Below are 57,671 nucleotides of genomic sequence, written 5' to 3' on the forward strand. Positions count from 1 at the left end.
TCCATATGCCCTTCTCCCGTTGTATGCCTGCTGCCTTCGCAAATCGTAGCTTCGCAGAGGAAAATATCCGCATTTTGGGCAAAGTCAATCAATGATTCGCAGTATGAGGTATCGCCTGAATAAACAAACGTTTTTCCGCCGTATTTAATTTTGACAGCATAGCATGAAATCGTGTGTTGAACCGGAATAAACTCAATTTCAGCACCTGCCAGGCTCACTTTATTTAAAGGATTAATCGCATATACATCGGAATGGTTTCCCATTAAATCTTGCATAGCCGATACCGGCGAGTCCGGCGCATAAATTTGCAGCTTGTTCGTCATCCTTCCTGTCCTTCTTGCGCCAACGGCCGCATATTGCAAAATACCGATATCCGCCATATGGTCGTAATGTAAATGGGAAAGTATAACACCGGATAAGGACTCGACATTCGTATAGAAGGATAACCTGCTCATGACGCCACTGCCGCAGTCCAATAAAATGTTCCCTTCATCCGTTGTTATTAAATAACCCGCTGTCGCTCCGCCTGCAGAAGGATAACCTCCCCAATAGCCCAGTACAGTCACTTTCATATCCTCACCCCATCAAAATCTAACGGTGTCACCGTTTTTTTAATCTTCGAGCCAAACTCCTTGCAGAATGTTAATGCCCATTTCATCGTCCAGATTGTAATTGTTGCTTTCGCTAGCATCCGTAACGACAGCGATTTTTTCATTTTGAACCTGCAAGTGATACTCAATCCTGTCGCCTTGATACAATTTATTCGTAATTTTCCCACGTAGGGATGAATGACTGTCGGGCACGATATGATGCGGTCTAACCGATACCCATCCTTCATTCCGATTTGTATCGAAAGCCGGTATTTCCAGCGTCGTATCGAATAAACGAACCGTCATGGTCGGCCCTGAATTACGCTCCACCACTTGACAAGGAATGACGTTGGCCGAGCCGATAAATTTGGCTACAAACGAATTCGCGGGGCGGTTATAGATCTCCATCGGACTGCCAACCTGGACAACATGCCCACTGTTCATCACAATCACTTTATCGGACATCGTCATTGCTTCAACTTGATCGTGAGTTACATTAATAATGGTAATGCCCATTTTACGTTGAATCTCTTTGATCTCGATTCTCATCTGCTCGCGCAATGCGGCATCCAGATTCGATAAAGGTTCATCCAGCAAGAGCAAGCGAGGTTCCATGACGAGCGCTCTAGCCAAGGCTACCCTTTGCTGCTGACCTCCTGACAATTCATGAGGAAATCGCTTTTCGTAAGCGTCCAGATGGACGATACGCAGAATTTCCCTGGTTTTGGCCGCCATATCGGCCTTATTCATCTTTCGCAGCTTAAGGGGATAGGCAACGTTCTCAAAGACGTTCATATGAGGCCATACCGCATAAGATTGAAACACCATGCCGATCCCGCGCCTTTCTGGCTGCAGAAAAGTGGAACGCGCGGTATTAACCAATTCTTCCTTATCCAGTGTAATCACACCGTCGGTTGGTTCAATAAATCCGGCAATCATTCGTAAAGTAGTCGTTTTCCCACATCCGGATGGACCAACAATGGTTGCGAATTCATTTCTTTCGATTGTCACGTTTACCTTATGAACAGCTGTGCTTCCCTTATAAACCTTGGAAATGCCATCCAGAACGAGTGTACCCATAGTATTATCCTCCCCGAAGCATCGATGTCGTATTTTTTACAATCCAATCCGGCCCTTACTCACGATTTTCAAGATGATGTTGGTCACGGTTACAAACAAAATGAGTAATACGGCAAGTGCCGCCGTGAGCGCAACCTTTCCTTCTTCCTGAGCTGAAAATACAACGACTCCAATGGTTTCGTTATTGACGGACCATAGCAAGGATGATAACGTGATCTCTCCCAAAGCCGGCATAAGGACAAGAAAAAATGAAGCATAGAAACTGGGCCTTAGCAAGGGAATCATAATATCCCAAAAGGCTCTCATCTGGGAGGCGCCGGAAATCCGACTCGCTTCCTCGAGAGATGGATGGATTTGAGCCATCGCGCCGGAAATCGTTTGCAGCCCGAGGTTCATAAACCTGGCCAGGTAGGCAACAAGCAATATCATATAGGTGCTATATAAATTCCAGCCTACAATTGGAACCGGATTCACAAAAGCGAGAATCATCGCCAAGCCTACAATAGTGCCGGGTACCGCATATGGAATGGCAACTAATGATTCTACTAGTCGAGATCCAACCATTTTTCCGCGAATAATCATATAGGATAAAAGGAGGCCTAGTACGGCAATGACGAAGCCGGCAATCGCAGCCAGAGAAAAACTGTTCATGACAGCTCTTCGAACCGATTCGATTTCAAAGATCATTTCATAATTTCTGAAAGTCAGATTCGACCAGCTATTCGGAGCACCAAACGCTTTTAACAAGGAAGTAAATATCGCCGCACAGATTGGAGCTACCGTTGTGACAAAGATAATGATGATCAAGAACACGTATACAGGAGTTTTCCAGGAACCAAGCGAAGTTTTCTCCCCTGAAGGATGCTTACCGCTAACCACGACATATTTGCTCGATTTAATAATCTTTTGATACAATTGCAGTCCTATGATACCGAATAGAGCGAGCAGCATGGAATTGGCCGCTGCAATTTGAAGACTATTCGGCTTATCCACATTGATAATCGTTTGATAAATTTGAGTGGTCATCAAATTGATATCGTTCGGAGAGCCTAACACCGCAGGAATACCGAAATCCGCCAACAAATTCATGAATAGAAGCAGCATTCCCCCCAATATGGCCGGGGATATCAAAGGTAACGTAATGTCCTTCATCGTGCGTAAAACGCTGGCGCCGGAAATTCGGCTCGCCTCTTCAACCGATGCGTCTATCTTTTGAATCGCAGGAAGCACGACAATGTAAGGAATGGTGTAGCCGTAGATCGACATCACGAACACCATACCGCTCATACTATAAATATCGACCAGAGGCTCCGTTTGTTGAAAAATATCCATATACCAGCCATTGATCAGCCCTACAGGTCCAAGCAGATAGGTCCAGGATATGGCACCGACAAATGGCGGGATCAAATAGGGCGTGGCCAGCAGGGTTTGCCATATTTTTTTGCCCCGGATATTCGTTCGCGCAACAATCCAGGCTAACAAAACACCCAGTATTGTTGCAATTATGGTTGAAGGCACTACAACCTTCAAGCTGTTCGTCATACTAGTCAAAATGGCCGGATCTCTAAAGAGGGTCACGTAATTGGCAAAGGTTATATTTCCATCCGCTTTAAAGCTGTTGATTACGAGCACCAAGCAGGGATAAAACACGGTAAATCCCAGTAGGGCAAAGGTCCCCCACCAAATAAGGCGGGGACCCATTGAAGCTAAATCAAAGGAGCTTTTGGCAGCAGATTGACCGGAGGTCAATCCTTGCGGCTTACCGATCATACGATCAAATCCTTCCTAACTCGAAATCATATTATTTGGCTTCGCTAAATAATTCTCCAAACTTCGTTTTTAAAGATTCGCGGTTATCTTCAAGGAATTTCATATCCAACGGCATCACTTTAATGCTGTCCAATTTGGGCGATCCTTCAGGCGCGCCTGCATCCCCTTTGACTGGAATGTAGCCTTGTTTCACGAAAAACTTCTGACCATCCGTGGAGAGGAGGTAATCCATCAGTTTCTGGGAAGCCTCTTTATTTTTAGATCCGGAAATAATGCCTACCGGCGTAGGAATAAGAACGGAACCCTCGCTAGGCCAAGCGATTTCAACCGGCGAACCGCTGTTTTTAGCGTTTCTGACCATAAAGTCTACAACTGAAACGCCATAATATTCGCCTGTTGCAAGTTTACTAGTCAAGTTACCGTTGGATTGTTCAAACTTAACGCCATTATTTTTCAAGCTGCTGAAATAGTCCCATCCCATTCCATTCGTATTGACGAGCGATGCTAATGTTAAGAATGCTGCGCCGGAATAGTTCGGATTTGCTATAGCGACTTTCCCTTTATATTCAGGAGATCCGAGATCCTGCCAGGATTTAGGGGCATTTTTAATTTTTAATGTATTATAGCCAATGACATTGAAAATTTGACGTACTTCATAATATTTTCCGTCTTCATATGCATAGCGCTTATCCAGGTTAGCCGCTTCAGGCGAATCATATTTTTCCAGCATCCCTTTTTTCGCCAATTTCGAATAATAGTCAATATCGGCAAACCAAATGACATCGGCCTGGATAGCCCCGCCCATCTGTTCCGCTTCGATTTTCGAAATAACGGCACCGGTTCCGGAACGGTATATTTTCACATCAATCTTAGGCTGCTTCTTCTTGAAATCCTGGATCATTTCGTTAACTAAGTCTTGGGATTCAGAGGTATACAGATTCACAGTCCCGCTGACTTCCTTCACTTCTTTTGCACTATCGACAGGCTTCGTTCCTTCATTAGCATTTTTAACTTGCTCATTACCGCCCGATGCGCAACCAGCTGCGAGAGAAACTAATGCGAGAGACATCATCACTTTATAAAGTTTTTTCAATGTACCCACCCTTTACTTGTTTTTTTTGAAATGAACTCCAAACCGCAACCTCTTATAACTATCCGCATATTGTTATTTGATCATCAGCCCCCCACCGTAATTTTAGCTCCCACGAGCTTAATCCTTTGTCCATCCATCGTGGATTCGATCTTGATGACGCCAGTCCATTTCATGATTTGAGATGCGTACTCCTGAAGAGCAGCTTCATCCATCCCATTGACGCTGCAATGTACCGTCTTAAATCCTTCCCCAACCGATTCATCCTCCGAAAAATATACTTTTTTAATCTGAATACCCATTGCTTCCAACTCGGATATAATTTTCCCGGTCAACGTGGAGTTGTCTTCAATCGTGATTTGTAGCAGGTTTTTATGCTTTGCGCTAAACAACTTCTCTGTTTTGTTCAACAGAAAGAGACATACCAAGACAAGGAAGGTTGCAACCAGCGCCCCTTTATAAAACCCTGCACCTGCCGATAAACCAATTCCGGCCGTTACCCACAAGGAGGCAGCCGTTGTTAATCCCGATATCGAAAGTCCATTTCGCAATATCGTACCTGCGCCCAGAAAACCGATACCGCTAATGACTTGAGCAGCAAGACGGGATGGATCTATTCGGACATTGATTTCGTTTACAAAATCAGAAAAGCCATAAATCGATAGCAGCATAATTAATGCAGCACCGATACAGACAAGAATATGAGTACGAAAACCAGCCGCATGGTTGCTGACTTCCCTTTCTAACCCAATTAAACCTCCAAGGACAACTGCGGCAATCAATCGTAACACTAAATCCCAAAAGTCAATACTCCAAACCGAGTTCTCGACCATGACCTACCAACCCCTCTTGCTCATAGTTCGGCAAAACTGTATGCGCTTTCTTTTGTGCGAAAAATCCTTGAAACGTGTGCTGATTAGAGAATGTTTGACAAGTAATAAACGGATATACTTTACATTTGTCATTAAGACATACATTTGTAACCACATCTTACTCCTGATTTTATCATTTGTCAATATGTTAATACATTTGTAAATTGATCTGAAAATCAGGAACAGCAATATGGGGGAAGCGCTTACGATTCCGATTGTTTACAAAAACTACAATTGAAATAGTATCACTCCACGGCATTTTTTACAATTGTTTTATTTATTTACATATGTAAAGAAGAGGATAAAAAAAAAGAGAATGCATATACATTCTCAGCTTGCCGGGAAACCCGCATCCCGCAATTCATTCCACTCTTGCAACGAACGTGTAATATTAAGCTCTTTCATTTCTCCAAAATATTCCAAAGATACATAACCGGAATAATGCCGCCGCTCAAGCTCTTGAATAAGTGCCTTGTTATCAATGTCGCCATTAAGGATTGAGACAGGAACACTCTTGTACCTATTGGCATGATCCCAGTTGTAATTTTTTATATGAACGTGAGATAACCATGGGTATAAGACCGGCAGCGCCTCCATTTGATCGATCTGCTCCACATGGAGATTCGCACCGTCAAACACTAGCCTAAGTCTCGGGTGATTGACTGCCTGCAGCAGCATCCGGGCGGACTCCGTATTATCTACAAACGTGTCATAGTGAACTTCGATCGCAATGTTTACTTCGTACTGGTCGGCCATTCGCATAACGTTCTTCATGACGCTCACGACTTGGCCCCATTGCTCCGGAGAAGTGCATCTCGACGACACGTGGCCCAGAAATGTTCGTATGAACGGACAGCCCAGCTGCCTGGCAACGTCGAGTAAATGATTCATACTCTTGAAATCCTGCTTCAAATCCTTTTCTCCCGAGAAGCCTCCGGAAAATGTTGTGTATCCGCTGACCGCCGGCACTTCAAGGCCATACCGGCGCAGTTTTTCTCTTAATTTGTCAAGGGGACCCCGCTCCTCCTGATAGCGTTCAATATGCCCCATCCATAGTTCCACCCCATCTAGTCCAAATGGAGCCGCCCATTCCAATATTTGTTCAACATCCCAGTCTTTAAATCCTGAAGTACAAAGGCTTCTCTTCACTTCGATTCCTCCTAAGCTTATCTGTGCAGCCATTCCAATGGAACGGTCACCAGACTTGGGAACAGGATTAACAACACCATAACGACGCATTCGGCAATAAGGAACGGCATAACGCCTTTCATAATGCCCTCCATACTCGTTCTACCTACACCTGCAGCCACGTTGAGTACCGTTCCCACAGGCGGTGTGAGAAGTCCGATGCTGCAATTCAGAACGAACAGAACGCCGAAATAAACCGGATCAATACCTGCTTGAATGATAATGGGCATCAGAACAGGTGTCATAATAAGAATGGTAGGCGTCATATCCATAGCCGTACCTACCAAAACTAACAAGATATTGATCATGATCATAAGCAGCATCGGATTTTCCAGCAGAGGTCCAAGAAATTCCGTAATCGTGGCAGGAACGTTAGCAACTGTAATGAGCCAAGAGGATACCATCGCTGCCGCAGCGAGGAACATAACTACACTAGTCGTTTTGGCCGCACCAAGGAGGCATTTATAAACGGTTGTAAAGCTCAGCGAGCGATAAATGAACACCCCGACCAATAGGGCGTACACTGCGGCTACTACCGCAGCTTCCGTCGGTGTGAAGATACCGCCCCGTAAGCCTGCAAGAATAATCACAGGCAGTATCAGGGCCCATGACGCTTCTTTTAATGCGATCATGATGTCCTTAAACGAGGCGCGCGGCATTTTCTCCGCCTTCTCTTTGCGTGCCATTAACCACCAGGTAAATACAAGAGCGACGCCCATCATTAAACCCGGCACAATACCGCCCAAAAATAGCTTTGTAATGGAAACATCGCTTGTCACGCCAAAGATAATAAAAGCGATACTCGGCGGAATTACCGGTGCAATAATACCTCCGGCTGCGACCAATCCGGCGGAGCGATTCCGGTCATAGCCCGCTTTGACCATCATCGGGATCAGGATGGCGCCAAGGGCTGCCGTATCGGCGACTGCAGATCCGGACAATCCGGCAAAGATGACGGCGGCAATGATCGAGACATATCCTAAACCGCCGCGAATGGGTCCGACCAGGGTTAAAGCGAATTGTATGATTTTTCGGGATATTCCGCCGGCGTTCATAAACTCACCGGCCAGAATAAAGAAGGGAACCGCCAGTAAAGGGAAGCTGTTTGCACCGTTAATCAGGTTTTGAGCAATGATTTGGGTGTCAAACATACCCATGTACATCATGAGACATACGCCGCTTAACAGAAGCGCAAACGCAATCGGCATTCCGAATGCCATTGCCCCTAATAAAGAACCAAGGAAGATTACAGGAGTCATTACCGATCAGCCCCTTCCGCCGTATGCAACTGATGATTTTCGAGCTTCATGCCGATCTCTTTCGTCTCCTGCCGCTCTGGCGTTTCGCTATTATTTAGCTGGATTTCTTCTTCCGATTCGACGACCCGGGAAACTTTGTCGATATAAGTTTTGTCGATACTCACCCGGATAATATTCGAAATCAGAATGATACCCATGCAGACGCTGGCAATAACCCCGACGAAATACACAAAGGAGAGAGGCAGCTGCGTGGCCGGAGCGCGCGTATGGACACTAAGAAGCGTCATCTTCCAGCTTCCTTCTCCAACGAGGTAAAGCATGTAAACAACGACTGCATTGCTCGCCATATAGACAACCCTCTTCAGGAACGGCGGCAGCTTCTTCACCAGGGTATCGACGCCAAGATGCTCATTATCTTTTACCGCTACAATCGCACCAAAAAACACCAGGTATACGAATAGAAAGCGGGACATTTCATCCGACCACGTTATACCTGAATCAAAGAGATAGCGCAGCACGACGTTGCCGAATACGAGGATCGCCATTGCGGTTAAACACAGCGCCATCAGCACATTGATAATCAGCTTTGAAAGCGAAGTTATCTTTTCCATACTTTCCTCCGATTCCAGTTCTTCTGCTAAAGGGCCCTTAGGAATCATTTCTCCCTAAGAGCCTGCTTGTTCCTGAACTATTTTACGGCTTCCAACAACCTGTTAACGAGATCTTCACCGATAATTGGCTTGTATTTGTCGTAAACCGGCTGCAATTTATCAACAAATTTCTGTTTCTCTTCCGGTGACAATGTGGTGACCGTCATCTTATTCTTCGTTAAGAAATCATACGCGTCGGCCGTTTCCTTCTGATTCTCCTGGCGCTGCCAGGCCGTAGCTTCTGTTGCGGCTTTCTTCAAGGCTTCCTTCTCTTTATCGGATAATTGCTCCCAGAATTTATTGCTGACAAGCAGCGGGCTCGCATTGTAGACATGCCCGGTCTTCGTTATGTATTTTTGTACCTCGTAGAACTTGTTGAGCTTCACGTTACCCGAAGGATTTTCCTGTCCGTCAACCACCCTTTGCTCAAGAGCGGTAAACAACTCGGTAATGGCCATAGGCGTAGGTACGGCCCCCAGCGTCTTCCACAGCTCAATATGCAGCTCATTTTCCAGCGTTCTGATTTTTAATCCTTTTACATCGTCAACCGATTTTACTTCTCTTTTATTATTGGTAAGATCACGGAATCCGTTTTCCATATAAGATAATCCGACGACGCCCGCAGCAGGCAGATCATTCAATAGCTCCTGGCCAATTTTACCGTCCAGGACCTTGTAGGCCGTATCCGTATCTTTGAACAAGAAAGGCAGGTCGAAGACGTTGAATCGCTTGGCGAATGAAGCGATAGGCCCCGTTGACATGGTCGCGCCTTGGATGGATCCGATCTTCATGCCTTCAAATACGGCAATATCGCCGCCTAATTGCCCATCGGCAAAAACCTCCACTTTGACCGAACCGCCTGTTTCTTTCTCGACGATTTCGCCGAACTTAACAAGTCCTCTTGTTAAAGAGCGGTCTTTGGCGTTTGCACTCGCCATCTTCATGACCTTCACTTTTGCTTGGCCGCCTGAACCCGAGCCCGCATTGGTCGTGCTTGCGTCAGTCCCTTTGGGGGCTGCATTCGTTTGGGTATTGTTTGGAGCACAGCCCATCAGGGATAGAACAAGCATAGCGGTTACCGGTAAAATGAATAATTTTTTCATGGATTGCACCTCGCTCATTAGTATGGGACTACGTGATTGGAGACAACCGATAAGACTGATTCCCCTTGATTTCTCTTCAGCAGTAAGCCACAATCTTGTTCCCAGGTCACCTCCAGAAGATATTAAGCGCTTTCAAACCGGATGATTGAAGGCAATATGACAAATTTTAGATCGATCTAAATCTACTTTGGAGCAACCCTCTGTTTGCATAGTTTTTTTTACTGTTCCGCTTTTGGATCGATCTAAGAATAGTATTATTGTAAGCTTTTATTGTAAGCGTTGTCAATGATTTCCCTTGAATTTTACAAACGTTATTCAACCAGCTTCATTTCCCACTCGCGAATTTCATAAGTGCGTGCACCCTGAACAATAAAGGGATCGTTCTCAACGAATAATCGCACTTCATCCAGCGTATCCGCCTTATAAATAACAAGCCCCCCGCTCGCATCGGAAAACCTTCCTTTCGCGAATACATGGTCTTTTTTGCTAAGATCCTTTAAATAGTCCAAATGCTCCTCGCGGTATTTCTGATTCTTTTCCAGATCCAACATATTCGTTATCACTGCAAAATATTTCATTGAGAAAGCTCCTCCTTGTTTACTTAAGTTCAAAGAAAAAGTGGGGGTTTCCACTGCCGGATGATTGCGCATAGCCTAAATAGGAAGCATGAAACTCATCTTGACCTAAAACTCCTAATAGTGCCGCTACGTGTCTTCCTCCAGATTCAACATCAGCAGCCACTGAGAACTGAGGAAGCATTTCCCAGGCGGTAACATAGTTGCCTTCTACGAGAAGTTGAATGAATCTGTCGTCCAATGCCTTCTCGGATATCGTAGGCATATTTGAGCGGCCGCGAGTGAGATGATGCGATAACGCTCCGCTGCTGGCAAAAACAGTCCGTTTCTTGCTTGCCCGAAGCACCTTGCCGATTTGCTGCCCCCACCTATAGGTCTCTTCCAGACTGGCAGACATATTACACGATAGATCGATCACCGGAATATCTCCATCCGGTATATAATACCGAAGCGGGACAAGCGTACCATAATCCCATATATAGGTTGGTTCATTAAATGAAACTACAGGGATGCCCGCCTGTTTTCCCGCTTCAGCTAAGTCATTAGCGAGCTCTTCATCCCCCGGATAATCAAACGGAATGTTTGCGATCATATCCGGGTGTTCCCTTGCTGTCAAAAAGCCCTTATGGAACGGCGTAGCATCCACATAATGATTCCAATTCGTAAGAAAATGGCTGGATATAAGAACAAGGACATCCGGCTTTAATGCTTTGATTTTTGCCCGCTGTTGATGAAACGCATCCACGATGGACAACTGAAAGTCAGGCACCTTATCCTCGTACAAAAGCGATGGTGCATGCGAGCTTAACAGGGCTAACTCTAGCGACATATCAAATCCACCTTTCCATTATGATTTCAATATAATTTGGCATGAACCGAGAATTTCTTCTCCCCATTGAATCTCTAAATGATCATGATCTTGCAGTGTACCAATCCCCTCGGGCGTCCCTGTATAAATGAGATCGCCGGTTCCTAGGCCGAAGTTTAGGGCAATGTAATCAATCAATGTTTGAAGAGAGAAAATCATATTTTTGATATTCCCGATCTGTAATGTTTCCCCGTTTTTGATCAGTCTAAAATCCTTCGTCAGGTCGGACTGCCCGGAAATCTCCCGGAATTCGCCGATTGAGCAGGAGCTCCGAAACCCTTTGGCAGGAAGCCAGGGCTGCCCCTTTTTCTTGATTTCGTTCAATACATTCCGATAAGTAAAATCAATGCCAATGGTCATTTTGTCAACCAGCTCTTCAACCTGAATACCCGGCACATAGTCTTTGCCCATATGGAGTACGATCTCCGCCTCGCCATTCACTTCTCCATACTTTCCGGACAACGCGATGACGCTGCCGTTCATGGGCTCCAACGAATGCGTGGGCTTCAAAAAGATGATCGGACTTTCCGAAATCGCATTTCCCATCTCTTTCGCAAAGGAATAATAATTACGCCCTACGCAATAAATATTTCGAACCTTCAAATTGTCCAATGTCTCCCCACCCCCCCAAAAAGATTTCCTATACCTGCTGCCAAGCAGCTCGTAGAGTGCGTTTCGCTTGTGCAATAAGCACCTCCGAGGATTCTCCAGGAGCGGGCTTGATTTCAAATGAAAGCGTGCGGTTTCTCCCTTCCTGTAAGTAGCCTATATCAAGCAACGCACGAAGATATTCTGCTAATTCTGAAATGCCGATCTCGCTGTCCGGGTATCCGAAACGAGGATGTTTATCGCCATACAAGGGGTCATTCGAATTACGGATCAAGCAGTTCCCCATATGCGCATGCTTGAGGTAATCTCTTGTCGCGGTTAAAGCTTCGGACGGAGATTCGCCCAGCATTGGCAAATGACTAAGATCAACCATTAGACCAAATGTAGGATCGACTTTCCGAACCTCTTGTGCGACTTCAACAGCCAATTCGGAAGGTCCGATTAAGCAGCGGAAATCCGTTTGATGATCGAACGGTTCCAACAAAATTTCCAAATCGCCTTTGGAACGCGCATAATTGCAAATGTCTTGAATCGATTCAATGAAGTATCCGACCGATCGCTCTCTACATGCAGGACCGGGATCTTTCCCCGACATCAAAGCTAGATTTGCCGCCCCAAGATGATAGGCTTGATCAATAGCTCCTTTCACCAGCTCAATCGACCGTTTCCTTTCCTCGTCCTGCATCGCATTGAGATTTCCTTGATTCCCCAATAAAACCGGATGCGCACTAAAGCCCACTGTAACACCGGAGCTTTGCAGCAATTGTTTAACCTGATCGGCCGTTTCCGGATCGGGAGCGGAGGTGATCTCAATAGCGTCGAAAAATTCATCCTCAATAATAGTAGAAATGGTGCGCACATAATGTTCACTGGATTTCGATTGAGGAAACGCCATGAATTGTACGATACCCACCCGCATGAAATCGTGTAAGCTTTGCCGCATTAAGGCTGCCCCCCTGCCTCTTCCCGCTTCATTCGATTGCAGAGCGCTTCTGCGGCATACCGGTACACATCGACGCCAAGACCAACAATTTGTCCCGTAACGACCGCGGATAATACGAGATGATGCCGGAATGTCTCACGCTTGTGAACGTTGGTGATATGCACTTCGATGGTCGGCCGTTTAATATCCTCCAAGCAGTCCCTCAATGCAACCCCGTAATGGCCTAGCGCCCCGGGATTTATAATGATGCCCATGGCGCCCGGACCGTGCTCCTGCAGGAAATCGATCAAAGTGCCCTCATGGTTGGATTGAATATCTCGAACTTCGACTCTATAAGTGTCTGCAACGGAGCGAACAAGCTGAATGACATCGCTTAAGGTTTGACTACCGTATAGCTCAGGTAAGCGGAGACCTAACCTGTTCAAGTTAGGGCCGTTCACGACGACTAAATAGGGTTTCTCCACCATGCTCACTCCTTTCATATTGAATTAAAACAAAGATTAGATCGATCTAAATCAGGCAGGTAAAATACAGCTGCATCCGGGTGAACTGACGAGCTGCATGTTTGCTTTACACGATGTTCATGCTCACATCGAGCACGATTCGCGAATAACAAGTTCCGGCTTTAAAATAATACGCTGAACATGGTCTTCATTACCCATAATCCGTTTGTGAAGCAGATTCGCCGCATTAGTACCGACAAGAATGGGTGAAGCCATAACCGTCGTGAGAGCCGGGCTCGTCATCGCCGCCTCTTCAATATTGTCATAGCCGACCACCGCCAGATCACGACCTGGCATCAAGCCGGCTTCCTTCAAGCCCAGCATGACACCGAATGCGACGACATCGTTATAACAGAATACCGCCGTAGGAGGATTCGGCTGATTAAGGACCTGCTGAAGTGCTTCCCTTCCGCCTTGTCGTGTGGCAGCACTGGTCACAACCAATGAATCGTCAAACGGCAAACCAGCTTGCTGCAGAGCGCGTATATAGCCTCGTTGTCTATCCATCCTTGCGGAGGATTCAGAAGGACCGCCAAGAAAAGCAATTCTGCGGTGCCCCTTCTCAATGAGATAATCGACAGCCAACTTTCCTCCAAGCACGTTATCTATTCCGACATAATCGGAGTTCGAGTTGGCCGGTTCCTTGGTTACAAGGACCACAGGAATATCCCATTGTTTCAACCGGTCGATGACAGCCGGGGAGCTTCCTGAAACAGGGCTCATAATAACCCCGCCTACCCTGTACTCCAACATCTTGGACAAGAGCTGATCCTGCTTTTCTGCGGACTCAAACGTAGTACCCAGAATCACCGTATACCCTTTGGTATCCAGTTCCTGATGGACACCAACCAGAAGCTCCGAGAAGAAAGGGTTGCCAATTTCCGTGATGATAAGACCGACTGTCGATGAGTTGCGGGAACGTAAATTCGCGGCAACGCGATCGTATACATAACCCAGCTCCTTCATCGACTCGAGCACTTTCTTACGTGTACGCTCGGCTACCAGATTGCTGCCTCGTACGATCAATGAGGCGGTTGCCCGCGATACCCCGGCATGATCGGCCACCTGCTGCAAGGTTACACGAGATCCTCTTTCCTGCTTCATAGTTCTCACCTTTTCCACTAACGGTTTAAACTAATTATACAGGATTTTTCTTGAAATCCAACACAACCTTCCCATAGTTGCCGGACAACGCATCCTCGAACGCATGTTTATAGTCGGTGAATGGGATGATTTTGGATACGATCGGCTGGACGTTAAAGTTTGTATCTCTTAAGTATTCCATCGCGTGCTGAAAGTCATCGGGAATGTTGTAGATGATCGATCCATACAAGGTGATTTCGCTTCTTACTACACGGATGACCGGAATGGTTGCCTCTGGCGTGAGTCCGATCAGAATCATTTGCCCCCCTGGCCTCACAAGCCGCAGCCCGTTCTCGAACGCACTTTGCGCTCCGGCTGCCTCAACAACGATATCAAACGTTTCCCCTTTCAGTTCATCCGGGTGAATCACCCTGATGTCGCCAAGCGTTTTAATGAGCTCCAGTTTGATGGGATTGATGTCCATCGCCGTAACGTCGGCGCCCAAATAATGGGCTAAGGCGACGGCGAGCATGCCTTCGTTTCCACACCCGAGAACAGCAACGGTTGTCCCCTTCGTTATGTGAACCTTCTTGAACGCATGCACAATGACGGCAAACGGCTCTACCAGAACCGCTCTTTCATCGGGAAGATCGTCGGGAACCGGCATGACATACTTCGATGAAATAATAAATTGCTCGGAGAAGCCGCCGTTAACGGTCACGCCCAGCGACTTCTTCTCCGGACAAATATTGGTTTGGCCTTTCAGACAGTTTACGCATTCGCCGCAGTATGAATTAGGCTGGACGATAATCCTTGTCCCCAACTTGTAAGAAACGTTCTTTCCCGCCTCGATGATATGCCCAAGCAGCTCATGTCCCGGTCGGAGCGGATAAGAAGCATGCGTCAATTTCCCCAGAAACACACTAAGATCCGAACCGCAAATCCCGCCATACACCAATCTGATCTTCACTTCGTCGTCCTTCAAGGCCGGTAATGCTTCCATACTTCTTAGTTCCATTTGCTTTGGCTTATTCAGGAATAATTCCAGCAATGTTATCCCACCTTTGATGTGTTAAAGCTTTCTATTTTTAGATCGATCTAAAAAAAATCAAGTGTTAAGCCCGAAGGTTAAAATACCGGAATCACCTGGATTTAGATCGATCTAATTTGTTTCTAAAAAAATATCACCAACTGCTTCCATTCTAAATCTGTTTTGGAAGCGGTGTCAATATATTTTTAAATGTTTGGCCCATGTCCTCCCGCCGGAAAGAGGGCTGCCGTGACCGCGGCAGCCCTCACTTTTGTAATTTCATGTCCCAAGACCCTAGTCCATCTTTATAAAAACCTTTCCTGCTTCAACCTTAACCGGATAAGTCTTAATCTTCATACAGATAGGTGCGCGTTTTGCTTCGCCCGTTATAAAATCTAATCGTCCATTATGTTTAGGGCATTCAATTTGCGTGCCGATCACCAGGCCATCTGCCAAGTGAAACTTTTCGTGGGTGCAGTAGCCGTCGGTCGCGTAAAATTCGTCCTTGTCCGTACGATAGATCGCGAAAGTTTTTTCACCATAATCAAAACGGATGACGTCCTCCTCGTCGATATCGTCGACCGCACATGATTCAATCCAATTCTCATGATTCATACGGATTCCCTCCAAATAGGATCAACCTCTCTCCCTGCCACCGTTCCAAACGGATGCGGACCATACCGATACGGGCGCGCCGTGCTGGGTAGAGGGCGTACAATCGTATACGTGGGGTCTTTTCGCTGTTTCCGCAGCGCTGTGAAAACCTCCTTGACGGCTGCCCAAGTGCTAGGGCTTGCCGCCGGGCAGTCAGGTTTCATCTCTTCATGCAAGGCTGGCAGAGCATGATACGGAACCATCGGGAACATATGATGCTCTACGTGATAGTTCATGTTCCAATAAAGGAACCTGAAAATCGGGTTCATATAGACGGTACGCGTGTTTAAACGATGATCAAGCACATCTTCGCTTAGACCCAAATGTTGAATAAACCCGGTAATGAGAACCCCGATGAAGCCATAAAATGTCGGAAGACCGATAAACATGGCCGGCAGTATGCTTTGCATATAAACACATGAAGCTATGACCGCCAGAAAGATGAATACCCATACACGCGCTTCCCAACACACTTTTCTGCGCTCTGAGACAGGAATATAGCTCTCTTCCTCTTTGTCCATTTTGCCAAAGAAATGTAAGATCACCCTTTTGAGGTCTCGTGGTCCGCCATGCAAACGAAAAATTTCCATGAGTATGATGCGCCAGATTGGCGGCCTCTCGGCGACAATCTCGGGATCGCGGCCGACGATAATGGTGTCGGTATGATGTCGGGCATGGCTCCATCGCCAAGGCGTCGCCGGAAACAAGCACATGAATGAGGAGATCTGGTAAAGGACTTCGTTCATCCAAGGCGTCTTAAAGGCGGTTCCATGACCGCATTCGTGCCACCGCGAATTGCCGGGCAAAGCGTATACGACGCCGTAAAGAAAGAATGCCGGAATCGCCCACCAAGTCCCCCATGAATAATACGCGGCAACCCCCAAGCCAATAAGAGCAGCGAACCAGATTAGCGTATCTCGTATGGCCGGTCCGTCCTTTCGCTTCATCAGCTCCTTCAACCGTTGACGAGGAATCGGACAAGTGTACCACTCCGCAGCGGCAAGTCCCTTTTCCTCGGCCTTCCTGTTTTCCGGTCCAGTAAGGCTATAGTCTCTTCTTTTACTTGTATTGGCCATGATTTTCCCCTCCTTGTTCATTCTTTATTGATTTCTATATTTATCCAGTATGATGGCCCCTACAATAATTACTCCCTTCAATACCTGCTGCCAATACCCGGACACATGCATCAAATCCATTCCGTTATTTAAAACACCGATGATGAGAGCTCCTATTAAGGTTCCGACGATCGTACCAACGCCGCCCATCAAACTTGTTCCACCGATGACTACAGCCGCGATGGCATCCAATTCATAACCTAAACCGGCGGTTGGCTGTCCCGCCCCGATTCGAGAAGCCAACATAATGCCGGCTACGCCTGCCATTAAACCGCCGTACATATATACAAACAACAAGGTTCTTTTCACATTGATACCGGATACAACCGCGGCCTGTTCATTCCCGCCGATCGCGTAGATGCTTTTCCCGAGTCGGGTATGTCTAAGGATGATATGAGACACGATCCCGACCAATACCAGCACATAGATCATGAAAGGAATTCCAAATACATATCCTCTGCCAATAAAATCGAATTCTTTTGAAAAACCTGTAATAGGATGCCCATCGCTGAATATATAGGAAACCCCTCTGGCAGATATCATCATGCCTAACGTAACGATAAAAGCGGGTATTTTCAAATTAGCGACAATTAATCCATTAATCAATCCTGCTACAACACCAAGTAAAAGCCCCACGATAATGGATACTACCAAAGGATATTCGCCGGGATGCGCGTACATGGCTGATGCTACGGATACAATGGCTACGATTGACCCTGGAGATAAATCAATACCGGTTGTTATAATGATCATCGTCAAGCCGAACCCTATAATGGCAATCAAAGTAATCTGTCTGACAATATTCAGCAAGTTCACTGACGTAAGGAAGTTCGGCTCAATGATCGACAATATGATCACCATGGCCAGCAGGATAAAGAAAATCGTGAACTTATTAAGAATATGCAGCAATTTTTTAATATCAAATAATGACTGCTTATTGGGGATTTCCATATTGGATGCCTCTATTTTGGGGGTTGCCATATCATGCACTCCTAACTCATTCATTTATTTTTAGCCGTTGATGATACATGTAAGTGTTTCAATTCACGAATCCGGTTGCATATTTCATAATCTTATCTTGGTTAGCTTCTGCTCTTGATAATTCTCCAGAAATTTTACCTTCGTGCATCACAATAATTCTATCGCTCATCCCTAGCACTTCCGGCATCTCAGAGGAAATCATAATGACAGCTTTGCCTTCCTCGACCAATTTACCCATTAAAGCATGTATTTCTGACTTCGCTCCTACGTCAACTCCCCTTGTAGGTTCATCCAGGATGATGACTTCAGCATCCGTTAAAAGCCATTTCGCAATTAATACTTTCTGCTGATTTCCCCCACTTAAATTTTTAACTTTCTGGTTAATATCAGGTGTTTTAACCCCCAAGAGCTCCCTTTGTTTATTGCATTCATTTCTGATCTTCCCTTCATTCATGAACATTCCCTTTGTATATTTTTCCAAACTGGCTGCGATCATATTGTCTTTTACAGAATGGGGTAGAAACAGTCCTGTTAATTTCCTATCCTCAGTAATAAATGCCAATCCATTTTTTTTAGCGTCTTCTGGAGATTTAATATCCACTTTTTTACCATGGAAAAATATTTCCCCTTCATCCGGTTTAGCGAGTCCGAAAAGACTTTCCATGACTTCTGATCTTCCTGATCCCATCAAGCCTGCAATACCAAGTATTTCTCCTTTTCGGAGTTGGAATGAGATATTATTAAATTTTCCTTTTAAAGACAGATTTTTTACCTCTAAGACCTTCTCCCCAATCCTAACCTCCTTCTTGGGAAACAGCTCTTTCAACTCCCTGCCAACCATCATGGAAATTAAATCTTGTTGGGTCAGTTCTTTTACGTGTTTACTATCTACCAATTCCCCGTCTCTTAACACCGTAATTTCGTCAGCAATCTCAAAGATTTCGTCCATTTTATGGGAAATATAAATAATGGATACTCCCTTATTCGTAAGTGAGCGTATGATCTTAAACAAATGAGCAACTTCCCGGTCCGTAATTGCCGAGGTTGGCTCATCCATAATAATGATTTCGGAATTGTAAGAGATCGCTTTGGCAATCTCGACCAGCTGCATTCTTGCAATGGAGAGGTCTTTCATTTTCGTTTTCGGGTCAATCGAAATTTCTAAGCTTTCTAATAAATGACGGGTGTCCTCGTTTAATTTTTTCTCATTTACCCAAAATTTTGCAAAAAGAGGTTCTCTTCCTAAAAAAATATTTTCTGCAACGGTCATATCATAAACAGAAGTTAACTCCTGGTGTATCATAGAAATTCCGTTCTTCAGAGAATCTCTAGGAGTGAGCATCCCAATTTCTTTGCCCCTTAACTTGATCCGTCCGGTTTCAGGCCAGTATATGCCCCCTAAAATCTTCATGAGTGTAGACTTTCCCGCTCCATTCTCACCCATCAAAGCATGTACGGTTCCTTTCCTAACTTTAAAACTTACGTCTTCTAAAGCCCGTACGCCCGGGAATGTTTTGGATATATGCTCCATTTCCAGTACATATTGTTCTTGCATCCTATTCCCTCATTTCAGGAGGACAAGTACCAACATGAAGCGGTTGGTACCTATCCTATTTTTTTATAGTAAGTATAAAGTTTACTTTTTGCCGTAAATGGCAAGATATTTATCGGCTTCTTCAGGTTTGACACGTTTATAAGGAATAATATATTCTTTTTCCAGTTTTTCACCATTCAGTACTTTAACAGCAAGTTCCACACCTTTGGCGCCTTGACCAAAAGCATCCTGAAACACAGTAACTTTCAGTTTACCTGCTTTCAACATATTTAAAGCGTCAGGTGTTGCGTCAATGCCTCCAACTACAACTTGCTCCAGTAAACCGGCATCTTCAAGTGCTTTTACAGCTCCGACCGCCATTTCATCGTTATGAGCAACAATTGCATTAAATTTTCCTTTTAAGTCTGACTGAATCCAGTTCTCAACCTTCTTCATGCCTTCTTCTCTATTCCATTTACCGGAATCCTCTGCAAGAACTTTAATGTCAGGATGCTTTTTAAGAATATTTGCAATACCTTGGTGTCTTTCGATCTGAGGTTCATGACCATACCAGCCTTGCAATTCAATCATATTACCCTTTCCACCCATAACTTCGGCCATTGCTTCCATCAAGATTTCTCCGGATTCTACAGAACTGGAACCTGCATATGCGTAAGCAGCAACCTGGTCGGCATTCGGTACTTTGGTGTTTACATTGATCAGAGGAATTCCTGCTTTGGCGATTAAATCCACAGCCGGCCTAGAACCTTCACTATCTCCCGGTACGAAAATGATGGCATCCACTTTTTGGGCAATAAAGTTCTCAACCTGACCCAATTGAACCGTGGAGTCGAACTTTCCATCTACGTAAACAAATTGAACATCGGGATATTTTTTGGCCTCCACCTTCATTCCATCCATGATGTATGCATGAAACTGTGCGCTGAAATCCCCGATTAAAACACCTACCACTTTCTTTTTATTTTTTGCCGGGGTTTCAGATGAGGCAGCGGATGGGGTCCCCGAATTGGATGCATCACTCGAACAACCGGAGAAAATCAGCGCCAAACAAAACAAGGTAAACAACATGACCAGATTTCTTTTCGCCTTCATGGATAAATCCCCCTTAATTGAGATAGGATTGTGCATTACGATCTGAAGTGTTTCTTTAAATACGCGAGCGATTCCGTCGCATAGGTATAGATCCATTCCATCGCAGGATGTCCCTTATCAGCTTGAAAAGGATTGGCACCAGGAGCACAACATTCAACAACAACCGTTCCGTTAAACGCAGCCTTTTGGATACCGGATACAAATGGAGCAAAGTTGATATGGCCTCTTCCTAACGCCTGCCGGTTACTGTCTGCAACATGAAGGATTTCCAAATGGTCTTTCACGGTGAAGAACGGCGTTTCCATATCTTTTTCTTCCACGTTCATATGATAGGAATCCAATAACGTTTTTACGTTGGGATGCCCCACCTCTTGAACAAATTGCAAGGCATGCTCCGCTGTATTCACTATACAGCTTTCATAACGATTTAAAGGCTCGATTACCAGTGTGACATCCCATTCACTTGCTTGATCTGTTAATTTTTGAACGGAATCAACCGCCCATTTCCAATCTTCCCCCGGATTTCCCATCAATGCTGTTTTCCCTACAGCCGAGGGGCATACAACAAGATAGCTGCCTTCGACTTCTTTCACCGCTTCTATTTGCCGTTTGAAATATTCAACAGCACGCTGACGATGAGCCGCACTTCGATTAGCCAAATCCTGCTCTTCACAAGGCCAGCCGGTATCTCCAGTTAATCCTCCGATGTCTAAGGACAGATCCTTCGATAGGCGTAAAAGTTCCTTCCAATTATATTCATTCACTGCTGCACGGATTTCAATAGCGTCATAACCTGTCTCAGATACAAATTTCATGACCTTTTCGATGGGCTCATTTCCAAATGTCCAGCTGCAGATAGAAAATTTCATAGTAAGCCTACTCCTCTAGCAGAATCAAAATCCCGCGGCATCGCTTCTTGCAATACTTTAGTAGATTTCTTTACCGAAGTTAGTTGATCCATACTTAAATCTTCATTCTCAAGACTTATGGGTCCATCGTAACCCATCATTCTAACCACCGTAAAAAATTCACTCCACCAATGAACATCATGCCCATAGCCCAAAGCTACGTAATTCCATGAACGCTCAAAAAAACGATCTATCGTTCTTGTATCAAGAACCCCGTCCGTTCCAACGAATCCTCTTTCAATACGTACGTCTTTGGCATGAATATGATAAATCGCAGCTCCTAAATGTCTTGCAGCTAAAATTGGATCTCCTCCCATCCAAAACAAGTGGCTTGGATCAAGGTTCATTCCAACCATTTCTCCCACCTGGTTTCTTAATTTGAACAGCGTCTGCGGATTATAAACCAGCTGACACCCATGATTTTCTAAAGCAATCTTTTCGATCCCATGTTCTTTTGCTTGCTTCACCGTTTTTTCCCAATAGGGGAATGCGATTTCATTCCATTGCCAGTTCAGAACTTCTGTAGTCAATGGCGGCCAGCTCGTTGTGATCCAGTTAGGGATTGTATCCTTCGGACCTCCACCTGGAAGTCCAGACATCATAACAATCGTTTTTACTCCCAACAGTTCCGCGAGTCTAAAGGTTTTTTCCACTACTACCTGATGTGCCCTTCCTTCTTCATTTGGGGCTAATTGATTACCAGAACAATTCAATGCTTCTATTTCAAGCCCCTCAACTTTGACAGCGCTTACAAAATTATCTCGTTTCAATTCACTCTCCAGAAGTTCATCTAAGTCTATATGGGGTGCTTTCGACCAATTACCACATGCAAACTCTAAAGACTCATAGCCTAAAGATGCGGATGCAGCAAGCATTTCTATAAAAGACATGTTCCCCAGTGAATCTGTCACAAGGCAGAGTCGCACTACGATCACTCCTTCTCCATCAAATGATTGTTTTTCCACCGGCAATGGTCAATGATACTCCCGTAATATAATTTGCTTTCTCGCTGCTTAAAAACAGCATAAATTCTGCTATTTCTTCAGGCTCCGCCATTCTCTTCATCGGTACCTGACTTGTTAATGTTTCTTCATATTCTTTTGGCGTCATCCCCTCGATCGGTCCTCTCTTTTGGAACACCTGCTGGATCATTTCGGTATTTACATAGCCGGGGCAAACGGCATTGACCGCAATCCCATATTCCGCTAGTTCCAGACCAAGCACCTGGGTTAGCGAATTTACCCCTGCTTTTGAAGCGCTATACGGCCCGTTTCCAAGTTCGCCAATCTTCGAAGCTTGAGATGAAATTGTAATAATTTTCCCATTTTTGACGTTGTTGTTAATCATATTTTTTGCTACACGTCTGCTGAGTAAATAAACCGATTTCAAATTCACATTGAAAACTCGATCCCATTCTTCTTCTTCAACATCCAGGATCAAACTGGAGGTAGAGATGCCGGCACAATTTGCCAATACGTCAATTGCTGTGAACCTGGATTCAACTTCATCCAATGCGTGATTAATCTCTAGCGAAGAAGTTACATCTACCTTGAGAGGCAATGCTTGTACCCCCAGGGCTTCGATTTCTTTTGCAGCTGCTTCAACGCTTTCCTTGTTTACATCCATCAATACAACATTGGCTCCATGTTCGGCATACTTCATGGCTAATGCCTTTCCCATTCCTCTGGCAGCCCCGGTAACCATACATATCTTTCCCTCTAACCATTTCTCCACACTCAACATCCTTTCTTAGTATCAAATTCAAACGCATGTATGATTTTAAGCAACCGTATGCATAAATCTGAAAAAAGTAAATGCAGCACTGTATACTATGACGCATACGGTTGCATTATATTCAAAAAAATTAAAAGATTACACCTGATTTTAAATAACAAGAAGTAGGATGTTATGTTCGGCTTATTTGACTGCCACATGATTCTCTAATGACTAATTTAGGTTCAATTACTGTTTTTTGTTTTACGTTTGACTTCTTGGAGTTTAACAGCGCTACTAATCGATCACAAGTTAACTCCGCAAGCTCTTTAGTAGGTTGATGGATTGTGGTTAAATGTGGTTTGAAAAATTCACAGATCTCGATATTATCGTAACCGACCACCGCAATATCGTTCGGCACATCAATTCCCCGATCCTTCAATGCTGAGATTACGCCTAACGCCATCAAGTCATTTTGAGCAAAGATAGCCGTAATTTCTTTTAATACTCCTTCGTTTTCCTTAATAACCTGATAACCCGACTTAAAAGTTGTATCTCCAAAAAACAACATCTTATCATCAAACTCAAGACCATGATCGGTGAAAGCCGATTTAAAACCTTCCGTTCTTAATCTAAACTCATCGCCTCCAACATTTGCGGAAATACACAAAATATTTTTATGTCCTAGATTCAACAGATGTTCGGAAGCCAAATACCCTCCTTTAAATTGATTCACATAAACAAAATCCACTTCCTCGGTTTTGTAAATATCAGGCAAATACTTGCAAAAAACATAAGGGACATTCATTTTCTCCAAAAAAGCTACGGTGTCACGATCTAACTCCGGTTGCAAAATAATGAGCCCATCAACTTTTCTTCCCGTAATTAGCTTTTTAATATTATTTTGCTTCGTAAATCTATTCTCAAATAAGGATACGATGACGTCTAGGTTTAGACGTTCCAGATTTTCCATCAACTCATCTTGCCAGGATTTGAAATTAATATCAAACCCGTAGTCAAGCAAAATTCTCGGAAAAATGACGCCTATCGTGTGCGTTTTGTTAGTACTCAAACTTCTTGCGTTAGCATTGAATTGAAAGCCGTTTTGTTGGGCGATTTGCAGTACTCTCTTCTTGGTTTCCTCTGAAATTGTAGGACTATTATTTAAGCAACGTGATACTGTAGATTGACTTACGTTTGCAATTCGCGCAATATCCTTTGTTGTAATCGGCATACTCCCCTACATCCTTCACTTTATAATGCATACGCTTGCGTTGATGAAATTATTATATATAATTCCATATTTTATGTAAAGGATAAAATAATCAGATTATTTATTTTTTTCTGTGACGGAGCTGTTTTTAAACCTTAAAACAAGAATCATGAATCTATACAACCCGCTCTGGGCGGAGCGCATTTCCTGCGGTTACCTTGATGCGGATGCTGGGTGAAGCCCACATTTACAAGCACCAGAAGGTTTGCAACCCGTTGCATCGGGGTAGCGGCAGGGTTACGCGTGTTCGAGGACGATTCCACAGTTTAGCTGAAAACCTCCTTTATCGTTTCCCTGCACGCTACTATATAGCCCTGGCAACAACCACGGCCGTTGTACACCGGTATACCTCTGCCCATAAAAAAAGATTGCCTCAGGACGATATCACCCGAGGCAATCTTATGGTTCGAATGACTATATGTTACGACCATCCAGCTTCCTCTTATACGTATTCGAGAAACCTATGATTAGCGGTACAAGCACAATTGTAGGTAAGAGCCATACAAACAGGCTTACGGCTTCAATGTGCAGCAATCGCGGAGCGCCAAATACCGTAAAAGCAGTAACAGTGGCAATGCAACACGACAACATGCCTACAATGTGCTCCACGGCCCAATGCGATTTCGTCTTGGGGGTAGTTACCCAATACAATATTTGTGTTCCGCCCAAGAATATACCGATAAATGGAAAATATTTCAGCAATTGAAAATCGATAGCCCAGCCATAAAAAGAAATACCGATCCCGGAGCCGAACAATAAAGCAGGGAACATGAAGTCAATTGGCTTACGATGAGTCTCCTTGCGCCGCTTATGGCGAAGCACACGCACGCCATACCAAGCTGTCGAGGAGCTAAGTACAGCTATGAAAAGAAGGAACCAAGAGTATGGAATGGCGTCCGGATCGGAACCGGCATCCCAAGTCAGACGATATACGCCCATGAGAAACGCAGATACGGATACACATACCATTGCCCATACATACACCCAACCGGCCCGATTATGTGTGCGTCCCCCTTTCTTGGTCGCGATCGGTATCCAAAATACGCAAAGGGCTAGAAACCCGCTCAAGATGTGTATCCAACGAACAATATCAAAGAGTAACTGCACAAACAAGACTCCTTTTCCAAAGATGTATTAAACATTTCATATCGCGAACCCCCAACCAATAATCCTTCTGTGAACGAGTTAATCCGGCTACCCGGCCTAATAAAAGATTAGAATGTAAGTAGCAATGATGAAATCAACTATGGCACAAGCGGGAGGAAACCATTTAATTATTTTTGTCTTAATCAATCTGGGATGATGAAACATGTCCCAGATGCCATGCAAGATATACCCTGCGGCTACCCAAACAGGAGAGTGTAATAAACCTATACAAGCCACTGAGAAAATAAGCAGGGACACCATTAACTCGATAGAAATGACAGAAGAGCGCATATCAGATAAAGCAGCCCCGAAATATACGCAAGCCGTATATGCTAAAAAAAGCACAAACAAAGAATAAGATACTGGAGAGAGAAAAAAATGGAACATTCTAATAATAAGTAATGCTGCGAGTATGCCACCAACGGTTATTTTCAGTTTCTCCATATGAACTGCCTCCTCCATTAAAATTGTCGTATTTCCGTCAGACGTTTTTAAAAAATTTCCTTTTTCTTGTTAGCACCACATTTCCCTCCTGAACACATCATAGCGTATTGGAAGACGGTTCGACGCGCAAACAATGAACACGTTGACGCAAAAATTTGCGGTCTGCACGCAAAGCAGGAGTAAACCGTCATCCGGTGGGGTCTAACCATCAGCCGGAGCTTCTTGAATAGAGGATAGCGTGATCTTGTTATTTTTCAAAGCATCCAATTCTTTGATTATGCTTTTTATTGTTCCGTCATTAACCTGGATGAATCTTTAAACGAACGAAGATAACTCTAATGATCCTTACGATTTTCAACAGAGGATTGTCATTTCGACTTTACCATTGTTAAAAGCTTTACCTATTCCAATAAAATGGCCATGCGCTGCACCTCTAATGGATTATACAAAAAAAGCATGGAACGAAATCTCCATGCCTCAGGTTTTCCGGTCCGCCGCTCTAACCGAGAATCTTTCTTGCCAATGCCGCAAGATCCGCAATGTCGATGATTCCATCCTGAACCAGATCTGCTTTTTTGTACAGATCCCAATTCGGGTCTTCTGATGTTTTGCCGTAATAAGCAGCCATCATACCCAAGTCGCCGATACTGTATTTATCATCTCCGTTCAAATCATCCGGAAGCCTGGTAATGACGGATGCCCGGAACGCTTGCAGTGCAGCACTCAACTGTGCAGCGCCTTGATCCACCTGCGTTTGGGTAGCTGTCGGGCTGCCGGCGATCTGGCCCGCAGCCTGTATAGCGGTTTGCAAAAGAGCTTTCGTGCCTGCCGGATATTGGCCGCTTTGTGTGCCTTCTACGGCCGCGTCATGAACCTCTTGCGCCTCGGCGATCAAAGCTTGGAGTGCCGCTTTGTCTACGGCGTTAATTTGAATATGGTGGGAAGTCCCTTCAACTTCCGTTTCCGTTCCCTCGCCGTCAGAGATAACCAGATTGGATATAGTTATCGTTGCGGCCGATGATTCAGCAAGAAGCTTGGCGTTCCACTGCAGCCGCAGCAAATCACTGCCGGCGTTAAGTCCGCTTCCGATGCTTACGGCCAGGATTCGGATTTGGCCTGATGTCAGCTTTTGATCAGCAATCACAAAATCGTCCCGCAGAGAATCTACAGAAATAAACTCAACCTTATCCGGATCATACGTGAAGCTTATATCCTGAGCATAGACGCTTTGGCTCACGCTGCTCAAGCCGTAAGTAAGGTCGAAGGAAGCGCCCGTTGTAACACGTGCTGCGCCTTCTAATTTCGCCGTGTCTTTAATGGGTGCACCCGCTAAAGTAAAATGAACGGTATACGTTTGCTGCGTCATTTGGTCCTCTGCCGTAACTACAATCACCGTATTGCCGGGAAGGTTCGCCGCCGGTGTAATCTCAACGTCTGCATTCGAATCGGCAGCCGCCGCACGGACAACCGGTACTTGAGCTGCGTCTTCCGAAAGCTCGACCGTGTAGTTCAACGTGTCCTTATCGAATCCGGACAACGGATTGCCGTCTATCGTGATTCCGCTTAATGTCGCGTCATCGCCAAGAGGCTCTTCGCTTTCTCCGAGAGCAATGACCGTCACGTTAAAGGTTCTCGTCACGCTGGCAGTGCCGCTGCTGATCTTCGCCGTTAACGCTACCGTTACATTCGGTTCACCTAAGCATGGCCGCTCTACCCGACCCTGGAAATCAACGACCATCGGATCTGAGCTTGCCCACGTCAATACAACGTTCGGCATACCTGCAATGCTTATAGGCAATGACAAATGATTCGTAACAGCTCGGGTGTTCCCCAAATCAAGAGCCTCCGCAGCCGATAACACCATTTCCTCATCCACGCTTTTCGCTTTGACGTTCACTGTAAACGACTTCGTATCGCTTTCGGCTCCCTTGGTTAGCGACGCTGTCAGCTGCACCGCAGCATCAAGCTGCCCTGTGCCGGGACGATACACATCCCCCGTCACACTAATTACAGCCGGATTTGAACTTGCCCATGCTATCCTCGAACCGTGCTGTCCGAAATCCGGCAAGTACAAGCTGCTTGTCACCTGACTGATCTCACCAAGATCAAGCTGCGCTCGGTCTGCCGCTACATCTCCTTTATCTCCCTCTGCAACCACAATCACCGTAAACGGCTTGGTTAGGGATTCTGCACCGCTGATAATCGTTGCCGTCAATGTGACTATCGCGTCCGGTTGACCCGCAGCCGGACGGTTCACATCACCCGTGCCGTCAATGATTGCCGGATGCGAACTTGCCCATGTGATCGTTGTGCCATATTTACCAGCAGCAGGCAATGCCAGATCATCAGCTGCCGCGCTTGTGTCTCCCAGATGAAGCTCCGCTTCAGCGAGGGCTGCCGCATCTGCATGGGTGATCGGCAGCACATGAACGGCAAACGTCTTCGCCGCAATCGAGTCTCCTTTTCTGATCGTCGCAGTCAGTATGACCTCTGCACTCGGCTCACCCGGAATCGGCCTCGCTCCAAGTTTGCCTGCATGGCTAACCATAAGCGGATTCGAGCTCATCCACGAGATTGTCGTTTGCAGCTCGCCTGCCGCGGGCAAATTCATGTCGCCGGATACCGCGGAGGTATCGCCTAAACTTAACGCGGCTTTCGCAGCGTTTACGGACTGAGTATTTGCTTCCCCGGCTGTTGAATCATGCTCGATCGTGATATCATCGACAGTTCCACGGAAATACCCGGTATCAGCGCCGCTGGAGTCAAATCCGAACAGGATTTTATCGATGATTTTCCCGTTCGCAACAGCGCCGATGTTCGAAGAAATGAAATTCCATTGATCTTCGATCACGAAACCGCCATTGCCTTGGGCATTCGGATGAAGCGTAACCTCATGTTGATCTTTCGCACCCAAATCATGCAAATAGGTGCCATCAGTAAAGAGGATATCGAGTGCTGTATATTTGCTGGTCGTTCTCACCAGAGTCGGCAGAACATCCGTTTCTTTTTCCGGGAAGAGCCAATATGACAGCGTAGTAGACGGTCTTACTACGATTTCATGATCGAATATCTGGTTGTAAGCATAAGACTCATCCCTATTCAAAGCACTTCCCGAAAACTGTAAGGCGCCCGCTCCGTTATGAGCCCCGTTGCCCTTTTTGGATTCCATTCCGCCGATCGAGCAGCAAAACTGTCCGACATTTCGCGTCATCGACAGCAGCCGGTAAGTATTGTCCGGTCCGGTCGTATCGGTGGGAGCGATATCGCCCGATTCGAAACCGGATTCAAAATCGATACCCGCTTCATATTGAAAATCGGCTGCGCTGAGCGCAAGCACCGTAACGTTAAACGGCTTGGTCTGGACGGCGGCGCCTTTATTCACCGTTGCCGTCAGCGTCAGCTGCGCGTTCGGCTGGCCGAGCTCCGGACGCTTCACTATTTTCCCGTTGTTATTCATCACGGAAGGATTCGAGCTTACCCAAGTGACCGACGTGCCTTTCCGGAAATTCACAGGCAGCGCCAAGCCCTGGGTCAAAGCTGTCGTATCTCCCAACTGAAGTGCCGCCACCGCGGAATCAACCGAAGCGTCATCATCGAGCTCCACGGCATACAATTTCCAATCCGCTAACTGCGTATTGGTAGACTCCCCGTTGTTATTCAGAATAAATAACCGGTAATAGGCGTAGTCCTTCACCTTATCTTCCGCAATCATATATTCCTTCGTTTGGAAACGGGCGCTGAAGGTTTGATTGCTTCGCTCATCCAGCACATCCCAATTCAATCCGTCATTGGAGCCCTCGACTCTCCAGTTTCTAGGGTCCCGTGTCGGCGCATCATTGGCTGACACCATGGCGTACTTGGGGACCGCCTGTGTGTCGCCAAATTTGAATTGGAGCTGAACCCATACATTCGTCGTCTGTGCGGCTAACCACTTTGTACCCGAACTGTTATCAAACAATTTCACGGCTGTTTCACTTGGCGGGTTTTCTCTGCTAAAGGTAACGTTCAGGTTGTTGGCCAGTGCGACGTTGATCAAATCGCCCGGAGCTGCCTGCACCGTCAGAGCCGGAAGCAGGATGGACAGGAGAGCGGTACAGAACATGACATTCAACATTCTCAAAAGCCTTTTGCTCATTCTCTTGGAACCTCCTTGTACAATGAATAACAGACTGGGCTCACCCCTAAAAAGGCTTTACTCCGGGATCTCGTTAAACACCCGCAATTAAGCGATATTAAACTATAGGTTAGGTGCACAAGAAGGTCCGGTCACCGCCCACTTCTGATAATCCCCTTCATGATCCGTTCCTGTCCGGACCCTTGTGCCATCGGAGACCGGGATTTCCCCTGCCGGAACATCAAGGCCCCTTCCGGCCGTTTGCGCTCCGAGGTAACCGTTGGACGGCGGCGCTAACGGCTCCGGCGGATGGGTTGCCCAGCTTGTATCAGGCGTTGTGCCCAGTGTAAAGTCCAGTACGCCTCCGTTCTCAATCAACCCGTAAGGCAGCCATGTGCTGTCATAATCATGTCCGTTCAGCTTTAGGCTATGGATATATTTCGCTTGTTCCGAAGCACCGTTACCGATAATCTTGAGCTGCTTACAGTCTCCCAGCTTGATGGTCGCTTCATCGAACAGCGGAGCATTCAGCGAAAAGCCGCCGACACCCGGAATGGACGGATACAATCCTAAAGCTGTTAATACATACCATGCTGAACCTGCACCCAAATCATTATTGCCGATCAATCCTGACGGACCGTCATGAAACAGCTCAACCATGCCCCTGCGCACGATTTCTTGAGTTTTCCAAGGCTGCCCGGCAAAGTTGTAAGCCCACGGGATCCCGTAACTCGGCTGATTGCCCAAGAACGAATGCGGTTCTCTGGATCCGGCATTTAATTTTTGGAAGAAGAAATCGAGACGAGCCCTGGCTGCTTCCAAGCCGCCCATTTTCTCAAACAATCCTTTGTAGTTAAAAGGAAGCACCCAGGTATACTGAGCGGAGTTGGCTTCCTGGAAGCCGTGCTCGCTTGCAGGATCGAAGCCGGCCTCAAAATTCCCGTTGGCAAGCCGGGGTTGAATGTATCCGTCTTTGAACGATTGCATCCAGCTCTGCGAACGGTTCATATAGATATTGTATTTTTCCTCATCGCCGAGCGCTTTGGCAAACTGGGCGATGGCAAAGTCCGCATTATTATATTCCACGATATAACCGGTCACCCATCCGCCTCTTTCGATCGGAATATAGCCCAGGGACAGATAGTCGGCCAGGTTAAACCGGCCGTTCAGGCTTGAAGGAGTCGACGCATGGTAGTCCATGACCTTCAAAGCTTCTTGCAAATTAAAGCTTCTGGCCCCGAATGCATACATATTGGAGATCGTAATCGATGCAGGATCGCCGTTCATGACATTCGTTTCGGAATTAGCTATACTCCATTTTGGTAAAAATCCGTTTCTGCTCTTGGCGTCATCGACAAAGGACTGTGCGATATCCGCTCCGATATCCGGGAAAAGAACGGCGATCAGCTGCATCTGCGTCCGGTAGACGTCCCATCCGGAGAAGGTCGAATAATGCGTATATTTGCCTTCCGTGTTATAGATCTTTTGATCGAAGCCTCTGTAATCGCCGTTCACATCGCTGTACACATTGGGGTGGATCAACGAATGATACAAGAAAGAGTAGAACATCCGTTTATGCTTCTCCGTTCCCCCCGATACTTCAATCGTACTCAGCGCCTTTTTCCATTTTGCCTGAGCCGATTGCTTGACAGCCTCAAAGTTCCATCCCGGGTTCTCGGTTTTCAAATTCAGCTTGGCATGCTCGATATCGGTATAAGAGATCCCAACCTTCACGTACACTTCTTTATTGTCGGTCGTATCAAACTTGACGAAAGCGCCTACTTTACGGTTGTTAGGAATATCCGATCTTTCAGAAACCTGATCCTTCATAATTTGAGCGCCCTTATAGGTGCCGACTTCAGTGAAGGGCTGACTGAACTCTGCGGCGAAGTAAACGGTATAGTTGTTCGTATTTTCCGCCAAGGTTCCGCTTCCCTTGCTGCCGCAAAAGCCGCCGGCATTCACAGAACCGGTTACGACCCTGTCATTGGTTTCAATATTCACGGTTGCATCTCTAACGCCCGTACCATTAATACCGGTATTGATCAGCATCATGGATTGCGTGGAGGAAGGGTAGGTAAATTTACCGATACTGGTACGTTCCGTTGCAGAAAATTCAGTCTTTATGTTGTATTTATCCAACACAACACTGTAATAACCAGGAACCGCTGTTTCATTCTCACGTTGAAAAGGAGAGGAATAGTCCTCAAAATGGGTTGCAGGAGACTTGCGTAAGTTACCTACAATCGGAAGAAACGGGATGTTCTGAGCGATGTCGCAGCCGGGTCCGTCAATGTGTGTCAAGCTGAACCCGGCAATGGATTTGCGGTCGTAATCATATCCCGAGCCCAGAGGCGCTTTACCGGTGCCTAGGTCGTTGTAGCCGGTATCCGGACTCCACTGAATCATGCCGAACGGCACTACCGCACCCGGGAACGTATTGCCCCTGTTGCCGCCGAAGCCGACAATGTCCAGCTTGTTATTTTGCGATCCGAGTAACGGATCTGCATAGGGAGTCGGGTCGAATTCCGAGTTCCTGATTTGAATTTCATCGATAAAGCTGCGGAACGTACCGATTTTCCCCGTTTGTTCATAGGAAACGAGAATCCGCTTAATCGTTCTTCCATTCGCGACGCCGCCGATATCAGATGAAATGAAGTTCCAGGTGTCGAGTCCTAAATGCCCGCCCTTGCCCTGCTGTTCGGGATGCATGAGGATCCCATGCTGGTCCACTGCATGGGATCCGTGCAAGTAGGTTCCGTCTTCAAAGGCGAGATCAACGGCGACAAACGTGCTGTTTTTCCCATGGTTTATGCTCATGCCGTCTGGGGCCGATTTGCTTTGCGGGTATATCCAATAGGATATTGTGGTATTCGGTTTTACAGGAATGTTCACATCAAACACTTTATTGTAGGTGTAAGAGCTGCCGGTACTCGCAGCTTTACCGGAAAATAATAATGCCCCTTTACCCGATTGGCTTTTCTCGCTGCTTACTTTGGATTCCGGTTGAATCACATTGCTGCCGGCTTCCGCCTCATTCTCCCAAGTCGGTTTCCAAGTATCTTTATTCTCAAAACCCGAATAGAAGCTTGGCACCGCAGCATCGGCAGTCTGAACGAACGCCGGCGGAATAGAAAGCATTCCCCACATCAACATCAAACAAAGCAGCTGACTTATCGATTTCTTCATGGCCGTTGTGCTCATCCCGCTGACCTCCACATTTTTTCTCCTTGCGACTAAAGCTTGGGGAGGAAGGCGTAAACGCCACCCTCCCCAACTGAGCAATTATTGCAAAATCTTTCTTGCTAATGCTGCAAGGTCTTCAATATCGATTTTTCCATCGTTGTTCAGATCCGCTTTTTTATACAAATTCCAATTGGGATCATCCGATGCTTTACCGTATAATGCCGCCATAATACCCAGGTCACCGACACTGAATTTGTCGTCTCCGTTCAGATCCTCCGGAAGCTGCGTATTCACGGATGCCCGGAACACTTGCAGTGCCGTAATCAGCTGTGCCGCGGCTTGATCCACTTGCGATTGGGTGGCTGCTGCATCGCCCGCGATCTCGCTGGCGGCATGAATGGCAGCCTGCAGAATCGCTTTCGTGCCTGCCGGATATTCGCCCGTTCTTGTGCCTTCCACAGCTGCATCGTGAGCCGCTTGGGCCTCGCTGATCGAAGCGTTCAGCGCCGCTTTATCCACCGTGCTGATGACCGAATTCTTGAACGTTTGCAGCGCTGTTCGCAGCTGAGACAGGGCCAGATCAACCGCTTCCTGTGTGGCCTGCGCGTCAGCGGCTACAGCCTGGGCTGCGTTCATCGCCGTTTGCAGTATCGCTTTCGAGCCTGCCGGATACTCTCCGAATTTGGTGCCTTCCACGGCTGCATCATGCGCCGCCTGGGCTTCGACGATCAAGGAGCTGAGCGCCGCTTTGTCGACATGCTTGATTTGTACCGTATGTGATGCGCCGGTCAATTCGGTTTCCATTCCTTCTCCGTTAGCAACGGTCAGACCGGTTATCCTCATCGTACCGTTTGCCGGAAGTACGGATGTCTTGGCTTTGAAGCGAAGCGTCAGCAGAGCGCCGTTCGGATTCGACGCCTTGGTTCCGACATGGACCGCGATAAACCGGATTTGACCCGGCGTTTCTTGTTTATCCACGATCAAAAATTCATTATCGATCAAGGATTCCCCGGAGATCCACTCGAACTTCTCCGGATCATAGGTGACGGTCACGTCTTGGGCGTATACGCTTTGGCTCACACTGCCAAGTCCATAGGTCAGATCGAAAGTCTCGCCGGGCGAAACGGCGTCTGTACCCGCTAAGAGCGCGCCAGGCTGACTCTTCGCATGCTCGATGGTGATATCATCGAAGAAGCCGCGTGCGTATCCGGTTTTTCCGGTCCCGTTATAAGAGATGAGAATCTTATCAACCGTTTTCCCTGCCGCTACCGCTCCGATATTGGACGTAACAAGGTTCCACTGATCCGCTGTCAGCTTTCCGCCGCTCCCCTGCGCATTTGGATGAAGACCTACACCGTTTTGATCGGTGGCGCCCAAATTACGCAAATAGGTGCCGTCCGTGAACTGAAGGTCAACGGATACATATTGACTTGTCGTTCTTGTGTTTTCCGGCAGTACGGTCGCGCCGCTTCCTTCCGGATAGATCCAATAAGACAACACCGTAGAAGGTTTAATATCGAAATGAGCTTCAAACATTTTATTGTACGCGTAGTTCTCCTCCGCGCTTGTTGCCTGGACCGAATACAAAATGGAATTGGTGCTGTTGTGGCCGGTTACTCCGGCCTTCGTCTCGAATCCGGTGAGACCGCAGCAGAATCCCCCGATGTTTTTCGATTCGATGGTGTCGTTTTCCCAAGTCGGGATCACGTCGCCCGCCTCCAGGCCCGTCTTAAAATCGACACCTTCACCATATTCAAGGTCAGCCGCGGTTAAAGCAAGCACCGTGACAGTAAATGACTTCGTCCCGCTTGCGCTGCCTCTCTTCACCGTTGCGGTCAGCGTAAGCTGCGCATTTGGCTGTCCGATACCCGGACGTTTTACGATTTTTCCCTCGTGATTGATGACCGACGGATTCGAGCTTACCCAGGTGATCGTCGTTCCGTAGTCAAAATTGCCGCCCGGTAAGGCTAGTTTTCCGGTAATCGCATGGGTATCGCCCAAATCCAGTCCTTGGATGGTCTCTGCTACCGCTGCTTCATCGTTTAAGGAAGCCGGCGGATTTGCCAGGAGCTCGATTTCAGCCAAAGAAGTCGTGGCAGTGCCGCTGTTTTCGGTAATCTCCAATTTGTAGAATCCGTATTTCCCAGGATTTTGAACGCTGAAAGGTCGGGTATATAAGCGCCACGCAAACGCTTCGTTGCTTCTTTGATCCAATACCGTCCAGTGTTGACCGTCATTGGAACCTTTCAGAACCCAGCTTTTCGCGTCGCCTTCCGTATTGCCCGAAGTCAGCGTATACATCGTCACCTGCTTCTGCACGCCGAGGAACTGAAATTGGATCCATGGCGTCTGGCTGTTGAAGGTTACACGTGTATTCGAGTTATTGTCGAACAAGCTTCCTATTGCAGAGCTGTTTTGGCTGTCGGTCGCTTTAGCTGCGCCTTGGGTTATCAGCTTATCGGTCGAATCTTTGAGTGGAGCCGGAGCTGCCGGGCCTTCGGTAATGGATGAAGGTACATCGTTCTCACCGCTGCCCCATGCGGATGGTGCCGGTCCCATATCGAAATCCAACGTTGCTCCGTTTGCGATGTCAGCATGCAGCAGGGAGGTTTTCGTATGCTCCTCGCCGTTCAATCTGAAGGATTGGATGTACTTGTTCTCCATGCTGTTATTCGGAGCATTGACGATGACTTTCTTCCCGTTCTCGAGGTTGATCGTCGCTTTCTTGAATAACGGCGACCCGATGGCATATTCCGGGCTTCCCATTTTGAGCGGATAGAAGCCCAACGCGCCGAAGATATACCAGGCGGACATTTCGCCGTTATCTTCATCGCCTGCATATCCTTGGCCGATTTCACTGCCGATGTAAAGTCTGCTTAATGCTTCCCGAACCTTTTCTTGCGTTTTCCAAGGCTGGCCGGCGTAATTATACATGTAAATGATATGATGGGACGGTTGATTGCTGTGTCCGTATTGTCCCATACGCACATCCTTGGCTTCTCTCATTTCGTGAATCACGCCTCCGTAAGAGCCCGCATTGGCCGTAGAAGCAGGTTCCGGTATGCTGAAGAATTGATCCAGCTTGTCGGCCAGCTGTTCTCTTCCGCCGTAAAGATTGGCCAGCCCCTGCCCATCTTGAGGGACATGGAATGCCATATTCCAGGCGTTTGTCTCCGTATAATCGTTACCCCAATCAATCGGATTGAAGTTCTCGGGTGTCGAGCGCCAAGCACCGCTTGAGGTTCTACCGTTGAAAAATTGCACATTGGGATTAAACATGTTGACATAATTTTGCGCTCTGTTGATGTAATACTGGTAATCTTCCCCGTAATGAGCGTTGTATGGATCGCTCGGATCGTTCTTCACGGCTAGCGCTTGGGACAAGTTCGCAATGCCGTAATCGTTGATGTATCCATCCATAGCCCATGACAAGCCTTCACCTGTGCCGGTGTTTGTATAGCCGTCGAAAATAGATGTGGCCATCCCTTTTCTGCCGACATTGGCATTAGGCGGAGTCACGGCAGCGTCTTTCAACGCCGATTTGTAAAAGCTTTGCACGTCAAAATTCGTGATCCCTTTCAGGTAAGCGTCAGCAAAAGCGACATTCGCGCTTGTTCCTACCATCAGGTTGGCATAACCCGGTGAAGACCATCTGGAAATCCAGCCGCCATCCCGGTAATGTTGGACGAATCCGTCAATCATTTCGCCGGCTTTGGTCGGCGTCAGTAAAGCATAGGCCGGCCATGTCGTCCGGTACGTATCCCAAAAGCCGTTGTTGGCATAAGTTTTGCCGTCTGCGATGCTAGCGCAGGTCTGGGTTGCCGTACTCGTCGTGCAGGTTGTAATCGGTGTCTGGTCGGCATGCTTATAAACCGGTGCTTCGTTAGTGCCGACATTTTCAAATGTCGAGTTTGGATACAAGTATAAACGGTACATATTCGAGTATAGAGTGACTAACTGATCTTCTGTCGCCCCTTCAACTTGAATAATTCCCAGGAGCTGATCCCACTGCGTCTGAGCCTTCTCTTTGATCGTTTCAAACGTATCGCTTGGACCGATTTCCAACTCCAGGTTCTTCTTCGCCTGATCTAAACTGATCAAGGATGTGGCGATTTTCATTGTAACCACTTTATCCGCCGTGGTATCGAATTTGTAATACGCCTGCACATTCGACCCGCCGCCTCCGCTTCCGGTCAGCTTTGTACCGGCCGTTACCGGCTTATCGAATGCCGCGTAGATGAACATGCGCGTCGCGCCGGTGGAAAGGCCGCTTCGTTGATCCGTGTAGCCCGAAATGGTTTGGTTGACTGGATCAAGCGCAATACTGCCGTTGTTGCTCTGGTTATCAAAAATAAGGTTGGAGGAATCGCCGGTGAACGTAAATCTGAAAATGGCGGCATGATCCGTAGGAGTGAACTCCGTTTTGATGCCGTTCTCAAAGGTTACGCCGTAATAGTAAGGCTTCGCAATCTCGTTGGCATGCTGGAAAGGCAATGCCCGGGTTGTACGGCTGATACTTGGCGTCCCCGCCGTGTCTGACGGCATGACATGAAACGTTTGGCGGTCTCCCATCCAGGGACTTGGCTCATGGCTTAAGGCAAAGGCCTGAATGGTGGGGAGATTGTTCGCGTTATTGCTTTGATTGTAGTAATAAGTCCAATCCGAACCTGCATTTGTTTTGGGTATCCAGAAGTTGAATCCGTGCGGTACGGCAACGGCCGGAATATTATTGCCCCTGGAGAATGTGCCGTTCGATTGTGTGCCTCTGAGGATGTTGACATATTCAGAAAGCCTGTTGTAGGTTTGGGGAACGGGATTCCCTTCGATTTTGACATCGTCAATCGTCCCTTTGAATCCTGTGCCTCGAACAGCCGCCGGGTTATCATACGCAATCAGGATGCGCTTGATCGTTTTTCCGGCCGCAACGGCACCGATTCGGGATGTTTTGAAATTCCATTGATTGTTATAGAGTGTTTTCGAATTCCCTTGATCCTGAGGATTCACTTTAACACCGTGCTGGTCTACCGCGCCTAGACTATGAAGATAAGTCCCGTCGGAAAAAGCAAGATCAACCGCAGCGTACGTGCTGGAATAATCCATTTGAGCAATGTCGGTAAACTCCGGAGCTATGTAGTAGGAAAGCTCGGTATTCGGTGTCACGGTAATGTCAACATCATAAAGTTTATTGTACGAATACGCCCTTCCATCCGCCAAATGGATTCCGGAATAAGTGAGGGCCTTCAAACCGCTCCAACCGGCATTAGATTTCGCGGCATAGAGACCCGAAGGACCATTCGAAATAAACGATTTCATATCAGCCGGGGGCGGTGGAGGCAGTACGATCCCGTCGGAGAGCTGAAACTCTGCCAGCTGGATGTAAGAATCCCCGCTGTTAGCCGTGATGTTAATCCGATAATACAAGTACGGGGTGTCGTTCGAGAAATCATATACTTTAGTCTGGAAACGATTGCTGAACGTTTCATTTGTTCTTGTATCCACAGTAGTCCAGGTGCTGCCATCATTCGAACCTTCAAATTGCCAGTTTTTAGGATCCCTTCCCGGAGAATCGTTCGCCGAGGTCAGCGCATATCTCACGATGGCAATCGGTTCGGAAAGCTTGAATTTCACCCAACTGGTCGAGCTCGTATCCAGCCATTTTGAATTCGAGCTCGAATCAATCAGATTGGCTGCCACTTCGCCGGATGAAGCATATTCTCCTCTTGCCGTTACTTCCACGACCTTGTTCGTGACACTCCCCGGAATGCCTGCAAACGGGGTGTTACCGTCTATTCCGGCTGTCAAACGATTGCCCTCATGGTCCGTATCCACGGTGTTTTGCCATGTCACTGGCGGATCACCGGCTTCAAAGGATGAGAGAAAATCGCTTACTTCATTAGCCGCAAACGCCTGCTGATTCAAAGGGTCGTATAACCCCCCCGTCAGCAGAGCGACGCTCATAGCTGCAGCCAGGAATTTCCCGGCTCTTCGGTTACCCATTTCAACAAACCTCCCTGTAATTTTGTTATTGGTAAATCAATGAAAGCGCTTACTATAAACCATCTTACTTCAATCATTTGGCTTTAACTACGCGCTAAATCTATCTTTTCTTCCGAAAAAATAATCAGTTTTAACCGACGGCGCCACTAATCGAGAATTAATCTTGCGATCCATGCAAGATCCTTGACATCTACCTTACCGTCAAGGTTGACATCCGCTTTCGCCACCTTCGACCAATCCGGATCGGCCGGTGTTCTGCCGTAAGCCGCAGCCACAATAGCCAAATCTCCTACCGAGTACTTGCTGTCGCCATTTAAATCCCCCGGTTCAGACTTAATGACCGAGGCGATAAAGGTTTGCAGCGCCGCCTCCAGATCACCCGCCGCTTCCTGCACCTGCTGATCGTCTGCAGCGGGATTGTCAGCCACCGCTGCTGCACGGTCAATCACCGCCTGCAGAGCAGCTTTAGCCCCTGCCGGATACTGCCCGGACTTGGTACCTTCTATCGCAGCATCATGCTGTGTTTGGGCATTGGCGATTAAAGCCAGCAGCCCTGCTTTATTCACTAGGGTGATTTGTACGTGATACGATGTGTCGTTTAGCTTCATTTCCACGCCTTCACCGTTGGAGACTACGATGTCTGTCATCGTAACCGTAGCGGAGGCGGGCTCGGAAAGTGGTTTTGACCTCAAGTGAACGACCAGCAGCTCCCCGTCCTCATGAATGGCATGATCCGCTCCTTGACTCACCGTACTGATCCGGACCCGGCCCGGCGTATCCGATTGAATAACGACCGAGATCCCTTCTTTTAACGATTCCGCATCGATAAAATCCAACTGCTCCGGATTAAACATGAAGGTCAGATCCTGAGCATAGACACTTTGGGATACACGGCTCAGCCCATAGGTCAGGTCGAAGGATTGACCGGACGCAACGACTGCGGGACCGCTTAATACGACCGAGGGAAGAGCAATGGGCTGCGTCGTCACGGAAGCGCTCGGACCATCGGTACTCCAGAGACCGGATGCATTACCCGCTTCCACCTTAAAGGTATACTGCTTGTTGGGCGTGAGACCGGTAACCTGGTATACACTGCCGGTAACAGCAGCCAATTCGTCGCCATCCTGATAAATTTTATAGCCGGTCACACCAGCCGGATCGGAAGCTCCCGACCATGTCAGCATCAGTCCGGTCAGCGTGACATCGGATACGCTCAACTGCTTATCTGCCGACCATTCAGGCGCACGCGGAGGATTAGGCACTCCCTTGAGTATCTCTCTGGCTATCATGGAAAGGTCATCGATGTCGACCTTACCGTCATAATTAAGATCCATCTTCACATATCGCGTCCAATCCGGATCGGCGGACGTCCGGCCGTAAGCGGCCGACACAATGGCCAAATCTCCTATCGTATACTTGCTGTCGCCGTTTAAATCTCCCGGAAAAGGTGTATGGACCGAAGCGATGAAGGTCTGCAGCGCTGCATTCAGCTCATTCGACGCCTGCTGCACCTGCTCATCCGTAGCAGCCTGATTGTCGGCCACTGCTTGAGCACGGTCAATAGCCGCTTGAAGAGGCGCTTTAGAGCCTGCAGGGTACTGCCCGACGCCCGTTCCTTCAACTGCTATGTCATGTTTCGTTTGTGCGCTGGCGATTAAAGCCAGCAGCCCCGCTTTATCCACCACGGAAATTTGAACGCTGTGCGAAGCAGAGCCCACCCTCATTTCCACACCTTCGCCGTTGGAGATGGCAATGTCTGTCGTCGTAACCTCCCCGGTAACGGTCGAGACGAGCGCCTTAGCCCTCAAGCGCAAAATCAGCAATTCGCCATCCTCATGGACCGCATGACCCGCCCCTTCGCTTGCCATAATAATCCGGACCCGGCCCTGCGATTCAGATTGACCGACTACGGAGAATCCTTCTTTCAATGAATCCGCACGGATGAAGTCGAACTGTTCCGGATCAAACGTTAAGCTCAGATCCTGGGCATAGACATTTTCGGTCACACCGATCATTCCAAAGGTCAGGTCTAACGATTCACCGGCTTGTATCTTGTCCTTGCCGGTTAAGTTCGCTTGGAAGGATTCCTCGGCATGCGCATTTTGCAGCACATCCATCCAGTTCATCGACAAAAGCAAGAGGAGCACCCATACCATGAATATCCTTTTACCTTTTCTCATCGCCTGTATTCCCTTTCTGAATATAAGTAGGTATGTAAGAAAAATCAGCTTTTACAAAGCAAGCATAGACAAGATCAAAGTAACAGCTTCCGCCCGGGTTGCATGATCATTAGGTGCAAAAAGGTTACCCTCCCTGCCTTGGATCAAGCCCGCTTCTTTCGCTTCCGCAACGAAAGGAACGGCCCACTCGGGAATTTGATCCACGTCGGCAAATGCCGGTTTCTTTGCGGTATCCACTGCAATATCCGAAGCTCTGACAATCATAGCTGTAATTTCAGCACGGGTAATCATGTTTTCCGGGCGGAACGTGTCGTCTTCATACCCTGTCACAATGCCCGCTGCAACAGCTTTCGATATGCTTGGTCTTGCCCATTGCGGAATGCTGTCCAGATCCGCAAAGGATAGCTGCGCACTGCCGTTTTCCGGTAATTGAAGGGCTCGTGCCAGCATCACGGCGAACTCCGATCGGTTAACGAGTCCCTGCGGTTGGAAGGTGCCGTCTTCGTATCCGTTCACAAATCCGAGTTTTGCCGCTTTTTCTATCGCTTCTCTGGCCCAGTGGCCGGAAATATCGCTAAACGCTGTTGCCGATTTGTTCATTTGGATCTCGGCTGCCGTCTGTACGCCCGCTTTTTGAACATTGGAAACCAATTGGCTGGTAACGAGCTTCACATCGGTAAGCTCCACTGCAGCTTTCCCTTCACCGATAACTTCAAACGTGAGCGTACACAAGGTGACATCTCCGCTCTCCCCGGATATGCTGCCGATTTTGGTGGCTGCAAATTGGATAACGTTTTTTTTCAACATGGGGGGTACGGAAAATCCCTCGATGGCGCTTTTAGCCCCTTTAAGACGCAGTTGATCTTCGTTATAAGCAAAATTGACTTCGTAAGCGTATAAGTCCTGAAGATTTTGCCCTTTAACGGTGACTTGAACCTCTTGGCCGATCTCGGGTTTATCATTCGTAATGGTTAACGTGAAGGAAGCAGGGTCTGCCGCCAATGAGGTTAGCGGGATCAGGAGCATACACAGCAATAAGGCCAAATGAATGGATAAAAGTTTTCGTTTCATGTAGGTTCTTCCTTTCATCAACACTTTTCGAATCATCATCACTATTAGTAAGCGTTTTCAATTGTGAACCATCAAAAACCTATCCGGCCTCCCTTCCCCATTTCGAACTGGAACACTTCTTTAAATCACATGATACTTAAACAAATTCGCTTTAACTATGCGGTAAATCTATCTTTTATTCCATTAAAATATCCTGTTGTGGGTAAACCCCTGATTCTTCCAAAGAACAAACAGGGGTTTACCGACCAGCTGACGGGAGAAGCTCTGGATCTTCTCTTCTTTCGATTACATTATCCGAAAATCATTTTGGCTACAGCCGCAAGGTCGATAATGTCGATCTTACCATCATTGTTGATATCTGCGTGTTTGACTTGATCCCAATCCGCATCAGCAGAAGATTTGCCGTAATAGGAGGCCATGATGCCCAAATCGCCGATACTGAATTTATCGTCTCCGTTCAAGTCTTCCGGCTGTTTCATAATCACGGATGAATAGAACACTTGTAAAGCCGTACCCAGCTCAGCCGTTGCTTGCTCTACCTGCTGCTGTGTGGAATTCGGATTATCGGCTACTTCTCGGGCTTTATCGATGGCGGCTTGCAGCGCTGCTTTCGAACCAGCCCGATACTCCCCGGCTCTTGTTCCTTCCACAGCCGCATCATGCTTGGCTTGGGCGTCGGCGATCAAGGCATTCAAAGCCCCTTTATCTGCAGCCGCAATTCGTACCGTGTGGGACGCACCGATTATCGATGTTTCTACCCCTTCCCCGTCAGCGACAACGACGTTAGCCAAGGTTACCGTCGAGGAAGTGGTCTGGGACATCTCCTTGACTTTAAAGTTCAGCTTCAGCAAATCGACGTTGAGATTGGCGGAGTCCGCCCCCACATTTGCCCCAAGGATACGGATTTGGCCCTGTGCTGCCGATTTATCGACGAGCAAGAATCCATCCTTCACGGAGTGTGCAGAGATGAACTCCAGCTGATCCGGATTATAGGTGAACGTGAGATCCTGCGCATAGACGCTTTGGTTCACGCCTGTTAGGCCGAAGGTCAGATCGAACGATTGGCCGGCATCGACAGCCGCCGCACCGGTTAATATGGCGGATGGATAAGCCAAACCATACCCTCTCGGAAACAACGGTGTCGGATCGGCAGGAGTTACCCCCGGCTGCAGCTGATCAAAAGCTTTGGGCCAGGTGTAAGGCAGCTTTCCTGAGAAGTTATAATCCCCGTAAAGGACATCGGCGATGCCCGTACCGCCTTCCGATCCAGGCAGCCATGCTTCCACAACGGCATCCCAATCATGGCTGTTGATTTTGTCTGTGAGGAGTAACGGCCTTCCGGATACGAGAACGATCACTACTTTCAAATTAGGGTTGGCGGCTTTGGCTGATTTCAGATTCGCCACGATACTTTCATCGCTGCTAGCTCCTCCCAAAGTGCCGTACGATAAGGCTGCGGCGGTATTTCTGTCGCCTTGGCCTTCCGCATAAGGGTCTTCGCCGATAACGGCAATTACAGTATCGTAACCGAGCACGTCGGCCCCGTTTTGATGCCAGTCGACGGTGACATTCGGACCCCCGACCTGCTTCAATCCATCCAGCACATTAACGCCCTTGGTGACTGTGTTTCCGCCGCCCTGCCATGAAATCGTCCAACCTCCGTTCAGATAGCCGATATGGTTCGACTTATCGCCGACGACAAGTATTTTCTGTGAACCGTCTTTCTTAAGCGGCAAGGCTTGATTGTCGTTCTTCAAGAGCACCAGTGATTTCCTGGCAGCTTCCCTTGCGAGCGCCGCATGCTCCGCGCTGTAGATGACACTTTCGGGATTCAACACACTGTCCGATAAAGGATGCTCCAGCAGCCCTTGCTCGATCTTGACTCTTAAAATTCTCGATACGGCATCATTGATTCGGTCCATAGAAACTTCGCCGTTGCCGACAAGAATTTTTAAATTATGGATAAAACCTATCCAACCGCTGCCCTGTCCGCCCCCGGCTGTCGTATTGCCTTTGGCGGAGAGCATAAACATATCGACTCCCGCATTGACGCTTGCTTTCACTTGATTCCTGTAACCGACTACGGGGTTGCCTTGATCGTCCACTTGAATCTGTTGAATGGCGTTATAGTCGGAAACAACCAGGCCGGTAAATCCAAGCCGCCCTTTCAACACATCTGTGATCAAATAAGTATCCGCGTGCGTTTTCAAACCGTTGATGCTGCTGTACGTGATCATGACCGTACGTGCGCCCGCCTGAATGGATTTTTTGTACATTTCGATATAGGGAGCCAGATATTCATCTTTTGCCTGATTCAACGTTTTACCTTCCGGCACCGGTATCGTGATGTTGCCCTGATCTTTACCGTTCTCCGTTAAACCGTCCCCGATATAATGCTTGATGGAGGCGGCAATTTTGTTGCCTTGCAAAAATCCGGAATCTGCAGGATCGCCCTGCAAGCCCTCCACCGCAGCAGCACCAAGCTTAGTGACGATTTGCGGGTCTTCGCTGAAGCCCTCGTACGTTCTGCCCCAGCGAATATTCTGTACGGCGGAAATAACGGGGGCAAAGGTCCAGGTCACTCCGGTTGCCCGAACTTCAGCAGCTGTAGCCGCCCCGATTCTCCTTACCAGATCAGCGTCGTTCGCTGCACCCAAGCCGACATTATGCGGGAACATCGTAGCATTTAGCAGATTGTTATGGCCATGAACGGCATCCACGCCGTAAATAACCGGAATGCCAAGGCGGGTTCCCAAGGCTTGATTTTGAAAATTATCATACATCGTGTTCCATGCAGCAGGCGTGTTCCCTGCGGGTACGGAGCCGCCTCCGCTCAGTATGGAGCCGATGAAGTAGGTTTTTACGTCTGAGATCGTGCCTAACGAAGCACGTTCCGCTTGAACCATCTGGCCGATTTTTTCATCAAGTGTCATGGTGCCAATCAAATCACTAACCCGCTCTTCGATCGGTCGGGCCGGGTCCTTATAAACCGGAACTGCCTCTTCCGCCAAAGCTGTACCGGCCAGATTGCTGAAAACAGCGCCAAAAAGCATTGTAGATAAAGTTAAATTAACGGCAAATTTACGTTTCCATTTTTTCACGTACCCTAACCTCCTCATAGTTTACTAAGGCACTCTCCTGTAAATTTCGGTGGACTACGACATCCGCCAATGCAACGATTCAATTCATAAACGCCTCCTTGAATAGCAGCATTTCTACCGTGAGAAAAACCTCCATCGGGGTCACTTCAACGATAGAAGACCACGTACAGAGGTTTTACGCCAGGTCTGTAAGCGCTTCCTTTTAAACATCTTACATAAGCGGGCTCGCTTTAACTATGAGGTAAAACTATCTTTTCTTCCGTTTAAACATCCTTTTCATACCTGATATCATGGGATGGATTTATTGAAAACGAAAGGGTTGTCCCTTGTCATGAATGATGACTTGCGGGACAACCCTGGCCATTTTTTTCAACTTACGGATAACCTTTATCCCTTGATTGAACCTGCGAGCAGCCCCCTGATAAAATACCGGCTCAGGAACATATAAACCAGCAGTGTAGGGAGTGCGGCCAAAATAGCTCCGGCCATCTGCACGTTCCACTGCACAATCTGACTTCCGGACAGGTTTTGAAGGGCGACCATGATGGGCTGCTGCTTCTGTGTCGTGAGCGTAACGGCAAACAAGAATTCGTTCCAGACGCTGGTGAACTGCCAAATACCTACGACCACAAATCCGGTTAACGATAAGGGAATCATCATATACCGATAAATACCGAAGAAGCCGTTTCCATCGATTTTGGCCGATTCAAGCACTTCATTGGGAACGCCGACATAAAAATTGCGGAACATCAAGGTACAAATAGGCAGGCCGTACACAACATGAACGAGTATTAATCCGGGAATCGAATTGTACAGCTTGATCATTTGCAAAAATTGTATCAATGGAATAAGTATGCTTTGGTACGGAATGAACATCCCGAACAGCATCAGCGTAAACAGGACGTCCGCGCCTTTAAACTTCCATTTGGATAAAATATACCCATTGAGCGATCCGAGCAGGGCCGATAGCAGCGTAGCCGGGATGGCAAGCAAAAAGCTGTTCGTCAAATTGGGGATCAGCTTCTTAAAAGCCTCCTGATAACCGCCCAAGTTAAAATGCTTCGGCAGCGCCCACATTTGATCTAACGTAATTTCTTGCAAGCCCTTCACACTGGTGATCAGCATGACATAAATCGGAACCAGATATAAGATCGCAAGTACGATCAGTACCCCATACAACAGCGAACGGTTGAAGCGCTCCAGCGACATGTTACTCTTCCCCCTTGCGCATGTTGAAAATCAAGTAAGGAACAATAAGTAAGGAGACAAGAAGCAGCATAATCATGGCGATACCCGCACCTTGGGCATAATGATTGCCGCGGAAGGTCGTTTCAAACATATAGACACCGGGAACATCCGTCACAAACATGGCGCCTGGTCCTGTCATCGCATAGACCAAATCGAAAATTTTCAACGAAATATGCGCTAAAATAATAATCAAGCTCATCGTAATGGGCTTCAATTGCGGCAATATGACCTTCAACAGCACCTGCCATTCCGTCGCTCCATCCACCCGTGCCGCTTCCCGCAGGTCTTCAGAGATTCCCCGTAACCCGGCCAGATACATGGCCATCGCAAAACCGGACATTTGCCAGATCGCAGCGATCGCTACAGCAATAATCGCTAGCGGCAGTCCGAAATCAATCTGCCCCAGATGAATTTTGGGAACAATCTCCGTACTTACAAACCAAGACGGGACATTCGTCATCCCTAGTGACTTGAGAAGTAAATTGATTCCTGTCGTCGGGTTTAGAATCCACTGCCACACTACCCCGGTCACGACAAACGAAAGCGCCATCGGAAACACAAACACATTGCGAAAAAAAGCTTCGCCGCGAATTTTCCGGTCAACCATAATCGCCAGAAACAGTCCGATGAGCATCCCGCCCGCAATGAAAAGAATCGTAAATGTCAGTGTGTTTCTTAAATCCGACTGAAAACGAAAATCCTGAAACAGGAATTGATAATTGCTAAAGCCCGCAAAAGCAAAATTTTTGACTAATGTGTTCCATTCCGTGAATGAGACAAAACCTGTCCACGCAATAAATCCATAAACAAAAATGGCGATCGCCGCTAATGAAGGCAGAAGCATGAGGATGGGCACGAGCTTCTCCGACTTCCAGACGCTTCGCCGGCCTGACGCGGGAACGGGTTGTTTGGTATTCAATGGTCTGGTTGAACGGGTAGCGTTCATCTGATCACACTCCAAGACAAAGGGCCAGATGTCTGGTCTGCCATCTGGCCCCGTCGATTTTTCCCTACTTCTTCATACCGTTAGCATCCTGTGCCTGTTTGAGCGCTTTCGCCGCCTGCTCGACGTCGCCCTGCGTTACGAAAATATTGATGGCTTGATTAGCTTGGGTCGTAAAGCCTTCCGGTGCAGCGGAGCCGTGTGCCATACTTGGGGTCAGCTTGCTCTTCTTAAAGTCTTCAATCGTCGTTTTACCATAAATGTCGTATTTGGATGCATCTGCATCAATACGAGCCGGAATCGATCCCTTCAACGGATTGAATACATCCTGACCTTCTACAGAACCGAGAACCTTTAAGAATTCTTTGGCAGTTGCTTGATCTTTGGAAGCTTTAGGCAGTGCAAAAGTATCCGTTATGACCATAAAGCTGCCGTCTGAATTCGGCGATGCGACCCACCCGAAATCTTCATTAGCTTTTAATTTCAGATCCGTTGTAAAATACCCTTTGGCCCAGTCCCCCATGTTGTTCATGGCTGCTTCCCCTTTGGCGACCAGTTGGGCGGCATCCTGCCAGTTACGGGCAGCATGATCTTTATTGATGTAAGTCAGCATCTTTTTAAAGGTTTCCAGCGATTTTTTCACCCGTGCATCGTCAAAAGGAATTTCGCCGGTCCACAGTTTCTTGTAATTGTCAGGACCGAACTCGCCGAGCAGTACATTCTCAAACAGCATCGTTGCCGTCCAAGGCTCTTTGTCGCCGAGCGCAAGCGGAGTAATCCCTTTTGCTTTTAACGCATCCGCCACCTTGAAAAACTCATCAAATGTTGTTGGTGCTTTCAGTCCGTTATCGTCAAAAATTTTCTTGTTGTAGAATATCACATTTCCACGGTGAATATTGACCGGAACCGAATAAATATTGCCGTCCTTGCTGACCATGTCGATCAGGTCCTTCGGAAACTTGGCCTTCCAGCCTTCGCTATCATACAGATCGTTCAAAGGACTTACTTTATCCGCGGCAACCCATCCGGTGTTCAGCTCCGCACCGCCATGCACCTGGAATGAAGATGGAGGATCTCCGCCCTGCATACGGCTTGCCAGAACAGCCTTCGCATTTGTTCCTGCTCCGCCCGCTACCGCGGCGTTAATGACCTCGATATCCGGGTGCTTTTCTTTAAACAGCTTTATAAGTCCTTGAAGTCCCGCTTCTTCACCTGCTCCCGTCCACCAGCTGAAGATTTCAACCTGTTTTTTTTCCGCATTCGCCTTTGGGGCGGGCGTATTTGCCCCCGCTGACGTAGCCGGGCTTTCTTTTACCTCAGTCGTGTTGGCGTCAGTGTCTGCGCCGCAAGCCGTTAAGAGCGTGCCCGCCAGGGTTACAGCCGAAAGCGTAAGAGACAATTTTCGTTTCACAGTTACTACCCCTTTCAAGATTGCTTTTTATGAAAGCGCTTTACAAAATAATCTTACTCAATTGGAGAACCTCTTTGAATGAGGTAAATCTATCTTTTATTCTGTTTTCTTGCACAAAATTTGACATTCCCCTCCTTTATGCATGACGTGCGCGATAGTCGCCCGGCGACATCCCCGTCTGCTTTTGAAACCATTCGCTGAAATATCGGGGATTGGGATAGCCCACCGCCTCGCCAACCTGGTAAATTTTGAGATTGGTACAGCTTAGCAGCTCACAGGCTTTTTCAATTCTCATATGCGATAAATAGTCGCTGAACGATTTTCCTGTTTCCTGACGGAATAACCGGCTTAAATAATTGGACGTGACAAACAACTCTTCAGCAATTTGGGTGAGATGGAGATCTTCCGTGAATCTTGAGCTCATCATCTGAAGCGCCTTTTTAATCAGGTACGAAACGGGCTCCTCCGGCGCCTTTGGTTGTGCGGGCTGCCGCTTGGCAGGATTCTCTTCTTTGCCGCACAGCTGCTTGGCTTTCTGTAAGACTGCTTCGATCTCTTCGACATCCGTGGGCTTAAGCAGATAATCCATAGCGCCGAGACGGATCGCTTCCTGGGCGTATTTAAAATCGCCATGGCCGGTCAGGAAAATAACTTGAATTTTCGATGGCAAGCGATGGTTATCTTCCAATAGGCGTAATCTTGCGACGAGCTCCAGGCCGGTCATATTGGGCATGCGTATATCCGACACAAGGATGTCGACAGGATGGCCTTCGATATAATTCACAGCCTCAAAGCCGTCCTGAAATACTTGCACCAGATCAATACCGAGAAGCTCCCAATGGATATGTTCGCTTAACCCTTCCCGAATCCAGGCTTCGTCATCGATAATAACAGCCCGGCATGCAGCAGCGCTCATCGATTTTCCTCCGTCCTATTCAGATTCTTTTTGATATGCCCGGAAAGCTGACGAAGTTCATGCGCCGCCTCCATAAAGGTTTCTCTCGGGTTGGCATATAAGGTAACGATTTTGGCCAGCGCCTTATCTTCGATATCAACCATAGCCGGATAATAAGTAATTGAAGGTTCTGCTTTCGCAATATCGATGCTCTCCAGAATTAATGAAAAATCGGGTCGCGACACTTTAAAGGACGGATCACTCAAAATGGAACGTCTGGCTGGAATCCCCCCTCGCTGAGCATAGATCATCCCTCCGCGTTTACCGGTCGCAAACTCGAGAAACTTCCATGCATCCAACGGATTCGTGGAACTGGCATTGATCGCGAGCGTCCAACCATGCTGAAACGGGATACGGCGGAGATTACCGTTCTGGTCCTTGGTGCCGGGAATTAAAGAGATTTGAATCGAATCTGTATAAGGACTAGCGGCTTGCTTGATCATCGGATATGCGGAATTCCAATACGGCGCCGCCATGGCCACTTCCCCTGAAATCAAGGCATCGCGCGTTCTGGAAAAATCCCAGCTCAGCATATCCTGCGGCACGAGCTTCTCTTTCACCAGTTGTTCAAGGTATTCACCGGCTTGAATGGACTCCTGTTGATCCAGCAGTATCTCCCCGTCGTTCTCCTTCAAAATATCTCCGCCAAACGACCATAATAGAGAGGCGAATATTTTGGAGCGTTCCTCCGGTACAACGGCAGGCATCGCTAACCCCCATGTCGTAGGGGATTCCGGGTTATGGCTTTTGGTATATTTCCGGGCCTCCTTGAACAAATCATCCCAGGTTTCAGGAACGCTTGAAATTAAATCACTGCGATAATAAAGAAAATGGGTGCTAATGTCCGTCGGCAGCGCATAAGTCGCTCCCTGGTAACGGTAGACGGAAAGAAAATCATCGACATCGAACGACGGCAAATCCGTCAAATGGGGATTCCTGATAAAGGAATCCAGTGGAAGAATCGCATGGGCGGAGGCAAATTGGGCAATGGACGTGTTCGGTACGGAGACGATGTCAAACGAGTCTGTACCCGCCAGCAGCTGCGTACCAACCGATGTAAAATACACATCTCTGCCCAATTCAATATATTCCACCTGGATACCCGTCTCCGCTTCAAAAGCCTGCGAAATCTGACGCATCGCCGCAGATTCCGTCCCCGTACGAATAAGCACCTTGATTTTTTTGGTTTCTGGTGGAACTTTCGCCGTCTCGATGGTTACTTGATCCAGCAAAACCAAACTGCTCAGTGCCCAAATCAGAAGGAGCACGAACGCAATAAACATCAGTCCATTGTATTTAAAGCGCTTCAAAGCTATGCCTCCTCAAATAACGGGTTTGACGGAGACAAACCATAAGGTATGGTTATCTTGACCAGCGTTTCGAGTTGCTCGCTTTCCGTTAGCTGTATGCCGTACCTCTGACCGAATGCCAACTGGATTCTTTGCTGGACATTTCGAAGACCGACATGCACGCTTGGGGAAGCGTCCTGCAGTAAACGGTTCACATGTTCCAGATCGATAGGCGAACCCGTGTTGGATATTAAGATACAAACCCGGTTTTCCATTTTTCGGGCACTTATCGTCACTTTACCGCCCGCCGGATTTTTAGATACACCATGTTCTAAAGCGTTTTCAATTAAAGGCTGAAGAATAAGCGGCATTACACGTACTTCTGAAACAGAGGGCTCCAGATGAATCTCATATTGCAGCTTATCCCTGTAGCGAAAAGATTGAATTTGCAAATAGTTCTCGATATGCTCCACCTCTTTTCTCAGTGTTGTCCATTCCTGTCCCGCAGATAAGGTGAACCGGAAAAACCTGCCCAAAGCCGTTACCAGCTTGCTTATGGATTCCGCTTTATGTTTCTTGGCCATCCAGTAAATCATGTCGAGCGTATTATATAAAAAATGCGGATGAATCTGCATTTGCAGCGCCTGCAGCAGCGCCTCCCGCTTTTCTTTCTGCTGCCTTTCGTTCTCCTGAATCAGATCCTGAATCCGGTCCATCATACGATTGAAGTTGAATTGTAAAATACTGATTTCCTGAATCGAACCTTGAGTTTCCCGCACATGAAGACTGTCTTTCGAAGCAATGGACATTAAGCGGGCCAAATTAATGACCGGCTTGGAAATCGCGGTAGCCAGCAGGATCGAGACGATGACGGAGACAACGGCTCCGCAAGCGGCAATGATCAGCAGATATTGCAATATTTTTTGATTCGGACCAATCAATTCTCCTAAAGGAACAACTGCCGTCATTTTCCATCCGCTGAGTTTCGAGATGTCGGAGGCAAGCAGCCATTTCCCGTCAACAATCCTCAGCCCTTGTCCCTGGAGAGGCAAAGACCTTATCGCTTCATTTATTTTATTGTTCTGAAACAACTGGGGATCCTGCTGGTAAATAACATCTCCCGCTGCGTCCGAAACCAACAATGATCCTGTTGAGCCGATTTGAACCTTACGGAGATACTCACTGATAAACGAATCGTTAAATTGAACAAACAGATACCCGCGAAGCACCCCCGTATTGCTGTCAATAAGGCGCCTTGCTGCCGTCACGGAAGCGCGAACCGGGGTTTGGAAGCCGTCCTTCGGGCTATATATCGCCCTCTTTTCACTGAACCAGTTCATTTTTAAGGACTTGTCCTCTACCTGATCGATGACAAATTGATAGTTCGCATGATCGACCTGCTCGTAGGCATAAAATGAATTCTCCGTCGATAGAACCGTACGATCCGAAGTGATAAAAGAGATGGCGCGTATGTACTCCAGCCTGCCGCGAAACAAGTTGGAATAAACCAATTCTTTAAACCTTTGATTGGCATCAAACAACCGGTATGGAGAATCTAACGGACCCTTTAAAAAATCAAGCGACTGCTCATATAGTAAAGTCCATGTGAGCCGGTCGATTTCTGATAGATTGGCGTCCAGAGCCCGATGAGTCTGTTCAACGGTTTGCAGCAAATATTGGCTCATCTGCTTTTGAAAGATTTCATTTTCCTTCTTGTAGGTAATATACGTGATGACCACCAGAGGAAAAATCATGAGCAGAAGAAAGACGGACAGCAAAATAGTCCGAATGGAAATCGGTTTGCTGAAGGAAATGAAAGCACCCACCCTTTCTTAGATATCCGCATTAGGTTTAAATTAACATATATGGAATGAAATGTTTGTCGAAACGAGTTGCGAGAGAAGGAGTTTCTTGCAATATATATAAATTTGGCTATGTTCAACTTGAGACAAAAGGGATAGACGCCCTTACATCAAAGAAAAAGGGACGTCCATCGATGAAGGATAAAAAGAAGCCCTGCTCCAGCTGAAGGCTCTATCGAAGCGTTACAAGCAGAAGTTGAACGTCTGCAAATGGAGAACGCCTACTTAAAAAAGTTGAATGCCTTAGTTCAAAGCAAGGAAAAATTACGAAGCAAGACAAAACGCAAGTAATATTTGAGCTAAGACTAGAATTTCCAATCACATCGTTGCTTCAACTGGCCGAGATCCCACGTAGTACGTATTACTACTGGGTAAGTATAATGGATCGTCCCGATAAAGAAACAGACCTAAAATCCCGTATTAGAGCAATTTATCATGAACACAAGGGGCGCTATGGTTATCGCCGTAAGTAAACCATAAAAAGGTCCAACGCATCATGGGGGAACTTGGATTAAAGAGCATCGTTCGAATGAAAAAATATCGCTCATATAAAGGGACGGTCGGGAAAATTGCACCGAACGTTTTAGACCGTGATTTCAAAGCTACAAAACCGAATGAGAAGTGGGTAACGGATATTACAGAGTTCCATTATTGGGCGAGAAGCTGTATATGTCGCCTATGTTGGATTTATTTAACCAGCAGGCATTAAAGAAACGCGGAATTGCGCAGAGCATGTCACGAAAAGAAAATTGTTACGATAATACAGTTATGGAAAACTTCTTTGGCATCTTAAAAGGCAAAAATAAAAGGCATGAGCCCAGTACAGTACCGAGTTCATGCCCTTCAAGCAGCCTAACTATTTCTACTGTCTAACTTTATGGGGTCACTTCAGCAATGATAAGTCGCAAGGCGGTCTGGAAAATTACTTTACTTAATTCCCTCGTAACGCCAAACTCCCTTCTACGCTTGTATAGCTTGTACCTCCGCTTTGCTCTCTACAGATTTTTGCACACGGATAGGTGCGGTTTCTTTGATGAAGAGACAGAATGCCGTACATGCGATTAGTCCGCTTAAAGCCAGGTACAGGGTAGTTTCAATACCGAAATGCTGCGCGACGAAGCCTGCGATGGACGGGGCTACACCGCCGCCAAAAATTTCGCCCACGCCTATGATCGTGCCGGCTGCGGAAGAAATTAATGCTGCAGGAACCGATTCGATCGTTATCGTGCCCGCTAACATGCACAAGCAGCCGTTGCAGAAGAACGCAACCCAGAACAAAAGCGCGAACAAGCCGAAAGGGCTGGCGCCCATGCCGATAAACAATAACAGAAAGACAATCCCGACGATCAGTGCGATGACGGTAACGATTTTTCTGCCTAAACGGTCGGATAAAGCGGGTATCGCAATCTGTCCGAAAAAGGCGCCAAAACCGATGGCCGATGTAACAAAGCCCATTTGCGTAATACTGAGTTTCAAGAAGTCCGTTAAATAGTTGGGAACCATGGCGCTGAGTACAAAAATGCAAGTCATGATCCCGCACAAACCAAACATGCACAAGATGATGTTCCGGTAGCGAAATATATCGACCCAACGGTGTTTCGTCTGATCTGCCTTTACGTCTACCTTCACTTGCTTTGCTTGCATCTCTTTCTTCTCTTGAATATGCTTGGGCTCTTTAATGATCCGGTGCATGAAAAAGGCTAGGATGAACCCCGGAATGGCCACGATGACAAAGACCCAATGCCAAGAAGGAACCACGCTTAATAGCTGCGTGGCAATGATCGGGCCAAAGCCAAGGCCGAATAAAGCAAAGGTGCTTTGTTGAAGCCCCATGTTGAATCCGCGTCTGCTTGGTTTGGAGGCTTCGGCGGTTGCCGCCACACTGGCCGGTCCGAACGATCCCTCCGTAATTCCCATTATGGATCTGATCAGCAGCAGGCTGACTAAGCCGCCGGCAAGTCCGGTCAACCCGGAAAGCAGAGAAAACATAATAATCGAAGGGATCAATACTTTTCTCCTGCCGATTTTATCGGACAGCCCTCCCATAATAATGGAAAATACACCCCAGGATAATCCAAGCACAGCGATGATATTGCCCAAATCCTGATATCCCAGATTTAAATCTTTCATCATGACCGGAAATAACGGGGTAATGATCCAACGATCCAACCCGACGAGCCCGAAGCCTAGAGCCAGCAAAAGCACAGCCTTCCATTCATAACCTGCATCCAGCTGTTTTGCCAATTCTTTCATACTTCCTTCCCCCTCTGCATTTGTTTTAATAATTCGTCTGTACGCATGACTCTACCAAACACCTTGGCAATCGTCGAAAGCGTGGCATCATGGGACTGTTTATCGAAGCCGCCGCAAGCATCGCTTATAAAGGCCACCTTCAAATCCCGGTTAAAGGCGCTTCGGGCCGTTGATTCGCAGCATACACTCGTTACCGTCCCGATAATAATCACCGTATCCGCCACATGCATGCCTCGAATATTTTTGATGATGGTCTCCATTTCCGTATTATAAAAGGCATCATATCTGTGCTTGGAAATGACGATCTCCCCGGGCTGCGGCGATAAATCCTCAACAATTTCTACGCCGGGCGTATTGGCCCGCATGCCTTCCGTTATCAATGAAGGGTTGTATGCAACCTCTAGAGGCGACACAGCCATATGATCGTACAGTACATGTCTCGTATAAATGACAGGGATATCATTTTTCCTGCAGCCTTCCACCAAACGTTTCATATTGGGCAAATGTTCGCGTGCCATTGGCACTTCCATGACAGCGCCTTCATTGACAAAATCGTTCTGCATATCAATCACCAGTAAAACTGCTTTGCTCTTGTCAAATTCCCACGGCAGTAATGATTTTTCATGTTCCACTATTCGCCACTCACTTTCTCATCCCATTTTTAATAACGCTTTCAAAAGAAAGTGTATCACGTTTCCATCTGCTTATAGATATAGTTAATTTCTATATCCTCTACTTAATCACCCCTATATTGAGTCGGTAAATTATTTCGGCTATTATTAAATAAACCTCCTAAATTGTTACCGGAAAGAAGGTATTTCTTTGGATCTTGAAGGTTTGCGTTCTTTCTTGGCAGTTGCTCGCGAAAAAAGTATTTCCAAGGCAGCGCTATCTTTGCATGTAGCCCAGCCAACACTGAGTGCACGGATCCGTAATATGGAGGATGGGTTAGGATTTCCTCTTCTGGAAAGGAATTGGGAAGGGGTAAAGCTGACGAAACAAGGATATTATTTCTTGCCGTATGCCATTCAACTGCTGCAGGATTTAAGCAATGCTTCAACGGTATTGACAAAATTCGCGGGAAAAGAATTCCACACTTCGTTTGAAGAGGTTACGAACAACACCAACCGGTTGCTGATCGGTCTCGATACATGGCTTGTCCCCTTTTTTATCAACCCGATTATTGAAGAATTGCAAAGCAATTTTCCTGACCTAGACTACAAATTCATAACCCGCCCCACGCAAACCATACTGGATTTGATCGAATTTGGCGGAGTCCACTTGGGAATTTACTACGATATCCAATGCAACAATCACCATGCAAGCACCTTATTTGAGGATGAAATGGTGCTCCTGTGCTGCGCAAGTTATAATAGAGACATGTACCATGATTTAAGCAGCTTGAATCAGATTAAAGAACCCTTTCTGCTTTTTGACAATCCCGTATTGGTTTATCACAGCCGATTTACCGCACCCATTTTCAAAAAACTAGACATCAGGGAATTTCATATGGTCGATGATATCAATGTCATGCTGCATATGATAGCTTTAGGACAAGGCTATACCTTTATTCCCAAATCCAGCATCTTCCAAATATCCCAATGGAACTCTCGTCAGGTGCAAGTAATTCCTCTGGGCGATAAGCTTCCCAAAATTAAGATTCAACTTATCCAATCGAATATAAAGTCATTTTCTGAGCCTATTGATCGTATTACTCAAACGCTGTTGTCGTACAGCAGCGATAATGATAACTTTGGGTTTCCATGCTAGACGCACACTCTGCAACCATTTGCCGTTCACAGTAATTCTTTTATAAGCTGTGCCGAGGATTTGCTTGAAAGGTACGCCATAGGGAAATCAAACAATGTTTTTGCACCTTTGACTCCGTCTTCGCTTAAACGGAAAGCGGTGCGGGCACATGTGTAGGAGCGCAAAACGTTTGACGAGAATTTGCAATTCGGTGACAA

At 47.1% G+C, this 57,671-nt stretch carries 42 protein-coding genes and 1 pseudogene (1 of these 43 only partly in view); 2 read left to right on the forward strand and 41 right to left on the reverse strand.

What is annotated here, in order from left to right:
* From ACZ439_RS04235 to ACZ439_RS04425, 39 genes are all read right to left on the reverse strand, one after another.
* On the reverse strand, positions 1–572 hold the 5' portion of the coding sequence (locus tag ACZ439_RS04235) for an MBL fold metallo-hydrolase (protein ID WP_127610645.1). Its footprint begins 163 nt before the window's first position; the window shows 572 of its 735 coding nt (coding positions 1–572); its start codon is at positions 570–572; its stop codon lies off the left edge, out of view.
* Positions 573–611: 39 nt separating this feature from the next.
* Positions 612–1,670, reverse strand: a complete 1,059-nt coding sequence (locus tag ACZ439_RS04240; RefSeq protein WP_127610647.1) for an ABC transporter ATP-binding protein — start codon at positions 1,668–1,670, stop codon at positions 612–614.
* Between the two features lie 36 nt (positions 1,671–1,706).
* Positions 1,707–3,440, reverse strand: a complete 1,734-nt coding sequence (locus ACZ439_RS04245; RefSeq protein WP_464620657.1) for an ABC transporter permease — start codon at positions 3,438–3,440, stop codon at positions 1,707–1,709.
* 31 nt (positions 3,441–3,471) lie between these two features.
* Positions 3,472–4,533: an ABC transporter substrate-binding protein gene (locus ACZ439_RS04250; RefSeq protein ID WP_127610651.1), complete on the reverse strand. Its 1,062-nt coding sequence runs from the start codon at positions 4,531–4,533 to the stop codon at positions 3,472–3,474.
* Between the two features lie 83 nt (positions 4,534–4,616).
* A complete protein-coding gene (locus tag ACZ439_RS04255; protein WP_127610653.1) occupies positions 4,617–5,363 on the reverse strand; it encodes an MgtC/SapB family protein in 747 nt (248 codons plus the stop codon).
* A gap of 369 nt (positions 5,364–5,732) precedes the next feature.
* Complete coding sequence (locus ACZ439_RS04260) at positions 5,733–6,551, reverse strand: sugar phosphate isomerase/epimerase family protein (RefSeq protein WP_201318914.1); 819 nt, start codon at positions 6,549–6,551, stop codon at positions 5,733–5,735.
* A gap of 17 nt (positions 6,552–6,568) precedes the next feature.
* The gene (locus tag ACZ439_RS04265) at positions 6,569–7,849 is read right to left on the reverse strand and encodes a TRAP transporter large permease (protein WP_127610657.1); all 1,281 of its coding nucleotides are present in this window, start codon (positions 7,847–7,849) and stop codon (positions 6,569–6,571) included.
* Positions 7,849–8,460 carry a TRAP transporter small permease gene (locus ACZ439_RS04270; RefSeq protein WP_141335577.1) on the reverse strand — a complete coding sequence of 204 codons (612 nt, stop codon included), beginning with the start codon at positions 8,458–8,460 and terminating at the stop codon, positions 7,849–7,851. The genes ACZ439_RS04265 and ACZ439_RS04270 overlap by 1 nt, the downstream gene beginning before the upstream one ends.
* A gap of 77 nt (positions 8,461–8,537) precedes the next feature.
* On the reverse strand, positions 8,538–9,602 hold the full coding sequence (locus ACZ439_RS04275) for a TRAP transporter substrate-binding protein (protein WP_141335578.1): 1,065 nt from the start codon (positions 9,600–9,602) through the stop codon (positions 8,538–8,540).
* Between the two features lie 311 nt (positions 9,603–9,913).
* The gene (locus ACZ439_RS04280) at positions 9,914–10,180 is read right to left on the reverse strand and encodes a YciI family protein (RefSeq protein WP_127608383.1); all 267 of its coding nucleotides are present in this window, start codon (positions 10,178–10,180) and stop codon (positions 9,914–9,916) included.
* A 19-nt stretch (positions 10,181–10,199) separates the two neighbouring features.
* A complete protein-coding gene (locus tag ACZ439_RS04285; protein WP_127608382.1) occupies positions 10,200–11,006 on the reverse strand; it encodes a DODA-type extradiol aromatic ring-opening family dioxygenase in 807 nt (268 codons plus the stop codon).
* 18 nt (positions 11,007–11,024) lie between these two features.
* Positions 11,025–11,657, reverse strand: a complete 633-nt coding sequence (locus ACZ439_RS04290) for a fumarylacetoacetate hydrolase family protein (RefSeq protein WP_464620658.1) — start codon at positions 11,655–11,657, stop codon at positions 11,025–11,027.
* Between the two features lie 28 nt (positions 11,658–11,685).
* On the reverse strand, positions 11,686–12,597 hold the full coding sequence (locus ACZ439_RS04295) for a sugar phosphate isomerase/epimerase family protein (protein WP_054799319.1): 912 nt from the start codon (positions 12,595–12,597) through the stop codon (positions 11,686–11,688).
* Positions 12,597–13,061, reverse strand: a complete 465-nt coding sequence (locus tag ACZ439_RS04300) for a type II 3-dehydroquinate dehydratase (RefSeq protein ID WP_464620659.1) — start codon at positions 13,059–13,061, stop codon at positions 12,597–12,599. Before ACZ439_RS04300 ends, ACZ439_RS04295 begins: the two co-directional genes overlap by 1 nt.
* A gap of 123 nt (positions 13,062–13,184) precedes the next feature.
* The gene (locus ACZ439_RS04305; protein ID WP_127608379.1) at positions 13,185–14,204 is read right to left on the reverse strand and encodes a LacI family DNA-binding transcriptional regulator; all 1,020 of its coding nucleotides are present in this window, start codon (positions 14,202–14,204) and stop codon (positions 13,185–13,187) included.
* A gap of 34 nt (positions 14,205–14,238) precedes the next feature.
* On the reverse strand, positions 14,239–15,186 hold the full coding sequence (locus tag ACZ439_RS04310) for a zinc-dependent alcohol dehydrogenase (protein ID WP_464620660.1): 948 nt from the start codon (positions 15,184–15,186) through the stop codon (positions 14,239–14,241).
* Positions 15,187–15,507: 321 nt separating this feature from the next.
* Positions 15,508–15,828: a MocE family 2Fe-2S type ferredoxin gene (locus tag ACZ439_RS04315; RefSeq protein WP_464620661.1), complete on the reverse strand. Its 321-nt coding sequence runs from the start codon at positions 15,826–15,828 to the stop codon at positions 15,508–15,510.
* Positions 15,825–16,814, reverse strand: coding sequence for a fatty acid desaturase family protein (locus ACZ439_RS04320; RefSeq protein ID WP_464620662.1), 990 nt, complete (start codon positions 16,812–16,814; stop codon positions 15,825–15,827). Before ACZ439_RS04320 ends, ACZ439_RS04315 begins: the two co-directional genes overlap by 4 nt.
* Positions 16,815–16,967: 153 nt before the next feature.
* Positions 16,968–17,963: an ABC transporter permease gene (locus ACZ439_RS04325; protein ID WP_464620663.1), complete on the reverse strand. Its 996-nt coding sequence runs from the start codon at positions 17,961–17,963 to the stop codon at positions 16,968–16,970.
* 58 nt (positions 17,964–18,021) lie between these two features.
* The gene (locus tag ACZ439_RS04330; protein ID WP_155615149.1) at positions 18,022–19,518 is read right to left on the reverse strand and encodes a sugar ABC transporter ATP-binding protein; all 1,497 of its coding nucleotides are present in this window, start codon (positions 19,516–19,518) and stop codon (positions 18,022–18,024) included.
* 81 nt (positions 19,519–19,599) lie between these two features.
* Complete coding sequence (locus ACZ439_RS04335; protein ID WP_164751855.1) at positions 19,600–20,610, reverse strand: sugar ABC transporter substrate-binding protein; 1,011 nt, start codon at positions 20,608–20,610, stop codon at positions 19,600–19,602.
* Positions 20,611–20,645: 35 nt separating this feature from the next.
* A complete protein-coding gene (locus ACZ439_RS04340; RefSeq protein WP_054799325.1) occupies positions 20,646–21,479 on the reverse strand; it encodes a sugar phosphate isomerase/epimerase family protein in 834 nt (277 codons plus the stop codon).
* A complete protein-coding gene (locus ACZ439_RS04345) occupies positions 21,476–22,444 on the reverse strand; it encodes a sugar phosphate isomerase/epimerase family protein (RefSeq protein WP_464621107.1) in 969 nt (322 codons plus the stop codon). The genes ACZ439_RS04340 and ACZ439_RS04345 overlap by 4 nt, the downstream gene beginning before the upstream one ends.
* Before the next feature lie 19 nt (positions 22,445–22,463).
* Positions 22,464–23,252, reverse strand: a complete 789-nt coding sequence (locus tag ACZ439_RS04350) for an SDR family NAD(P)-dependent oxidoreductase (RefSeq protein WP_181410157.1) — start codon at positions 23,250–23,252, stop codon at positions 22,464–22,466.
* A gap of 172 nt (positions 23,253–23,424) precedes the next feature.
* Positions 23,425–24,465, reverse strand: a complete 1,041-nt coding sequence (locus ACZ439_RS04355) for a LacI family DNA-binding transcriptional regulator (protein WP_141335586.1) — start codon at positions 24,463–24,465, stop codon at positions 23,425–23,427.
* A gap of 453 nt (positions 24,466–24,918) precedes the next feature.
* Positions 24,919–25,611 carry a DUF2306 domain-containing protein gene (locus ACZ439_RS04360; protein WP_054796642.1) on the reverse strand — a complete coding sequence of 231 codons (693 nt, stop codon included), beginning with the start codon at positions 25,609–25,611 and terminating at the stop codon, positions 24,919–24,921.
* Positions 25,612–25,707: 96 nt separating this feature from the next.
* Complete coding sequence (locus ACZ439_RS04365; protein ID WP_464620664.1) at positions 25,708–26,094, reverse strand: DUF6010 family protein; 387 nt, start codon at positions 26,092–26,094, stop codon at positions 25,708–25,710.
* Between the two features lie 499 nt (positions 26,095–26,593).
* Positions 26,594–30,229, reverse strand: coding sequence for an immunoglobulin-like domain-containing protein (locus tag ACZ439_RS04370; protein ID WP_464620665.1), 3,636 nt, complete (start codon positions 30,227–30,229; stop codon positions 26,594–26,596).
* A gap of 102 nt (positions 30,230–30,331) precedes the next feature.
* A complete protein-coding gene (locus ACZ439_RS04375) occupies positions 30,332–33,412 on the reverse strand; it encodes a GH92 family glycosyl hydrolase (RefSeq protein WP_464620666.1) in 3,081 nt (1,026 codons plus the stop codon).
* A gap of 81 nt (positions 33,413–33,493) precedes the next feature.
* Positions 33,494–39,391 carry a GH92 family glycosyl hydrolase gene (locus ACZ439_RS04380; protein ID WP_464620667.1) on the reverse strand — a complete coding sequence of 1,966 codons (5,898 nt, stop codon included), beginning with the start codon at positions 39,389–39,391 and terminating at the stop codon, positions 33,494–33,496.
* 146 nt (positions 39,392–39,537) lie between these two features.
* Positions 39,538–41,571, reverse strand: a complete 2,034-nt coding sequence (locus ACZ439_RS04385) for a cohesin domain-containing protein (RefSeq protein WP_201318935.1) — start codon at positions 41,569–41,571, stop codon at positions 39,538–39,540.
* Between the two features lie 51 nt (positions 41,572–41,622).
* Complete coding sequence (locus ACZ439_RS04390) at positions 41,623–42,642, reverse strand: S-layer homology domain-containing protein (RefSeq protein ID WP_141335541.1); 1,020 nt, start codon at positions 42,640–42,642, stop codon at positions 41,623–41,625.
* Between the two features lie 290 nt (positions 42,643–42,932).
* Positions 42,933–45,743, reverse strand: coding sequence for a glycoside hydrolase family 3 N-terminal domain-containing protein (locus ACZ439_RS04395; protein WP_464620668.1), 2,811 nt, complete (start codon positions 45,741–45,743; stop codon positions 42,933–42,935).
* Between the two features lie 387 nt (positions 45,744–46,130).
* Positions 46,131–46,952 carry a carbohydrate ABC transporter permease gene (locus ACZ439_RS04400; RefSeq protein ID WP_054799339.1) on the reverse strand — a complete coding sequence of 274 codons (822 nt, stop codon included), beginning with the start codon at positions 46,950–46,952 and terminating at the stop codon, positions 46,131–46,133.
* A gap of 1 nt (position 46,953) precedes the next feature.
* Positions 46,954–47,937 carry a carbohydrate ABC transporter permease gene (locus ACZ439_RS04405; protein WP_127608358.1) on the reverse strand — a complete coding sequence of 328 codons (984 nt, stop codon included), beginning with the start codon at positions 47,935–47,937 and terminating at the stop codon, positions 46,954–46,956.
* Between the two features lie 64 nt (positions 47,938–48,001).
* The gene (locus tag ACZ439_RS04410; protein ID WP_464620669.1) at positions 48,002–49,345 is read right to left on the reverse strand and encodes an ABC transporter substrate-binding protein; all 1,344 of its coding nucleotides are present in this window, start codon (positions 49,343–49,345) and stop codon (positions 48,002–48,004) included.
* 136 nt (positions 49,346–49,481) lie between these two features.
* Positions 49,482–50,261, reverse strand: coding sequence for a response regulator transcription factor (locus tag ACZ439_RS04415; RefSeq protein ID WP_054796626.1), 780 nt, complete (start codon positions 50,259–50,261; stop codon positions 49,482–49,484).
* Positions 50,258–51,610, reverse strand: coding sequence for an ABC transporter substrate-binding protein (locus ACZ439_RS04420; protein ID WP_464620670.1), 1,353 nt, complete (start codon positions 51,608–51,610; stop codon positions 50,258–50,260). The genes ACZ439_RS04415 and ACZ439_RS04420 overlap by 4 nt, the downstream gene beginning before the upstream one ends.
* Positions 51,611–51,612: 2 nt before the next feature.
* Positions 51,613–53,415, reverse strand: a complete 1,803-nt coding sequence (locus tag ACZ439_RS04425; RefSeq protein WP_141335536.1) for a cache domain-containing sensor histidine kinase — start codon at positions 53,413–53,415, stop codon at positions 51,613–51,615.
* Positions 53,416–53,525: 110 nt separating this feature from the next.
* On the opposite strand from ACZ439_RS04425, the pseudogene ACZ439_RS04430 reads away from it, so the two are divergent.
* A pseudogene (locus ACZ439_RS04430) lies at positions 53,526–54,307 on the forward strand (IS3 family transposase); the annotation flags it as partial.
* A gap of 104 nt (positions 54,308–54,411) precedes the next feature.
* Here ACZ439_RS04430 and ACZ439_RS04435 read toward each other — a convergent pair.
* On the reverse strand, positions 54,412–55,704 hold the full coding sequence (locus tag ACZ439_RS04435; protein WP_464620671.1) for an MFS transporter: 1,293 nt from the start codon (positions 55,702–55,704) through the stop codon (positions 54,412–54,414).
* Positions 55,701–56,336, reverse strand: coding sequence for an isochorismatase family protein (locus ACZ439_RS04440; RefSeq protein WP_054799347.1), 636 nt, complete (start codon positions 56,334–56,336; stop codon positions 55,701–55,703). The genes ACZ439_RS04435 and ACZ439_RS04440 overlap by 4 nt, the downstream gene beginning before the upstream one ends.
* Positions 56,337–56,526: 190 nt before the next feature.
* Between ACZ439_RS04440 and ACZ439_RS04445 the strand changes: the two genes are divergently transcribed.
* Complete coding sequence (locus ACZ439_RS04445; RefSeq protein ID WP_464620672.1) at positions 56,527–57,474, forward strand: LysR family transcriptional regulator; 948 nt, start codon at positions 56,527–56,529, stop codon at positions 57,472–57,474.
* The last annotated feature ends 197 nt before the right edge of the window (positions 57,475–57,671 follow it).

Source organism: Paenibacillus sp. JCM 9796 (assembly GCF_055379675.1).

Bases quoted from the DNA above. Each gene is read 5' to 3' on its own strand.
- ACZ439_RS04240 (WP_127610647.1), bottom strand. From the start codon at position 1,670: ATGGGTACACTCGTTCTGGATGGCATTTCCAAGGTTTATAAGGGAAGC.
- ACZ439_RS04245 (WP_464620657.1), bottom strand. From the start codon at position 3,440: ATGATCGGTAAGCCGCAAGGATTGACCTCCGGTCAATCTGCTGCCAAA.
- ACZ439_RS04255 (WP_127610653.1), bottom strand. From the start codon at position 5,363: ATGGTCGAGAACTCGGTTTGGAGTATTGACTTTTGGGATTTAGTGTTA.
- ACZ439_RS04265 (WP_127610657.1), bottom strand. From the start codon at position 7,849: ATGACTCCTGTAATCTTCCTTGGTTCTTTATTAGGGGCAATGGCATTC.
- ACZ439_RS04270 (WP_141335577.1), bottom strand. From the start codon at position 8,460: ATGGAAAAGATAACTTCGCTTTCAAAGCTGATTATCAATGTGCTGATG.
- ACZ439_RS04275 (WP_141335578.1), bottom strand. From the start codon at position 9,602: ATGAAAAAATTATTCATTTTACCGGTAACCGCTATGCTTGTTCTATCC.
- ACZ439_RS04280 (WP_127608383.1), bottom strand. From the start codon at position 10,180: ATGAAATATTTTGCAGTGATAACGAATATGTTGGATCTGGAAAAGAAT.
- ACZ439_RS04285 (WP_127608382.1), bottom strand. From the start codon at position 11,006: ATGTCGCTAGAGTTAGCCCTGTTAAGCTCGCATGCACCATCGCTTTTG.
- ACZ439_RS04295 (WP_054799319.1), bottom strand. From the start codon at position 12,597: ATGCGGCAAAGCTTACACGATTTCATGCGGGTGGGTATCGTACAATTC.
- ACZ439_RS04305 (WP_127608379.1), bottom strand. From the start codon at position 14,204: ATGAAGCAGGAAAGAGGATCTCGTGTAACCTTGCAGCAGGTGGCCGAT.
- ACZ439_RS04310 (WP_464620660.1), bottom strand. From the start codon at position 15,186: ATGGAAGCATTACCGGCCTTGAAGGACGACGAAGTGAAGATCAGATTG.
- ACZ439_RS04315 (WP_464620661.1), bottom strand. From the start codon at position 15,828: ATGAATCATGAGAATTGGATTGAATCATGTGCGGTCGACGATATCGAC.
- ACZ439_RS04320 (WP_464620662.1), bottom strand. From the start codon at position 16,814: ATGAAGCGAAAGGACGGACCGGCCATACGAGATACGCTAATCTGGTTC.
- ACZ439_RS04325 (WP_464620663.1), bottom strand. From the start codon at position 17,963: ATGGCAACCCCCAAAATAGAGGCATCCAATATGGAAATCCCCAATAAG.
- ACZ439_RS04330 (WP_155615149.1), bottom strand. From the start codon at position 19,518: ATGCAAGAACAATATGTACTGGAAATGGAGCATATATCCAAAACATTC.
- ACZ439_RS04335 (WP_164751855.1), bottom strand. From the start codon at position 20,610: ATGAAGGCGAAAAGAAATCTGGTCATGTTGTTTACCTTGTTTTGTTTG.
- ACZ439_RS04340 (WP_054799325.1), bottom strand. From the start codon at position 21,479: ATGAAATTTTCTATCTGCAGCTGGACATTTGGAAATGAGCCCATCGAA.
- ACZ439_RS04355 (WP_141335586.1), bottom strand. From the start codon at position 24,465: ATGCCGATTACAACAAAGGATATTGCGCGAATTGCAAACGTAAGTCAA.
- ACZ439_RS04365 (WP_464620664.1), bottom strand. From the start codon at position 26,094: ATGGAGAAACTGAAAATAACCGTTGGTGGCATACTCGCAGCATTACTT.
- ACZ439_RS04370 (WP_464620665.1), bottom strand. From the start codon at position 30,229: ATGAGCAAAAGGCTTTTGAGAATGTTGAATGTCATGTTCTGTACCGCT.
- ACZ439_RS04375 (WP_464620666.1), bottom strand. From the start codon at position 33,412: ATGAGCACAACGGCCATGAAGAAATCGATAAGTCAGCTGCTTTGTTTG.
- ACZ439_RS04380 (WP_464620667.1), bottom strand. From the start codon at position 39,391: ATGGGTAACCGAAGAGCCGGGAAATTCCTGGCTGCAGCTATGAGCGTC.
- ACZ439_RS04385 (WP_201318935.1), bottom strand. From the start codon at position 41,571: ATGAGAAAAGGTAAAAGGATATTCATGGTATGGGTGCTCCTCTTGCTT.
- ACZ439_RS04390 (WP_141335541.1), bottom strand. From the start codon at position 42,642: ATGAAACGAAAACTTTTATCCATTCATTTGGCCTTATTGCTGTGTATG.
- ACZ439_RS04400 (WP_054799339.1), bottom strand. From the start codon at position 46,952: ATGTCGCTGGAGCGCTTCAACCGTTCGCTGTTGTATGGGGTACTGATC.
- ACZ439_RS04405 (WP_127608358.1), bottom strand. From the start codon at position 47,937: ATGAACGCTACCCGTTCAACCAGACCATTGAATACCAAACAACCCGTT.
- ACZ439_RS04415 (WP_054796626.1), bottom strand. From the start codon at position 50,261: ATGAGCGCTGCTGCATGCCGGGCTGTTATTATCGATGACGAAGCCTGG.
- ACZ439_RS04435 (WP_464620671.1), bottom strand. From the start codon at position 55,704: ATGAAAGAATTGGCAAAACAGCTGGATGCAGGTTATGAATGGAAGGCT.